The sequence below is a fragment of the Vibrio sp. ER1A genome (assembly GCF_000733315.1).
GTDB lineage: Bacteria > Pseudomonadota > Gammaproteobacteria > Enterobacterales > Vibrionaceae > Vibrio > Vibrio mediterranei.
In genome coordinates this window covers 1-48,963 of the sequence record NZ_JPJA01000094.1, presented here as the reverse complement: position 1 = coordinate 48,963, position 48,963 = coordinate 1, and the positions used below count along the sequence as shown (strand labels likewise).

38 protein-coding genes are annotated in these 48,963 nt (G+C 43.7%); 23 read left to right on the top strand and 15 right to left on the bottom strand.

All coding sequences use genetic code 11. The features are described from left to right. Positions 1-523 precede the first annotated feature (523 nt). The 3 genes from trxB to cydC all read left to right on the top strand — a co-directional run bounded on the left by trxB (position 524) and on the right by cydC (position 5,094). Positions 524-1,477, top strand: a complete 954-nt coding sequence (trxB, locus tag HW45_RS23510) for a thioredoxin-disulfide reductase (RefSeq protein WP_038230247.1) — start codon at positions 524-526, stop codon at positions 1,475-1,477. Positions 1,478-1,592: 115 nt separating this feature from the next. Next, the gene (cydD, locus tag HW45_RS23505; protein WP_038230246.1) at positions 1,593-3,380 is read left to right on the top strand and encodes a heme ABC transporter permease/ATP-binding protein CydD; all 1,788 of its coding nucleotides are present in this window, start codon (positions 1,593-1,595) and stop codon (positions 3,378-3,380) included. Beyond that, positions 3,373-5,094, top strand: coding sequence for a heme ABC transporter ATP-binding protein/permease CydC (gene cydC, locus HW45_RS23500; RefSeq protein WP_038230244.1), 1,722 nt, complete (start codon positions 3,373-3,375; stop codon positions 5,092-5,094). Before cydD ends, cydC begins: the two co-directional genes overlap by 8 nt. A gap of 102 nt (positions 5,095-5,196) precedes the next feature. On the opposite strand, the gene HW45_RS23495 is transcribed toward cydC, so the two are convergent. From HW45_RS23495 to HW45_RS23485, 3 genes are all read right to left on the bottom strand, one after another. Then, entirely contained in the window at positions 5,197-6,501 is a 1,305-nt protein-coding gene (locus tag HW45_RS23495) for a hemolysin family protein (RefSeq protein ID WP_038230242.1), read from the bottom strand. 202 nt (positions 6,502-6,703) lie between these two features. Then, on the bottom strand, positions 6,704-7,798 hold the full coding sequence (gene serC, locus HW45_RS23490; RefSeq protein WP_006074725.1) for a 3-phosphoserine/phosphohydroxythreonine transaminase: 1,095 nt from the start codon (positions 7,796-7,798) through the stop codon (positions 6,704-6,706). Between the two features lie 131 nt (positions 7,799-7,929). After that, complete coding sequence (locus HW45_RS23485; protein ID WP_038230239.1) at positions 7,930-9,210, bottom strand: DUF945 family protein; 1,281 nt, start codon at positions 9,208-9,210, stop codon at positions 7,930-7,932. Between the two features lie 147 nt (positions 9,211-9,357). Here HW45_RS23485 and HW45_RS23480 point away from each other — a divergent pair, with 147 nt between their 5' ends. From HW45_RS23480 to HW45_RS23470, 3 genes are all read left to right on the top strand, one after another. Further along, positions 9,358-11,310, top strand: a complete 1,953-nt coding sequence (locus HW45_RS23480) for an ATP-binding protein (RefSeq protein ID WP_038230237.1) — start codon at positions 9,358-9,360, stop codon at positions 11,308-11,310. Positions 11,311-11,321: 11 nt separating this feature from the next. Then, entirely contained in the window at positions 11,322-11,819 is a 498-nt protein-coding gene (locus HW45_RS23475; protein ID WP_038230235.1) for a response regulator, read from the top strand. A 310-nt stretch (positions 11,820-12,129) separates the two neighbouring features. Further along, positions 12,130-12,675, top strand: a complete 546-nt coding sequence (locus HW45_RS23470; RefSeq protein ID WP_038230233.1) for a hypothetical protein — start codon at positions 12,130-12,132, stop codon at positions 12,673-12,675. Positions 12,676-12,727: 52 nt separating this feature from the next. Here the strand turns inward: HW45_RS23470 and HW45_RS23465 are convergent, their stop codons facing one another. Next, positions 12,728-13,318 carry a TfoX/Sxy family DNA transformation protein gene (locus HW45_RS23465; protein ID WP_038230231.1) on the bottom strand — a complete coding sequence of 197 codons (591 nt, stop codon included), beginning with the start codon at positions 13,316-13,318 and terminating at the stop codon, positions 12,728-12,730. Between the two features lie 374 nt (positions 13,319-13,692). Here HW45_RS23465 and HW45_RS23460 point away from each other — a divergent pair, with 374 nt between their 5' ends. From HW45_RS23460 to HW45_RS23440, 5 genes are all read left to right on the top strand, one after another. Next, positions 13,693-14,616, top strand: a complete 924-nt coding sequence (locus tag HW45_RS23460; RefSeq protein WP_038230229.1) for an HDOD domain-containing protein — start codon at positions 13,693-13,695, stop codon at positions 14,614-14,616. Positions 14,617-14,706: 90 nt separating this feature from the next. Further along, on the top strand, positions 14,707-15,612 hold the full coding sequence (locus HW45_RS23455) for a lysine exporter LysO family protein (RefSeq protein WP_038230228.1): 906 nt from the start codon (positions 14,707-14,709) through the stop codon (positions 15,610-15,612). Between the two features lie 98 nt (positions 15,613-15,710). Continuing rightward, positions 15,711-16,223, top strand: coding sequence for a hypothetical protein (locus HW45_RS23450; RefSeq protein WP_006074733.1), 513 nt, complete (start codon positions 15,711-15,713; stop codon positions 16,221-16,223). A gap of 184 nt (positions 16,224-16,407) precedes the next feature. Continuing rightward, a complete protein-coding gene (gene panP, locus HW45_RS23445) occupies positions 16,408-18,066 on the top strand; it encodes a pyridoxal-dependent aspartate 1-decarboxylase PanP (RefSeq protein ID WP_038230227.1) in 1,659 nt (552 codons plus the stop codon). 329 nt (positions 18,067-18,395) lie between these two features. Then, on the top strand, positions 18,396-19,250 hold the full coding sequence (locus tag HW45_RS23440; protein WP_006074735.1) for a MurR/RpiR family transcriptional regulator: 855 nt from the start codon (positions 18,396-18,398) through the stop codon (positions 19,248-19,250). Positions 19,251-19,302: 52 nt separating this feature from the next. On the opposite strand, the gene HW45_RS23435 is transcribed toward HW45_RS23440, so the two are convergent. Then, positions 19,303-20,529, bottom strand: coding sequence for an iron-containing alcohol dehydrogenase (locus HW45_RS23435; protein WP_038230225.1), 1,227 nt, complete (start codon positions 20,527-20,529; stop codon positions 19,303-19,305). Positions 20,530-20,938: 409 nt separating this feature from the next. On the opposite strand from HW45_RS23435, the gene HW45_RS23430 reads away from it, so the two are divergent. Together HW45_RS23430 and HW45_RS23425 are read left to right on the top strand one after the other, a co-directional pair. Continuing rightward, the gene (locus tag HW45_RS23430; protein ID WP_006074737.1) at positions 20,939-21,205 is read left to right on the top strand and encodes a GrxA family glutaredoxin; all 267 of its coding nucleotides are present in this window, start codon (positions 20,939-20,941) and stop codon (positions 21,203-21,205) included. Between the two features lie 255 nt (positions 21,206-21,460). Then, positions 21,461-23,143 carry an aspartate:alanine antiporter gene (locus HW45_RS23425; RefSeq protein WP_006074738.1) on the top strand — a complete coding sequence of 561 codons (1,683 nt, stop codon included), beginning with the start codon at positions 21,461-21,463 and terminating at the stop codon, positions 23,141-23,143. Between the two features lie 116 nt (positions 23,144-23,259). On the opposite strand, the gene fabV is transcribed toward HW45_RS23425, so the two are convergent. The 7 genes from fabV to HW45_RS23390 all read right to left on the bottom strand — a co-directional run bounded on the left by fabV (position 23,260) and on the right by HW45_RS23390 (position 33,738). Further along, on the bottom strand, positions 23,260-24,462 hold the full coding sequence (gene fabV, locus HW45_RS23420) for an enoyl-ACP reductase FabV (RefSeq protein ID WP_006074739.1): 1,203 nt from the start codon (positions 24,460-24,462) through the stop codon (positions 23,260-23,262). A 187-nt stretch (positions 24,463-24,649) separates the two neighbouring features. Continuing rightward, positions 24,650-26,932, bottom strand: coding sequence for an acyl-CoA dehydrogenase (locus tag HW45_RS23415; protein WP_038230223.1), 2,283 nt, complete (start codon positions 26,930-26,932; stop codon positions 24,650-24,652). Positions 26,933-27,011: 79 nt separating this feature from the next. After that, positions 27,012-27,647, bottom strand: a complete 636-nt coding sequence (locus HW45_RS23410; protein WP_171389170.1) for a TetR/AcrR family transcriptional regulator — start codon at positions 27,645-27,647, stop codon at positions 27,012-27,014. A 390-nt stretch (positions 27,648-28,037) separates the two neighbouring features. Continuing rightward, on the bottom strand, positions 28,038-29,207 hold the full coding sequence (gene nhaA / locus HW45_RS23405; protein ID WP_038230220.1) for a Na+/H+ antiporter NhaA: 1,170 nt from the start codon (positions 29,205-29,207) through the stop codon (positions 28,038-28,040). A gap of 309 nt (positions 29,208-29,516) precedes the next feature. Further along, on the bottom strand, positions 29,517-30,632 hold the full coding sequence (locus HW45_RS23400; RefSeq protein WP_038230217.1) for a lipocalin-like domain-containing protein: 1,116 nt from the start codon (positions 30,630-30,632) through the stop codon (positions 29,517-29,519). Then, on the bottom strand, positions 30,633-33,086 hold the full coding sequence (locus HW45_RS23395; protein ID WP_038230215.1) for an ABC transporter permease: 2,454 nt from the start codon (positions 33,084-33,086) through the stop codon (positions 30,633-30,635). Next, positions 33,067-33,738, bottom strand: coding sequence for an ABC transporter ATP-binding protein (locus HW45_RS23390; RefSeq protein ID WP_006074745.1), 672 nt, complete (start codon positions 33,736-33,738; stop codon positions 33,067-33,069). Before HW45_RS23390 ends, HW45_RS23395 begins: the two co-directional genes overlap by 20 nt. A 266-nt stretch (positions 33,739-34,004) precedes the next feature. Here HW45_RS23390 and HW45_RS23385 point away from each other — a divergent pair, with 266 nt between their 5' ends. Next, the gene (locus HW45_RS23385; protein ID WP_038230213.1) at positions 34,005-35,426 is read left to right on the top strand and encodes a DUF2867 domain-containing protein; all 1,422 of its coding nucleotides are present in this window, start codon (positions 34,005-34,007) and stop codon (positions 35,424-35,426) included. Positions 35,427-35,492: 66 nt separating this feature from the next. On the opposite strand, the gene HW45_RS23380 is transcribed toward HW45_RS23385, so the two are convergent. From HW45_RS23380 to rsuA, 3 genes are all read right to left on the bottom strand, one after another. Then, positions 35,493-36,146: a DUF2913 family protein gene (locus HW45_RS23380; protein ID WP_038230211.1), complete on the bottom strand. Its 654-nt coding sequence runs from the start codon at positions 36,144-36,146 to the stop codon at positions 35,493-35,495. Next, on the bottom strand, positions 36,146-37,351 hold the full coding sequence (locus HW45_RS23375) for a Bcr/CflA family multidrug efflux MFS transporter (RefSeq protein WP_038230208.1): 1,206 nt from the start codon (positions 37,349-37,351) through the stop codon (positions 36,146-36,148). The genes HW45_RS23380 and HW45_RS23375 overlap by 1 nt, the downstream gene beginning before the upstream one ends. 229 nt (positions 37,352-37,580) lie before the next feature. After that, positions 37,581-38,279: a 16S rRNA pseudouridine(516) synthase RsuA gene (gene rsuA, locus HW45_RS23370; RefSeq protein WP_038230206.1), complete on the bottom strand. Its 699-nt coding sequence runs from the start codon at positions 38,277-38,279 to the stop codon at positions 37,581-37,583. Positions 38,280-38,349: 70 nt separating this feature from the next. Between rsuA and HW45_RS23365 the strand changes: the two genes are divergently transcribed. From HW45_RS23365 to HW45_RS28480, 9 genes are all read left to right on the top strand, one after another. Further along, entirely contained in the window at positions 38,350-40,086 is a 1,737-nt protein-coding gene (locus HW45_RS23365; RefSeq protein WP_038230204.1) for a DEAD/DEAH box helicase, read from the top strand. A 70-nt stretch (positions 40,087-40,156) separates the two neighbouring features. After that, positions 40,157-40,570 (top strand): PepSY domain-containing protein, encoded by a 414-nt coding sequence (locus HW45_RS23360; RefSeq protein WP_031497177.1) that lies wholly within the window; start codon positions 40,157-40,159, stop codon positions 40,568-40,570. Positions 40,571-40,584: 14 nt separating this feature from the next. Beyond that, entirely contained in the window at positions 40,585-41,241 is a 657-nt protein-coding gene (locus HW45_RS23355; RefSeq protein WP_038230203.1) for a response regulator transcription factor, read from the top strand. After that, positions 41,234-42,595, top strand: a complete 1,362-nt coding sequence (locus HW45_RS23350) for an ATP-binding protein (RefSeq protein ID WP_051868327.1) — start codon at positions 41,234-41,236, stop codon at positions 42,593-42,595. The genes HW45_RS23355 and HW45_RS23350 overlap by 8 nt, the downstream gene beginning before the upstream one ends. Positions 42,596-42,762: 167 nt before the next feature. Next, on the top strand, positions 42,763-43,041 hold the full coding sequence (gene rplY / locus HW45_RS23345; protein WP_006071740.1) for a 50S ribosomal protein L25: 279 nt from the start codon (positions 42,763-42,765) through the stop codon (positions 43,039-43,041). Between the two features lie 663 nt (positions 43,042-43,704). After that, entirely contained in the window at positions 43,705-44,973 is a 1,269-nt protein-coding gene (locus HW45_RS28485; RefSeq protein ID WP_051868325.1) for a hypothetical protein, read from the top strand. A 28-nt stretch (positions 44,974-45,001) separates the two neighbouring features. Beyond that, positions 45,002-45,874: an HD domain-containing protein gene (locus HW45_RS23330; protein ID WP_152559706.1), complete on the top strand. Its 873-nt coding sequence runs from the start codon at positions 45,002-45,004 to the stop codon at positions 45,872-45,874. A 631-nt stretch (positions 45,875-46,505) separates the two neighbouring features. Then, positions 46,506-48,104 carry a dGTP triphosphohydrolase gene (dgt, locus tag HW45_RS23325; protein WP_038230197.1) on the top strand — a complete coding sequence of 533 codons (1,599 nt, stop codon included), beginning with the start codon at positions 46,506-46,508 and terminating at the stop codon, positions 48,102-48,104. Then, on the top strand, positions 48,104-48,963 hold an 860-nt coding region (locus HW45_RS28480), incomplete at its 3' end, for a hypothetical protein (RefSeq protein WP_051868323.1). The genes dgt and HW45_RS28480, both read left to right, overlap by 1 nt.

Sequence of the window (48,963 nt, the reverse complement as noted above, 5' to 3'; positions counted from 1 at the left end):
CATCATTAACTCCTTTCAATGTTATGCCAAAAACAATGTGTTTCACATTTTATTTACAAACCATTAAATATTAACAATTCTGCAAGATCAATATTTTACAGCCTTTTAAACCATACATTTTCACAAAAAAGCATAATTATCCACAATGCATCCATTGATTAGCATAATATTCTAATTATCGATTTCAACCCACTAAAAACCTAGCATTGTTAACTAGACAAGAAAACATCATATTACTTAACAATGACTTATGACAAAAATGACTATTAACTAATCGTGTTTGCAAAGGTGAATCGTCAAAGTGTTAGCCACCATCTAGATTATCAATCTTAGTATTTATCTCTAATCGGACGGAACAAATGGAAAATATGCATTTGATGCGTTCGATTAACAACTAACTGCTCAAAATGACATCAGTTATCACAAATCTAGTATTGATTAATTCACCGTAACCCCAATATATTAGGTAATTAAGATGCACCGATAGAAGGTGCAATAAGAATGACTGAAGTGAGACAACAAAATGGCTGATACAAAACACTGTAAATTGCTTATCTTAGGTTCTGGCCCTGCTGGTTATACCGCGGCTGTTTATGCGGCACGTGCCAACCTCGATCCTGTTCTAGTGACTGGAATGCAACAAGGTGGACAGCTCACAACGACCACTGAAGTGGAAAATTGGCCAGGTGATGCCGAAGGATTGACGGGCCCTGCTCTAATGGATCGTATGAAAGAGCACGCTGAGAAATTTGAGACCGAGATGATCTTCGATCACATTAATAAAGTCGATTTCAGTACTCGCCCGTTTAAGTTGTTTGGCGACTCTCAGAGCTATACTGCCGATGCAGTTATCATCTCAACGGGCGCATCAGCCAAATACCTTGGCCTAGAATCAGAAGAAGCGTTCAAAGGACGTGGCGTTTCAGCTTGTGCGACATGTGACGGTTTCTTCTATCGCAACCAGAAAGTTGCGGTTGTTGGCGGCGGCAATACCGCTGTTGAAGAAGCTCTTTATCTATCAAATATCGCTTCAGAGGTTCACCTAATCCACCGTAGAGACACATTCCGTGCGGAAAAGATTCTCGTTAAGCGTTTGATGGACAAAGTAGAGTCAGGCAATATCGTCCTGCATACCGACCGTACGTTGGAAGAAGTCGTTGGTGATGATATGGGCGTCACTGGCGTACGAATTAAAGATACACAGTCAGAAGAAATTGAACACATTGATGTTATGGGTGCATTTATCGCCATTGGTCATCAGCCGAATACTGACTTGTTCGAAGGTCAACTTGAAATGAACAACGGCTATATTATTGTGAAATCCGGCCTAGAAGGCAATGCTACGCAAACAAGCATTCCCGGTATTTACGCTGCTGGCGACGTGATGGACCATAACTACCGCCAAGCGATTACTTCAGCCGGAACAGGATGTATGGCAGCGTTAGATGCTGAGCGTTTCCTTGACGCACAGTCATAAATTTAACATTTCGTCTCATTATTTTTGAAAACAAGAAACCCATAGGTATGCCCTGTGGGTTTCTTTTTGTATAATCGCCGTTTCTTCTAATAATAATACTCATTAAGCCTTCTACATGGATAAGAAAAAACAACGGAGCTTGAATAATTGGCTCAAGACGCAAAGTAAGCTTGCTAAACGCTGGCTCGCTATTGCGATTGGCCTTGGCGTTCTTTCAAGCCTGTTTTTGCTAGCGCAAGCTGCGCTTATCGCCACAATATTGCACCAACTCATTATTGAGCATGTCGACAAATATGAACTCATTCCGCACTTCTTAGGGTTACTAGTAGCCGTTGCTGGGCGTGCTGGATGTGCTTGGGGGCGCGAAATCGCTGGATTCAAATGTGGCGAGCAGATACGTTGTTACATAAGGCAGCTCATCCTTGATAAGTTACGCGAACTAGGACCAACTTATATAAAAGGCAAACCTGCTGGCACATGGGCAACACTAGTTCTTGAACAGGTGGAAGAAATGCAAGATTTCTTCGCTAAGTACTTGCCGCAAATGTCCCTCGCTGTTGCTGTCCCTATTATCATCCTTATTGTTGTATTTCCTATCAACTGGGCTGCAGGTCTAATTTTCCTTGTCACCGCACCACTTGTTCCTCTGTTTATGGCATTCGTCGGAATGAAGGCTGCCGACGCTAACCGTAAAAACTTTAAGGCTTTACAACGTCTTTCTGGTCACTTTTATGACCGATTGCAATCCATGACAACAATTCGTCTCTTCAATCGCACAGAAACTGAGACAGAGGTACTACGTGGTGCGTCTGAAGTATTTCGTAAACGCACAATGGATGTATTGCGACTTGCCTTCCTTTCGTCTGCGGTTTTGGAGTTCTTTACATCAATCTCCATCGCCATCACTGCCGTCTATTTTGGCTTCAGCTATATTGGTGAGCTTAACTTTGGTCATTATGGTGTCGGCGTTACCTTGTTCGCTGGCTTATTCATTTTGATTTTAGCACCTGAGTTTTATCAGCCACTGCGCGACTTAGGTACTTTCTACCATGCTAAAGCACAAGCCGTCGGTGCAGCAGAAAGTATTGTCGAGTTCTTGGATACAGAAGTTACCGCATTACCACAGGGCAGTCAGAACATTTCTCACCCTCAAAGCATCTCTATCGAAGCAATAGATCTAGAAGTTTTCAGTCCTGAGGGGACTCGCCTTGTCGGTCCAATTAGCTTCAAAATAAACGCCAACGAAGCCGCTGCGTTAGTCGGCCCGAGCGGCGCAGGCAAAACCAGTTTGGTCAACGCCATTTTAGGATTTATGCCTTATCAAGGTTCATTAAAAATGGCAGGTATTGAACTTAAAGACCTCGACCAAACCGACTGGCGTAAAAACATCAGCTGGGTTGGCCAAAACCCACTGCTACTTCACGGAACGATTCGCGACAACATCACCCTAGGTAATAATGATGTTAACCAAGAGCAAGTCAACAATGCTCTTTTGGCGTCGTTCTCGGCTGAGTTTGTCGAAAAACATGGTTTGGATTATCAAGTTACCGATCGTTCCGGAGGTCTTTCGGTCGGTCAAGCTCAGCGTATCGCGTTAGCAAGAGCAATGGTACAAAACGGTAACTTCTGGTTATTAGATGAACCGACTGCAAGTCTGGACGCCAAAAGTGAACGTCTTGTTACTCAAGGTATACACACCAGTACCGCAGGTAAAACGACATTGATGGTCACCCACCAGCTCTCTCAACTAAAGAACGTAGATACCATATTAGTGATGAATCAAGGCCGTCTGGAACAACAAGGCAGTTATGATTCGCTTTCAGACTCAGATGGCTTATTCAGCACCATGTTGTCTGCCCATCAATCATCCGTTGCTCAAGATAAGGGGAATTTAGATGCGTGATTTACTCCCTTACTTAAAACTGTATAAAAAGCATTGGTTTGGCCTGTCTTTGGGTATGCTTCTCTCCTTTGCAACACTTTTTGCGTCCATTGGCCTACTCACTTTATCAGGCTGGTTTATTTCTGCCGCTGCGGTCGCAGGCTTAACCATTGCTCGCGAAACTTTTAACTATATGTTGCCAGGTGCCGGTGTACGTGGCGCGGCAATGGCGCGCACCGCTGGACGTTGGGGTGAACGTGTAGTCAGCCACAACGCTACCTTCAAACTACTCACCGATCTTCGAATCTTCTTTTTCACCAAGTTAGCGCCGCTTATTCCCGGTAAAGCCGTCAACATTCGCGATGCGGATATGCTCAACCGTCTTGTGGCAGATGTTGATGCCATGGACCACGTCTATTTGCGTCTTGTTAGCCCAATTATCGTCGGTGTATTTGGTATCTTATGTCTGACCGCTGTTCTTTGTTGGTTTGACATGACGCTAGGCCTCACGCTTGGCGCAATTCTAATGCTGCTGCTTATCACGTGGCCAATCGTTTTCTACCGCTTGGGAAGCAAGAATGGGGAAGCGTTAACACTAAATAAAGCTGAGCTTCGCATTCGTACCTTAGACTGGTTACAAGGTTATAGTGAACTGACGCTTTTTGGCGCTGAATCTCGCTACCGAAAAGCTATTGTGACTGCGCAAGACAAGTTGATTACCAATCAGTTGGTTCATGCAAAAATATCTGGTATGGCTCAGGGTCTGCTGATTCTTGCTAATGGTTGGCTGCTCATACTGATGCTGTGGCTAGCAGCGGATGGCGTGGGTGGAAATCAACCTGATCCTCTAATCGCGTTAATGGCCTTTGCGACCATGGCAAGCTTTGAACTGCTTATGCCTATTGCAGGTGCATTCCAGTATCTAGGTCAGACGCTGACCTCCGCCAAGAGACTAAATGAGGTGATTCTAGCAACGCCGGAAGTCACCTTCCCTGACGATCCTGTGACGCATTCGAACGAGTACTCCATCGATATCGATCACGTTTGCTTTAGCTACCCAGACGCTAACGAAAAAGCACTTCGCGATGTGTCACTTTCTGTGAAGGGTGGACATCGTTTGGCTATTGTTGGTCAAACTGGTTCAGGTAAGTCAACGCTGTTGCAGCTCATTTCACGTTACTGGGATGTCGACCAAGGGAAGATTACCCTTGCCGGTGCTCAGATTCAAAACTGGAGTGAACGTCAACTTCGTGAAGCAACTAGCATTGTTAGCCAGAAAGTCGACATCTTGAATGGCACACTACGTGATAACTTGTTTATGGCGAAACCGTCAGCTTCTGATGAGGAGCTTATCGCTGCTCTAGATAAAGTAGACTTGGCACATTTGGCTGAAGACAATGGCTTGGACGCATGGTTGGGTGATGGCGGACGTCAACTTTCCGGTGGCGAAAAGCGCCGTATTGGTATCGCACGAGCACTGCTACATGATGCGCCGATCTTACTACTTGATGAGCCTACTGAAGGCTTAGACAAAAAGACTGAGCAACAAATCATGCAGTTGTTTGACCAACACTTTAACAGTAAAACGGTTATTTTCATCACTCACCGCTTAGTGCATTTAGAAACATTTGATGCCATCTGCTTACTCGAAGACGGTGAAGTTTTGGAGTACGGCCAGCACCAAGCGCTTCTTGACGAGAAAGGTCGATACTACGAACTGCATCAAACGCTTTAACGGCTAATATTCATATTCACCATACGAAAAGCCCGCTTCCCTATGTCACTAACATATTGAAGCGGGCTTTTTCATCCACTTAATTTTAATGGCAATAGTTTTCTATTTATCCTGTTTCTCTGAATCTTGAGTTCCACACACTCTGTGTGCTCTTACTTGGGTGATGCGATTATTCTTAACCTTCAGTACTTCAAAGTCCCATTGTTGATAGCAAATGTGTGTCCCGGCTTTTGCCACACTCCCAACCTGCCAGGACAAAAAACCGTTCAAGGTTTGGAAGCCCTCATCAAACTCTCCCTCTAGTTCTTGAATATCCAGCTTATGTTTCAGCTCGTTGATTGGAATTAATCCATCAATAATCCAACTTCCATCAGCAAGCAACTTAGCCCAAACTTGTTGCGGAGCCATCCCCAACTCCCCAGCAATAGACTTAAGCAAGTCATAATGAGTAACTAACCCTTGGACGTCACCATACTCATCAACTAAAAACGCCATCTCAGAGCTGGTTTGCTGCATGTGGTTGAGAAGAGCTAATCCTTTCATTGATTCAGGAACAAATCTTGGCTTACGCAACATTTTTGCGAGTTTACCCGCCGAAAGCACTTCATACTCATCCAATAGATTCTTTGAAGATACCGTACCAATGATGTTATCAAGACCGCCACGACACACGGGCCATACAGAGTGCTTGGTTTGCCTAAGCTCTTTGAGTGCTTGTTCAATTGGTTTATCTATATCAAGATGATGTATGTCGCTACGCGGCGTCATAAGTGACGTTACCGCTCTATCATTTAGATGCAATAAATTGCGGATCATCACCAATTCTTGCTGTTCTATAGCGCCTGTTTCTGAACCTTCTCGCACTAAAGAAATGATGTCTTCTTCGGTCACGCAATCGCTTTGTCCCTCCTTTTGACCAAGGAGACGAAGCACCGCATCAGTGGATACCGATAAAAGCTTAACAAAAGGGCTGGTTAATAATGATAGCCAATGTATTGGATAGGCAACGAGAATAGCAATTCGCTCTGCGTTGTTTTGCGCAAGCCGCTTTGGAACTAACTCTCCTACGACGATCGCGAAATAAGTAATCGATATAACTACGCTCGCTGTAGCCAAAATATTCGCAAGTTCAGGGTCTATGCCTTTTGAGTGCAACCAGACTGACAACGGCGCAGATAAAACTGCCTCACCAAATATCCCGCTGAGAATACCGATTGCAGTAATACCGATTTGAATAGTAGAGAGGAATAATGTGGGGTTATTTTTAAGCTTTAACGCAAGTTGCGCAGATTTCTGTCGTTCTGCCATTTTTCGCAGTCGACCACTTTTCGCTGCCACTAAAGCGATTTCTGACATGGCAAATAAACCATTCAGCCCAATTAAACTTGCTAATAAGATAATGTCCATAAACCGATCCAGTGATGCACACATAGCAAGCATAAACGAGTTGTCAGCGATGAAGCTGTGAATCAGTGCATAATTACTGAGTCCTATTTATTGGGTTATTTATGGACACAATAGATAATATTAATAAGAGAGAAAATTGCCATTTACCCAAAAGAAAAGCCGAGCTTAACTGCTCGGCTTTATTAGAAATAGTCAGTACCGTTTAAGCGAACTGCTCTTCAAACTCTTTCATGAAATCCACTAACGCTTGTACACCTTCGATCGGCATCGCATTGTAGATTGATGCGCGCATACCACCTACGGCGCGGTGGCCTTTCAGTGCGCGCAAACCACGTTCATCTGCCAGTTCCAAGAATTTAGCATCTAGTTCAGGTTTTGATAGCTGGAACGGCACGTTCATTAGCGAACGGTTGTTCTCGTGTACATTGTTGTGGTAGAAGTCAGAAGCATCAATGTGATTGTAAAGAATCGCCGCTTTGTCTCGGTTAATCTTCTCAATTGCAGCAACACCGCCCTGCTCTTTCAGCCACTTAAACACTAAACCAGACAAATACCACGCAAAAGTTGGCGGCGTGTTGTACATAGAGTCTTTTTCAGCGAGCACTTTGTAATTTAAAAATGTCGGTAGGACATCGTTGGCTAGGTCAAGCAAATCATCGCGTACAATCGCAATACAGATACCGGCAGGTCCAATGTTCTTTTGCGCGCCCGCATAAATAACGCCGTACTGTGACACATCGATTTGACGTGAAAGAATCGTCGAAGACATATCCGCTACAATTGGTAGCTCAGTCTGCGGTAGTTCATTGATTTCAATACCGTCGATGGTTTCATTTGGACAGAAGTGGACGTATGCCGAGTCGGCATCAATGACCCATTCACTCACAGGTTGAACCGCAATTTTTCCATCTATTTCTGTCTTCGCTTTATGCACGACAGGTGTACAGTATTTTTCAGCTTCATCAATCGCACTTTCGGCCCAGTAACCTGCGTCAATGTAAGTTGCTTTGGTCTTTGAACCCAATAAATTAAGTGGTACAGCAGAGAATTGTGCTCTCGCTCCACCTTGGCAGAAAAGTACTTTATAGTTGGAAGGAATATTTAGCAGGTCTCTTAAATCTTGTTCAGCCTCATCCGCAACCTTGATGAAAGGTTTACTTCTATGGCTGATTTCCATCACCGACGTACCCAAATCATTCCAATCAAGCAACTCAGATTGTGCCTTTTGTAGTACCGCTCGAGGTAACCCAGCAGGACCAGCACTGAAATTGAATACGTTATGTGAAATCGGCTCCATGACCTTTATACTCCTGACTAAATACATAAAGAAGTGCCAGTAATATCACGTTTTTACGGAGATAAAAAGCAAGAAAAGAGGCCATCAGACCTCTTTTCTAATCACGAGTGTAATTTGTACTCACTTAGCGATTATTGCCCCATTGATTGCCCCATCAAGAGCGGCAAGAAAAGTGCAACTAGTGGAATTTTCTGGCCATTGGCAAATACCAGTTGACCGCCTTCAATATCAGCCTTCATTTGATAGCCTGCATCTTGTTGCGTCACCATCTCCATCACTACCAATTCATCAATACCTTGAGCAAGCATCGGGTTAACATTCACCATGCCTTCTGACATATACGCGTTCATGTTACCAGTCAGCGCTGGCATCACCACACTTGGATCACGTGATACATTTTCAGTCCCTTCAGGCACTTTTAGTAGCCAGTTAGATTTGAACTCATCGTCCGCTACTTTGAAGTGCATGTCGTTCATCGCAACGTTAAAGCCACGCGCAAACAACGTCTCAATCAAAGGGGCTAAAGTAGTAATATCTGCTTGCGCGATAGTTGGATTAGTTTGATACAAGTCGACCAGCCCTTCGAATGATTTTCTATCTAGCGAGGTTAGCGCAAAGTCGACCTTGAGGTCGCTCAGTTGACCGCCATCCGGATAGGTCATATTGCTCATACTGAATATGTGTTGGGTATCAATGCGATCCGCTTCAGAATCAAAAGACGATTTGAAGGTGTAGCCAAGATCATCAATATTCAAAATGCTAGTATGCATTTCATCGAGAATGGTGAAGTTTTTTAACGTCACACTCTGATCACCAAGCCAAAAACCTTGCTCTTTTTTCCCAACACCATTTGCGGACAAGTCTGTTAGTGTCAGTTGTTCACCGTTTTCAAAATCCAATTGAATCGAAGGGATATTAGCATTGAACGTCAACTGACCTAGAACGGTTGCAGTACCTGTTGCCACTGACGGAGAAATAGACATGCTAACTTTCTGTGCATCATCTCCTTGATAACTCCAACTATCGAGTGACAATTCAAATTCAGTATTACCATTCAGCTGCGTCACTGTTTTTAACGCGAGAGGGAAATCAGGATAATTCTGGATATGCGAGTTCGCTGTTAAGCTGAATAAACCGTGACTAATTTCACTTTGAACCACAATTTCTGTGGGCAAACCATCCACTTCTAACTGTTCTTTCAGAACAGGATCGTTAACTTGGTAGCGTGTTTCTACGTTAGAAGAAAGGTAACCGCGATCGTAAGTTACAATCTCTGCTGTAACACCTTCGTTGTTTAGTTGCTCTACACCATCCTCAACAACTTGTTGCCCGATATGTCCAACAGCCAGTGGCCAACATAAAACAAGCGCTACTGCACCGCCGATTGCGCCATATTTTTTCAATTGATTCATAGAGTATTTAAGACATTTTGTGAAGTATATTTCATTCAGTCTAACTCAAGTCGCTAGGATCTCCAATCTCATACCTAGTTCTCATAACCCCATGCTTTTTATTGATATATTAAAATTACTGTTGAGAGAATCGAATAGCGCAGGTTCATGACAAAGCGAAATCAATACGCCGTACTCTGTTTAGACAATGATCTGATTAACTTGGACACTCTGGATACCGAGCTGTCTCTCTATCAGTCGCACTTTGATATTCATTTGGTGACGTCCATCAGTGAAGGACACGAACTGTTGCAATATATCGGTGCTCAAGGGCAACAACTGGCGATGGTAATTGCCAGACATAGTCGTCTTTTCGATGGTGGAGAGTTTCTTATTCAGCTAGAACAAACTCTTCATGCTCAATCAGCGCGAAAGATACTAGTGAGCAGAACTAACTTCCAAGACGTTCAAGCGATTTTAAATGCCGTCAACGAAGGACGACTAGACCACTGCCTTACTCTACCCTTAGAACAAAAAGAGTTGCACAAAACGGTCGTCAAAGAGCTCACTCAATTCGTTATTACTCACGAGAAAGACAACCTACTTCATTACGGCAAAGTACTCGATCAACAGAAGATTCTCCGCGCGCATATTGACCAAAAGATGCATTCCTATCGGGCCAGTTTTATTCACGATTTTCATGAACTATCAGACAAAGAACTCGCCGCCCAAGTCATTGAATCTCTTTTGGGATTTTTTGCCGAAAAAGACGAAACTCGTGCGGTAAGAGAGTATTCACCCGAACACCTGCTAACCGTTGAAGGTCAGCCTAACGAATTTCTGTGGTTTATCGTCGAAGGTCAGGTGACGCTGTATAAAAAAGATGAGTTGGGTCAACAACGTGAAGTAGTACGACACAGTCGAGGCGGTATTGTCGGCGGCATGTCTTTTGTGACTGGCGAATGCTCGTTCTCAACCGCTATGACATTGACCGCAACGCAAGTTATTAAGTTAGATAGAAAGGTGTTCACTCAAGTAATGCACTCTAATACCGACTTACTGCCACTCTTCACTAACTTGTTGCTGCGACATTTTAACCGTCGCTTACAACGTAGTATTGATACCAAGCTCGAGTTGCAAAAGACATTGGAATCATTGGAATCGGCCCATCAGCAGCTTATAGAACAAGAAAAAATGGCAATGTTAGGCCAGCTTGTTGCAGGTGTTGCCCATGAGCTAAACAACCCAGTTTCTGCGATTTTGAGAGGTGCAGAGACCGTTTCAGAGAAAATTGATACTATACTTAAGCAAAACCATGACCCATCCACTTTTGAACTCGGATTGAATGTCCTTGAGCAAGCCAGACACTCCACACCACTCTCCACCTCGGAAATAAGAGCAAGAACTAAAAAGCTTCAAGAGACACTCAAAGAACGCCGACTAGCCAAACGACTGGTCAATCTCAACTTACAAGGTAATGAACAGCTTTTAGCGCAAGCAACGCAGTCACCAGATAAGCTAACGAGTGAGCTAGATAAACTTGAGAACTTTCAAGTAACCGGTGCCACCCTGCGCTCTATTCAAGTGTGTGCCCAACGAATTGCCGACATGGTCAAGAGCCTAAAAGGCTATGCGAGACCAGATAATGAATCTTATGAGCGTGTCGACTTACATGAAGGCATCGAAGATACTTTAGTCATTTTTGAGAACCGACTAAAACGGCACTCTCTCATTAAAGAGTATGGAAAGCTCCAACCGGTACTTTGCAAACCCATTGCCTTGCAGCAAGTATGGACCAACCTTATTTCTAACGCGCTAGACGCACTCCCGGAAAAAGGGCAGCTGACGATTCGGACTGACTGCATCGCTCGGGAAGGTTCGCTATATAACATGTATCAGTTTATCGACAATGGTGCTGGCATTCCTCGCGATCAACTTGAGTCGATATTCGAACTTAATTTCACTACCAAGAAAGAAGGCAACTTCGGGCTGGGTATCGGTCTTTCCGTTTGCCAACAAATTTTGAACCAACATAAAGGCTGGATAGAAGTCGATTCTGAAGTTGGTGTTTATACCAATATGTCTGTACTCATCCCTGTCGACAGCGATGACAAATTATAAGGAGTATTACGATGAGCGAATACCTAATCCTATGTGTAGATGATGAACGAGAAGTGTTGGACAGTGTTCTACAGGACCTCGATGATTATGAAGAGCATTTTGTTGTCGAAGGTGCTGAATCAGTCGATGAAGCAAGAGAAGTGATTCAAGAACACGCTAAAGATGGTACAAAATTAGCACTGATTCTCTGCGACCATATCATGCCAGAACAAACAGGCGTCAGCTTCCTTATCGAGCTTAGTGAAAATGAAGAGTTCAAGCACTGCCGTAAGGTACTACTCACAGGGCAAGCTGGTCACGAAGATACAATAGAGGCGGTCAATCACGCCTGTCTAGACTTCTACATTAGTAAACCATGGAAAGGCGATCACCTGAGAGAAGTCGTTAAACAGCAGCTTACTGATTTTGTGATAGAACACGATAAAAACCTCGCCCCTTGGGGACGAATCTTAGATACAGAACGGATTTTTAAGGCCCTATCAGATAATCGAATGAGCTTTGGCGAATAACCGAGTTTCATCCCAAATACCATTTCTGTGAACTATAGCTTCATAACAGACTGTAGTTGTAGGAATTATAGAGTGGCTACTCTCAGGTTTTCTGTTACTAATTCCTTACAGAATGCGGACGTTTTGATTGAAATCTGTATGACAATGTAAATTTTTGGGAATTTGCCCCCGTTAAAGACACTTTTTATTGGTGAATCAATCACAAATTGGATTATCATACCCCGATAATGATTGTCGCCATAAGCTTGATGCGACGCGCGTGCTTCTTATGGGCAAGGAATTAATTTCAACAAAAAGGTTTAGAGACACTATGCGCAAAACTCTATTAGCCGCTCTGATGGTGATCACTTCTCAGCAGGCGTTTGCAAACCAAGAAGAACAACGAGCTACAATGAGTAACTTCAACTATGATTACGCTGAAGCTCGAATTGGTGCAAGTCCGATGACATTCGGTGCTGCAATTAGCAAGTCAATCCACCCTAACGCTCATATCGTTGGTAGCATTGATTCTAAGTTTGAAGGCGATTACGATTTTTCTGGTGGTGTTGGCTTCCACGCTCCGGTAAATAACTGGGCGGACTTTACTGGTGAAATGCTTGCTCACATTCACGACAGCGGTGAGCATCACAAAACAGATACAGGTATGGAAGTTAATCTAGGTGTGCGCCAATGGTTAGGTCCACAACTTGAGATTGGTGGCAAAGCCGGTTACCTGAATGTTGGTGATAAAGATCGTTGGATGGGTAGCGTATATGGTCGCTTCCACTCAACTGAACTCTTCTCACTAGGCTTAGAGGGCCGTATCAACCATATCTATGGTGATCAACTTATGTTTACTGCTCGCTTTGCATTCTAAGGCTATTAGCGAACGGATCGAAAAAGGTCGTGCTAAGCACGACCTTTTTTATTTAATCGATTTCTGAGCAGTACTGTAACAGCTGCTGTTTACGGGGGTCTTGAATCAACTTCCAGTGTATTCCTTCAACCGCACCTGCGAATTTCCAAAGCAATTTTACATCCACATCATTGCCATAGGTTCTTTTTACTTTATTGAACACTTGCGGCGCACCCAACTCTAAGAATGTTTTTACATCTTCAATGCCGGACTTCTTCACCATACGCTCGAGCGTGAGCTGCATATTCGGTAGGTCTCGAAGTCTTCTATTTTCGACAGACTTCTTACTTGAGTGTTGTTCAACAGAATTAGTAATAGAACGCTGCACTAAGTCACTTAACATTGGTGCGCTTTCATTAAACAACGCTGTAATGTCGTAGTAATTAACAGTTGCCGTAGATTGCTTTTTAACATGCCTAAACTTTTCACAGTTTAGGTTTTGTAGCGTCTCGTCTAAAGCACAGCCACCGCGAATAAAGACTCTATCGTTACTGATAAGTGCATACATAGCACCGTCTTTAAACAGCCCTGTACCACCAAACATGGAACGCTTTTGAGAGATACCGAATTGAATTGTGTAGTTGTAAAAAGATTGCTCTATCATTTCCTTTGATCCTTAATCTTTTACCCCGATTAATACGATCACCAGAAATAGCAGCGGATAAATGCGAAAAAATATTATTTAGAGTCAGTCAATATAAGCAGCAACTGCTCTGTTTGTTTTATATGTAATTATAATAGTTCACAATGCAAAATAAGTCTGGCTCAACGTCACAAATGTGCGACTTAAAAGCAAAAGCTTTGCGAGTCACTTCACATGTTCTCTATTATACAACCAATTTCATTAACAATTTTCTAATTGAATGGTGTTTCAAACGTCAAACAATTGACCTAAGACTACATTTTGGCATTTAGGTTATTGTCAATTGTAAAGCCAGACAGGTAAACTGACCTTCTATCTCCAGCTGTCGAAATCTTATGAACCACTTATCTTTTTACTGGCTACCAGACAACCAACAATTATTTATAGAAAGCTTAGAAACTGAATTTGCTGAGCTCGTAGAACAATCAATTAATACCGGAAAAATATCCCTTCCTCCAATTTCCGAAGTTGTTCTCAAGATTCAAAAACTGTGCTCCTTAGAGTCCACCGGGATTTCGGACATCGCGAATTGCCTATTGGAAGATCCTGGGCTAGCAGCCATCGTGCTCAAAGTCGCCAACTCTGTCATCTTTAATCGTGGCAATGTGACCTGTAAGGACCTGAATACAGCGGTCTCTCGCCTAGGTATCCTTCGTGTCCGAGACATTGTGACTGCCCAATCAATCGAACTTCTTAAGCACTCTGTCAATCTGACTGAAGAATGTAAGGATGTTTTGGTACAAAGTGCAGCAGTATCAAGAGAACTGGCTGCGACCATGGTGATGGTCACTCAAGCTTTCCAAGATCAAGCGCCGACAAGCTATCAATATCTTGAGCAAGAAAAAGCGCTACTTGTTGGCTTCCTGGCCGACATCGGACTTTTCTGCCTAGTTAACGAATATCACCTTTACTTAGAGAAAGGTAACTATCTCGACTCCAATCTCGCGATGCAAATATTCCACTCGCGCTGCCCTATTACCAGTGAGCAAGTATTAAAAACTTGGGGCTTTGACAATGATTTTATCGAAGTAGCGTCGAATCAACCGAAGTCTCTAGAGCGACCGGAAGTGTCCTATCTCGATATAGCACGAATCGCCAATCACGTGCTGTTGTATCGAAAGCAAGACCACGAAGCATTAGAAGAACATGAAGTCGAAATAAACGTAGATGGTGCAGAAGTGCTGTATAAGTTAACGACGATGTCTGATCAGGAATTCAAAACCAAGACATCAGAAATTATCCGCTCAGCAGGAATGTAGGAGAGCAATCTCCTATCTCACTCTTGTTTTTGTGAAGTAAACCTCTCACAATACCGCATACGCTAATAGTAACGAAGGATCGTCGCGTCAATGTTTTCAGGGATGTTGTATATTTTTACGCCGCTAGTCATCGGTTATTTTTTCTCTATTAATAATAAATCATTGCTTGAGGCATTAAATAAAGCGACCTCATGGCTGATTTACATCATCTTGTTCCTGATGGGACTGAGCCTAGCCGCATTAGATAACTTCGGAAGCAATCTCAAGACCATTGTTACCATGACATTGGTGTTCTTTGTGTCAATCGGTGCCTGCAATTTGCTGTCTTTACCCTTGGTCGACCGTATTCTGCCGCTAAAGACCGAAAACCTGACAAGTAACCTACCCCTTTCAGCCATGGCGTTAGAGTCCCTAAAGCTTATATTAGTGGTCGGTTCAGGCTTAGTAGCCGGTCTATTGTTGCCAATAGGTTTAGGCTGGGTAGAAACTGCCAGTGAGTGGATTCTGCTCGCTCTGTTATTTTTTATCGGTATTCAATTAAGAAACAGCGGACTCACGCTAAAACAGATTCTGGTAAATAAACAAGGTATGGCGATAGCACTCATTATTGTCGCGAGTTCTCTCATAGGTGGTGCAATTGCTGCAATGGTGCTTGATATCTCGGTCTACAAAGGTCTTGCTATGGCGTCAGGCTTTGGGTGGTATTCACTAGCAGGAATTCTAATGGGCGATGCATTTGGACCAGTTTACGGTGGTGCATCTTTTATGATTGAACTGTTAAGAGAGCTGGTTGCACTTGTCTTTATCCCATTATTAATCACCAGAAAGCCCTGTACCGCTATAGGCTATGCTGGAGCAACAGCAATGGACTTTACCCTACCCGTCATTCAAAGCACTGGTGGCGTAAGATGCGTCCCTGTCGCCATCGTTAGTGGTTTTATTTTGAGTCTATTGGTACCAGTCATGATGTTATTTTTTGTATCACTTGCTGGTTAGATCGCAGGAAAACAGCAATTTTTCAGATATGCTTCGCTATCAAAACAACAATAAAGACGTATTAATAATTTAGTTAGCCCAATTCAAAGGACAATATAATGAAAAAATGGCTTATCGCAGCAATGCTCGTCGGAACTTCTTTTTCCTCATTTTCAGCTGACACGCAATGCTTAGAGAAGAAATACGATGCTTATATCGATGCATCTATCCAATGGTATGATGATCTTGTTCAATTAACGACCCAGCAATATCCAGAACTTGAAAGCGTTGGACAATGGTTTCTAGATGGTCGTAAAAACCATTTTGAACTTAATCGCGAAGCCGTTCATTACTACTTAAAGAACGAACCAACCAAAGTGGCAACCGAGCGCTCAATCGAAAGTTGGCTACAACTAGAGCAACAAGATGTAAAAGCGCTAGCACAGCGTAACGACATGTTAGGTAAAGCTGCTGCTAAGAGCTTCGCTGATCGTCAAGCTAAACCTCATGAACAGAACTACGATCTGCGTAGCGCGTTTGCTGATTTACTCAGCCACCCAAAGAAGATCGACACCGCACTTAATAAATACAACTCGGCTATCCAGAAGGTAGAAAAAACCGAGTGTAAATAGTGGATTAACGACATTTAAAAAGCTGGCAAACTGCCAGCTTTTTGCGTTTTATTTGACCATTCACACAATGCTTCGCACGCAACCCCATGAAAATTAAGTTCCCATTCCAATTTTTGCGAGACTTTCACCGCTAATTGGTTTAGATTGTGCCGCTTGCAGTAACGGAATAATAGTAGATCACGGTATGGTATCTGAGCAGAAAATTGCTGATGTCAGCTTCGAAAGCCTTCTTCGAATCTTCACTATCCCTGAAGGACCAGATTCAACTCTGACCCAAATCGAAGAAGGATTGTCCAAGAACTTAAACCAGTTTTTGCGCGAACATATAGTGGCAGAAGAAAAGCCTTTACATGAAATTGAAAAGGACTTTTCTAGTGCTGTTATTCCAGAACAACCAGCGTTTGTTTCGGACCATACTGAACACCTTCTTGATACGTTAGTATCGCACTCGGTACACACCTCTTCACCAAGTTTTATTGGTCATATGACCTCGGCCTTGCCTTATTTCTTGATGCCGTTGTCGAAAATTATGATCGCGCTAAATCAGAACTTGGTAAAGATTGAAACCTCTAAAGCATTCACGCCTCTAGAACGCCAAGTTCTGGGTATGCTCCATAAACTGATTTATGGTGAATCCGACCCTTTCTATAGTCGATGGATGCACAGTGCTAACCATTCTCTTGGTGCATTTTGCTCGGGAGGCACCATTGCTAATATCACCGCACTTTGGGTGGCACGCAATAACGCGTTAAAAGCACAAGGTGATTTCCTTGGCGTGGAAAAAGAAGGGTTGTTTAAGGCAATGAAACATTACGGTTATGAAGGTCTAGCCGTGCTTGTCTCTGAACGTGGGCATTATTCTCTAAAAAAAGCTGCCGACGTCCTTGGCATTGGTCAACAAGGTCTGGTCGCAGTTAAAACGGATAGTTCTAACCGAATCTGCCCTGAAGATCTAAAAGCCAAATTTGCTCAGCTCAAAGAAGACAAGATCAAACCTTTTGCGGTCATTGGCGTTGCCGGGACAACCGAAACAGGTAACGTTGATCCATTAAGAGAAATCGCTCAAATCTGCCAACAAGAGTCTTGTCACTTTCACGTTGATGCGGCATGGGGCGGCGCTACTTTGATGTCGGCTAAATATCGCTATCTACTAGATGGCGTGGAACTGGCGGATTCAGTGACAATTGATGCGCATAAGCAGCTTTATATCCCTATGGGTGCAGGTATGGTGTTGTTCAAGCAACCAGATGCCATGAAGAGCATCGAACACCACGCTCAGTATATTTTGCGTAAAGGGTCGAAAGACTTAGGCAGTCACACTCTAGAAGGTTCACGCTCAGGCATGGCAATGCTCGTGTATGCCGCAATGCATATAATTAGCCGTCCAGGTTATGAGCTGTTGATCAATCAAAGCATAGAGAAAGCTCGTTACTTTGCTGACCTCATTAAACAACAAGACGATTTCGAGCTTGTAAGCGAACCAGAATTGTGTCTCCTGACCTATCGCTACGTTCCAAAATATGTCCGTAATGCACTGGCTAGTGCTTCAACCGAGCAGACAACCGAGATCCATAACTTGCTAAATGAACTAACCAAAGTCATTCAGAAAAAACAGCGAGAAACCGGGCTCTCCTTTGTATCTCGCACACAACTTAATCCAATTCAATGGACACTACGCGACACTATTGTGTTTAGGGTCGTTTTAGCCAACCCTTTAACTACAACGGATGTATTAAGTTCAGTGCTTGAAGAACAAAGAGATATTGCTAAAACGGCGCCTAACTTAATGGCAAGACTTGAGCAAGTCTCTCACGAGATCCTTCAAACAAAAGACCAAAAATGAAATCAATTTCATTCTCGCAGTTATGAAAATTTCTTTCTGTTTTGTGGGAGTAATACGGTAAAAACGAGCTAGAAACTGTCGATTTCTGGCTGTTTTTTCTTCAATTGTTTTTTTCTTCCATTTTTTTGTTTGATGCCTGTCATATTCTAAAGATTTCATGTGAGCTTTTATTACAGCTCGTATGCTGCTTCGTTTATACTGAGGACATGGAGTTGGCGTATTTCTAACGTACTATAAGAACTCAATGTTAGATTGAGATTTGCGAAATTACCTTTTGCTCTTCACTAATAGAATCGCCAGCAAGTTGTTCTCTTTACCCTGTGAACACTATGAATACACTAGAGAAAGTCCAAAAAAATTTAGAGAACTTCAGTAAATCTGAACGTAAGGTTGCTGAAGTTATTATGGCATCCCCCCAGACTGCCATACACTCAAGTATCGCGACACTCGCTAAGATGGCGGATGTTAGTGAGCCAACTGTTAACCGCTTCTGCCGTCGTTTAGACACCAAAGGTTTCCCAGACTTTAAACTGCATCTCGCACAAAGTTTGGCGAATGGTACACCTTATGTGAACCGTAACGTCGAAGAAGACGACGGTCCGGATGCCTATACTCATAAGATTTTTGAGTCGACGATGGCATGCTTGGATGTTGCTAAGAACAGCCTAGACCCGATGCAAATCAATCGTGCGGTTGACTTGCTGACTCAAGCAAAGCGAATCTCTTTCTTTGGTCTAGGTGCTTCCTCATCGGTTGCTCGAGATGCTCAAAACAAGTTTATCCGTTTCAACATCCCTATTTCTTGTTACGAAGATGTAGTAATGCAACGTATGAGCTGCATCAACTGTTCAGACAACGATGTTATCGTACTAATTTCGCACACAGGTCGTACTAAGAGCCAAGTTGAAATTGCTCACCTTGCTAGGGAAAACGGTGCAACAGTTATTGCCGTCACCGCGAAAGACTCGCCGTTAGATAAGGCCAGCTCACTATCTATTACTGTCGACGTACCAGAAGACACTGACGTTTACATGCCGATGGCTAGCCGTGTGGTACAGATGACCATCATTGATGTCTTAGCGACAGGCTTTACATTACGTCGTGGCTCTGGCTTCAGAGACAATCTAAAACGCGTGAAAGAAGCATTAAAAGATTCTCGCTACAACAAAATGCCTAACTACTAGTCATAGAGAATTTGTTAAAAAAGAGGCCAATGGCCTCTTTTTTTATTGCTCGTTAATCTGTCTCAACGGGATTATTGCGAATCTCTACTTGGTTTGCGTCTTCATGGGTTTGCGGATGTCCGTCGCACTGACATTGACACACTTGATTCAGGATAAAAATAAGTCTGTCTTCAGTTAATGGTATAGGGTTACCTTTAATAGCTACAGACTTCATCGCATCAGCAGCAACCTGATCGAAAGACGTATTACAAACGCCAAACTCGGACAATTGTGGCAGTTCAAGCCTTTCGAGAATCATATTCACCCAAAGCACGCTGTCTTCAATACTGGCGTTGGTTCGTCCAGTAAGAATTTGCGCCATATTTCGGTATCGATTCAACACGTCACTGCGCCCTGCTCTTTTCGCGGCTTTAATGTTTTCAGTCATGACATGTGGAGCAAGTCGTGCGGTAATCACGCTATGCGGCGCGGTAATTTTACCACCAAGCGCTGAGGCAAGGCCATGAGCGGCCCCCAATTTGGCATTCGTTATCGCCATTCCGCCAAGCATAGCGGCAAAGGACAAGTCCGCACGCGATTTGGGATTATCTTGTTTGCAACCTGAGATAATGGAATAACTGAGGCGTCTCAAACCTTCTTCACAAACCATATCAGTCAATGGGTTGGGTTCACCACACACGTACGCTTCCATTAAGTGAGTAAATGCATCCATTGCACCCCGCCCCGAAGTGTAAGCATCGGTACCGTAGGTTAGAACAGGGTCGACAATCGCCACATCAGGCAACATATCCGGATTCCGTAAACTCACTTTAACCTTATCTTGTCCAGATTTAAGTACCGCATTCTTCGTCACTTCAGCTCCAGTACTGGCTGTAGTTGGAATTGCGATCATGGGAATAGGTTTGGTTTTTAATGGCACATTTCGACCCACAACTTCAACATAGTCGTAGACATCACCCTGATTGGGAATGATCGCAGCAAGTGCCTTACCCATATCTAAAACACTGCCACCACCAATAGCAACCACCATGTCAGGCTTAAAACGCCTACCCATGATCGCCGTTTCCTCGACCATGGTAATGTTAGGCTCACCCCGAATGGCGACATGCTGATAACGCATGTTTTGGCTATGAAGATAATGAATTACAGGGTCAGCTCTTTGACGCTCCTGCCCTGTTACCAGCAACACACTGTATCCAAACTGATTGATGATTGAGAGGGAAGATTGAAGCGCGCCCTCTCCGAAGATAATACGACTAGACGTCATGAACTGAAACATACCAATATCCTTTAGGTATACCATTCGACTCACTAATCAAACCATTGCCTATGAAACTAGCAATACAAATACTCTAGGTGTGAGTCTTATTGGTAGTGCAAACATAGAAAAGAAAAGCTTCGATAAGCATGCAGTTTCCTTTGCTGCAAAAACTTGATTTAAACCAAGCTACTTAGTTTTTGCTCTATTTTATATCGACAACTTTGCCATAAATCACACTCCGTTATGTTCAACTTTGCATCTAACTGAGTAAATTATGCTCTGATAGTTTTCACCTATTAGAGCAAGTGGGATTTGCCACTTTATTTCCTTTTCATCTTGAGGCATAGTGGTTTCCAACAATATGAAAGAGCTGAGACTTGGTCTCTTTAGATGCTCAGAAAAAGTTTAATCTTCAAGGAGAAAGTCAATGTTCGTAGTGATTTTTGGTCGCCCTGGTTGTCCATTCTGTGTTCGTGCAAAAGAGCACGCTGAAAAGCTAAAAGAAAAACGTGACGATTTTAACTACCGTTACGTTGATATCCATGCAGAAGGTATCTCAAAAGCAGATTTAGAGAAAACTGTAGGTAAACCTGTTGAAACAGTACCTCAAATCTTCATTGACCAAGAGCACATTGGCGGCTGTACTGAATTTGAAGCCTACGCTAAAGAAAATCTTGGCCTTTTTGACGAATAATCGTCTGCACTATCAATAGTATAGTTGAAAAAAAGAGTCTCAATAGCCAGCTGATATCAGCTGGCTTTTTTATTTGCGCGCTGTATCCATTTTCATCAAGACTGTCATCAATTGTCAGGCTTTGTCTGGGTTAGGATAGAAATACGTAATCTAATAGTAAAACATAAAAAAAATCACTTATCTTTTTGATTATTTCGGCTACAATCGCCACACTTTATTAATCTCAACTTAAGCCTCTTCGAGCAGCTACATACAGTGAATATCGACGTAGTAAATTTGCTAGATCAAAACCCGATTCTTCTCATCTTTGTCGCTTTAGCGATTGGCCTTGCTTTTGGCAAAATTCGCTTTGGTAATCTTCAACTCGGCAACTCTATTGGTGTTTTAATTGCCTCTCTCGTCATGGGACATTTAGGTTTCAGTTTTAATGCGGAAGCCTTGACCATCGGCTTTATGCTATTTATCTACTGTGTGGGTATTGAGGCTGGTCCCAACTTCTTTGGCATCTTTTTCCGTGACGGAAAACACTATTTGATTCTCAGTCTTGTGGTGTTGGTCACCGCACTGACAGTGACCTACTTTGCTAGCCACTACTTGGGACTTGATTACGGTCTTTCCGCAGGTGTGATGGCCGGAGCCTTAACCGCAACACCAGTATTAGTAGGTGCTCAAGACGCCTTAAATTCAGGGCTTGCGACGATTCCGCGTGGAATGGACTTCTCTTTGGTCATAGAGAATCTTTCTGTAGGTTATGCAATGGCTTACCTGATCGGCCTTATCAGTATGATCATGCTTGCCAAGTTACTGCCTAAGTTGCAAAAGCAAAACCTGCACGACTCTGCACAGCAAATCGCGCAAGAACGAGGGTTGGGCGGCTCAGGCCAGAGAAAAGTCTATCTGCCTATTATTCGCGCTTACCGTGTCGGACAAGAACTCATCGACTGGACGGACGGGAAAAATCTGAGAGAGCTTGGCATTTATCGCCAAACAGGCTGTTATATCGAACGAATTCGCCGTAATGGCATCTTGGCTCACCCAGATGGCGATGCAATTTTGCAAGAAGGCGATGAGATTGCCTTAGTTGGCTTCCCAGATAGTCACGCTCGACTAGACCCAAGCTTCCGCAACGGTAAAGAAGTATTCGACCGCAACTTGCTCGACCTGCGAATCGTTGAAGAAGAGATCGTAGTAAAAAGTGACAACATTGCAGGAAAGAGCTTATCGAGCCTAAACCTATCCGAGTATGGCTGTTTCCTCAACCGAGTCGTTCGAGCGCAAATTGAAATGCCAATGGACGCCAATATCGTGCTGGCAAAAGGGGATATTCTTCAGGTCAGTGGTGAAAAGAGTCGTGTACATGGCCTTGCAGAGAAAATTGGTTTCATTTCGATCCACAGCCAAATGGCCGACCTGCTCGCGTTTTGTAGCTTCTTTATTCTTGGCATTATGTTTGGTTTGATTACCATGACTTTTGGTCAAGTTTCGTTTGGTCTAGGTAACGCTGTAGGTCTTTTGCTTGCAGGGATCACGCTCGGTTTCTTAAGAGCCAACCACCCTACCTTTGGTTACGTTCCTCAGGGGGCCCTGAACATGGTCAAAGATCTTGGCTTGATGTTCTTTATGGTTGGTATTGGCTTGAGTGCAGGCGGCAAGATGTTTGAGCACTTAACTCAAGTCGGTCCCCAAGTCATAGCGATAGCTTTCTTGGTTAGCGTTGTGCCTGTTGTTTTAGCTTACCTTGTTGGAGCGTATATTCTGAAAATGAACCGAGCGTTGTTGATAGGTGCGATTGTGGGTGCACGAACTTGCGCACCGGCTATGGATGTTGTTAATGAACACGCACGTTCAACTATACCGGCACTTGGTTATGCGGGCACCTATGCTATTGCTAACATACTAATGACACTAGCAGGTACCATACTTATCATCTTGTCCTAGTCTTTTATAACGAAAGCTCTAGGGCAACGCTTCTATTAAAACTTGTTATTTCTATATACAGCAAATAACAAAGGGGCGCATAAAGCGCCCCTTTTCATTATCAACTAATGTCTCGATTATAGGTCGATAACATCAAACTCTACCAGTGGTGATACATCTGCATCGTAGTCCACACCGTCAACACCGAAACCAAACAGCTTCAAGAACTCTTCTTTGTACTCAACGTAGTCAGTTAGCTCTTTTAGATTTTCAGTTGTGATTTGTGGCCAAAGTTCTGCGCAGTGCTTCTGGATGTCATCACGCAGTTCCCAGTCATCTAGACGTAGACGATTCTTTTCATCGACCTCTGCAGCGCTACCGTCAGCTTTGTAAAGACGCTGAGAGAACATGCGGAAGATCTGCTCCATACAACCTTCGTGGATACCCTCTTCACGCATCTTCTTAAATACCATTGCGATATAAAGAGGCATAACAGGAATCGCCGAACTTGCTTGAGTCACAACAGACTTAAGAACCGCTACATTGGCACTACCACCAGTTTTAGCCAACTTATCGTTAAGCTCGGTAGCGGCACGATCTAGGTCCATTTTTGCTTTACCTAGTGCGCCTTCCCAATAGATAGGCCATGTCAGCTCAGTACCAATGTATGAATACGCAACCGTCTTACAACCGTCTGCAAGTACACCAGCATCTGATAGCGCGTTAATCCATAGCTCCCAATCTTGGCCGCCCATTACAGTAACAGTATCTTCAATCTCTTGTTCTGTCGCAGGCTCAACACTTGCTTCAATGATAGTGTCTGAGTTTGTGTCTACTGCTGTAGAAGTGTAAGTCTCACCAATTGGTTTTAGCGATGAACGAATCAGCTCACCCGTTTCTGGAAGCTTACGTACTGGAGAAGCCAATGAGTAAACCACCATGTCGATTTGACCAAGATCTTCTTTGATTAAATCAATAACTTTTTGTTTTGCTTCGTTAGAGAAAGCATCACCGTTGATGCTCTTCGAGTACAAGCCTTCTTCTTTTGCTAGCTTGTCAAAAGCAGCAGAGTTATAGAAACCTGCTGTACCAGGCTTACGTTCTGTACCTGGTTTTTCGAAAAATACGCCGATTGTCGCCGCACCACCACCGAATGCCGCAGCGATACGAGAAGACAGGCCATAACCACTAGAAGAACCAACAACAAGTACACGCTTTGGCGCGTTTGCAATTGGCCCTTGAGCTTTGGTATAGGCGATTTGTTCTTTTACGTTTGCTTCACAACCTACTGGGTGAGTAGTAGTACAAATAAATCCACGAATTCTTGGTTTGATGATCATATTCAGTTCCTCAAAAAATCCCTAGTAGGATAAGAGTTTCAATCCCAGTTCGCATCTTATTTCTGTCAATTTCCTTGAATTTTCTAAGTGGTTGGAGCACTTTCGGCGCCTAATCCTCGATTTCTATAAAAAAAGCGCCCTATAAAAAGGCGCTTTTTGCTGTTCACAAGAATAGTTTTTGTCCTAGTTAGGCAACACTATTCAACTTTGGCTTGGATTCTGAGTGCGTTCTTACTTCAGACATGTCATGGCTAAAGTGATCAACTTGAATCGCTTTGTAGCGAAGAGCATCCGCTTCACGAATTCTAGCGACTTCTTCTTCAGTCAGAACATTAGCTTCAATTGCTTGATTCAATCGATCTTCCAATAGGCCTTTCTTCGCCACTTTGCCTTCTTTCACACCAACAAACAGCTTTTTCTCTAGGTCACGAATGTTGTACATCGCGATAAAGGCGTTTTCCATAAGACCGACATTATCGTCCTCTTTCGGCCCGATGTAACATAGGTGAGTCAGGCGATCACGATGCGCACCCGGTACCATCATGCTTTTCGCTAGTTTCAACCCTAGGTCGTCTGATGGTTTCTCAAAATGGTTACCAATCGGGAATAGTAGACCTTTCAAAGTCACCCCTGCCCATCGTGCTGGGAAGTTGCGGTAAGCTTCGTTCAGTGACTTCGCTGCATGGTAGAAACAATGTTGAACCGAGTAATGAACGTAATCCAAGTCAGCTTGTTGACGACCATCATCTTCATACTTCTTCAGCGCCGCAGAAGCCATGAACAGGTAAGCAAGACCGTCACCTAAACGTGCTGAGATCATCTCTTTACGTTTCAGATCACCACCCAGTGTCAACATGGCAAAGTCTGCACTCACTGCTAAGGCTTTACTTAGGCGAGTTAGGTCTTTGTAGTAGCGTTTCGTTGGACCACTCATATGAGCACCAACAAATGCAGAACCCGTTAATGCTGAAGTAAAGGCGCCCAAGGTGTTTTTAGTTGCATGACCGATATGTTTGAACAGTAACTTATCAAAGTCCTCAGCAGCCTGTTTCTCATCTGGGTTGGCTGCTGCTTCCATCTCTTTAAGGACATATGGATGACAACGTGTTGCGCCCTGACCAAAGATCATCAAGTTACGAGTGAGGATGTTTGCACCTTCTACTGTGATTGCTACCGGGATACCCAAATAGCTCGAAGCAAGGTAATTCATAGGACCATCTTGGATGGCACGTCCAGCATGAATATCCATAGAGTCATTGAGGATAGTGCGCGCCATCTCAGTCATATGGTATTTGGCAATCGCGGTAACGATCCCTGGTTTTTCACCCATATCCAGCGAGGTAGTCGTTAACGTTCGAGTCGCTTCAAGTAGGTAAGTTAGGCCACCAATACGACCCATAGCTTCTGCTACACCCTCAAACTTACCGATAGACATACCAAACTGTTTACGAACATAAGCGTAAGCACCCGTTGTTCGTGTTGTTAGGTGCCCAATAGCGGTGCCTAGTGCTGGAAGTGAGATACCTCGACCCGCGGACAGACATTCAACCAACATTCTCCACCCGCGACCTGCATACTCTTGACCACCAATCAGCCATTCCATTGGGATAAATACATCTTTACCACGTGTCGGACCGTTCATGAATGCCAAATGCAGTGGGTCATGACGCTCACCGATCTCAACACCTTTATGGTCTGCTGGAATCAGTGCACAAGTGATACCGATATCTTCTTTGTCACCCATGAGTTTGTCGGGATCGTGCAATTTGAAAGCAAGACCCAACACGGTCGCAACTGGTGCAAGCGTGATATAACGCTTATTCCAATTAAGGCGAATACCTAATACTTCTTTGCCTTCATGCTCGCCATAACACACGATACCTTTATCTGGGATACCGCCAGCGTCAGAACCCGCTTCAGGGCCCGTCAATGCGAAACATGGGATATCAGTACCGTCAGCCAAGCGTGGCAACCAATAATCTTTCTGCTCTTGAGTCCCGTAGTGAGACAGAAGCTCGCCCGGACCTAATGAGTTTGGAACCATAACCGATACGGCAGCACTAATACTGCGAGTCGCAATTTTAGTTACAATAGTAGAGTTCGCTAGTGGCGAGAACTCTCTACCGCCAAACTTTTTAGAGATAATGAGAGAAAAGAAACGCTCTTTACGCAAGTATTCCCATACTTCTTTCGGTAGATCGCGGTCTTCTTTCACGATTTTGTTGTCATCTAACATCTCTAGCAGTGTTTCAAGCTCATTGTCCATAAAGGACTGCTCTTCTGCTGACAGCGTCGGCTTAGGGTACTGGTGCAGTGTTTTAAAGTTAGGCGTTCCTGAGAATAACTCTCCATCCCACCATACGCTCCCTGCTTCCATTGCTTCTTTCTCGGTTGCCGATAGTGGCGGCAATACCTTCTTAAACATTTTGAATGCAGGGTCACTTATCCATTTTCTTCTAAGAGAGCTCATGATACCTATCCTTTTGTTCAGATTATTTCTTGTTATTATTTGGGTTATTAGTTTGATTAAGGTTTTAGCTTGGTAGTCATTATTCCGCCGCTACACCTGCAGCGAGATAGGGAATGATTTGGTTGATGATTGCTTCCGCATCTACTTCTTTATCAAAGGAACTCAAAGCAATTTCTGACAACGCTTGACTCGATGCCATAGTGAATACGCATGTACCCAGTGTTAGGTGCAAACGCCAAAACAGGGTTTCCGCATCTAACTTTGGATTCGCTTTCATCACGGATTGAGTGAACATCGCTAACGCTTCGGTGTATCGAGTAGTGATAAACCAGCGCAGGTGGCCTTGAACATCGGTATAGCCACGTCCAACTAGCGACATGAATCGGCTCGCTCCTCCCGGCTTCACTTGATTCAAGCTAAGCAAAGGCGACTTCAGCGCACCAAATACATCAGCCATTGTGTAGTGCTCACGCTCATTCAATTCGTAGAGCGCCGCTTCTACAGCTGGCATGAACGCTTCCAGATAACGATTAAGTACCGCTCGAACCAGAGTTTTTTTATCGCCAAAATGATAATTCACAGAAGCCAAATTCACGTTAGCCTTACTCGTGATAGTTCTGAGAGAGGTATCGTTGAAACCATGCTCAGCGAACAGTACCTCTGCGACATCGAGAATCTTATCCTTGGTAGTTACTCTATTGGTCATTTCAATCATCCGTATCAAACACACGTTTGAATATACTCTCGCAACAGCAAGATAACAAGTGATTAACATCAAACTTTTTAATAAATACATAAGACTGGTCTGACAAGATTTATAACCAACTGTTTTCATTAAACTTTGAAAATATTCTTAAAAAAACGTGTTTTTTTATGAACTAATTCATCTTGGCTAGGTCTATTTAAGTGTTATCAACAATAACTTGTTTTACCGACATGACGCTGATTTCCATTGTTATTGTTGATGACATATGCTGCTTTTTCTTATTAACTCCTATTTTTTGTATCCGCCCAAACCAACATTGGTTTGGGCTTTTTTTATTCGTTTTTCAAACATAAAAAAACCCAGCCTAAGCTGGGTTTGTCTAATCATAGTTTCTGGCAGTTAGTATTGAACCTTAGGCTCTGGTGCCTCTTCCTTAGGAAGTGAGAAGTTAAGCAGTATGTAGCCAAGAACAGCTGCTGTTGTTGAGCCCATCAAAATGCCCAATCTAGCGTATGTATCAAACTCAGGACTCACTCCAGTAAACGCTAGAGATGAGATGAAAATCGACATGGTAAAGCCAATACCACACAAAACAGACACCGCAAACACCTGCTTAAAGTCCACACCATCAGGCAATTTTGCCACACCGAGTTTCACTGCTAACCAACTAAAGCTGAAGATACCTAGTGGTTTACCGACCAACAGACCTAACGCAATACCAAGTGGCAACATCGACGTTAGACCCGACATCGACACACCTTCCAGCGAGATGCCAGCATTGGCAAACGCGAAGATAGGTAGAATCAAGAATGCGACGTATGGATGAAGTGCATGCTCTATATGTTTCAGCGGTGACTTCTCGCCTTCATTCCCTCTAAGAGGAATAGCAAAGCCTAATACCACACCAGCCAAAGTTGCGTGCACGCCAGAGGCCAATACGCTCACCCAGAGCACCGCACCAACTAAAAGGTAAACAGGTATGCTTGTCACCTTCTTCGCGTTCAACATGAACAACACTGCAGTCATGATAAAGCCAATAGTTAACGCCAACGTAGACAGATCGCTGCTATAAAACAAAGCAATAATAACGATAACGCCTAAGTCATCAATGATAGCAAGTGCAAGTAGGAATACTTTCAAAGCTACAGGGACACGCTTACCGAGCAACGCCATGATACCTAAAGCAAACGCGATATCCGTTGCTGCAGGGATAGCCCAGCCACTCATCGCTTCAGGATCACCCATGTTAAACAGTACATAAATAAGTGCCGGAGCCAACATGCCACCGACCGCGGCAATCGCAGGGAAGATAGCAGTCTCTTTAGACTTCAATGCACCTTCGAGTAGCTCACGTTTTACTTCCAAACCAATCAGGAAGAAGAAGATCGCCATCAAACCATCGTTGATCCAGTGTGAGATAGACAGACCAAACACGTAGGTATGAAGCACGCCTTGATACATTTCGTTCAATGGAGAGTTTGCGACGAGCATAGCAATCGCAGCAGCGATAACGAGGATGATACCTCCAGCTGACTCCATCTTGAAAAAATTACGAATGACGTCATTCATGTTGTAAAGCCCTTAATAGTTATTCATCTTGTCAGAATGTTAAAAATTGTATATCTAGTTAATTTTCAGAAAAAATCGATTCTACGGAGTTTATACTACGGAATTTCCGAAATATAAAACTAAACCGTTCGAGATATCCTCACAAGTAATGGCCATGTTAGATAGAAGTATAGTGCATAGATACGCAGCTAGTCATTGATAAATTCAATCACTTAGCTGTAGTCAATATCATTTGAGAGTTAAAGGTAGAGGAGAATTAGTAACAGATTGTTACTTGTAACTATATAACAACAAAAAGGTTTTTCTTACCTAATAGCCACTAAGTTGCATAAAACCAATAGCAGAATTTGAACCTTTGGCCGTAACTGAACCTTGCCATTGTGGTACGACGAAATTCACCCAGTTATCTCGCTTACGAGCATTAATAACCAAGTTAATATTTTGGCTGGGGATTTGTAGATTCCAAGATAGAGGCACACGAGTTCCTGACGCAAATTCCGTATAGTTGAGCGCCTTAAGTATGATGTCCTCCGATGGGATGTTTATGATGTTACCACTAATATCAATCAAAGAAGCAGTGGTATAAGGCATATTGTCTTTGTAACGATATTGGCTCACCTGTAGCGCTTCTGTATCGCTCAGCCAAAGAAGAAAGTTATCTTCGCCGACATAATTTGCACCAACAAGCTCACTACCCCACTCTTTACTTAACCAAGCGCGGCCTGTCACTTTCAGCACCTTACCATCTGATAGGGTCAACTCTCCTGTTGATGCAACAAACGGCGATTCAAAAGTATAAGATGCGCGAGGGAGTAGATCATGTTTGGCGTGGTAGCCATTTTCGCCAATAAGAGCATATGGCCCGGTTTGTTTTAACTGAAGATTCACACTGAAGTTATCGCTGGATAAGCGCAGATTCCCAGGCAGTGGCTGATTAGACAGAGAACGCCAAGACCACTCATCAATCCAAACGCGAAATGGACGGCTAAGACCTCCCGCCTGACCGATACCACCACGAGCGATGCGCTGATCGGTAAACATTCCTAAATGGCTATTCATCACTAAATTTGCGATGTAGATCTGTGGATCTTGCCAACCCGTTGCAATACGGTCATCGCTGGCATAGCGAAAAAAGCGCCATCTTAGCCAGTATGCCTGACCAGATTCGTCTTTCAGCTGCACCACCATTTGCCACCATTCATGTTGGAATTCAGGATGAAAACGGAAGTCTCTTGGTAGCTCAACCTCTCGGTCGGGTAAAACAGGTTCAAAAACCTTACGACCTGGAGAACCAAATACAGTATTGATATAGGTCGCTTTAGTCACACTGGGCTTTGACTCGCGTGATTCCGTTAGCCAAATTGAAGTGCTAGCGACCACCACTACCAGCAAGCATGAGAAAATAAGCTTCTGCATACGATTCATCTATAACGCATCCCTTAACGAATGAATCGGTGTATTACGTATCAACTTCAGCACTGGTAGCGCTCCTGCAACTACCAATGCCAACAGAGACCACAAACATGTGGTGAGATACTGCCATGGGACAATCTGCAGCTGTAAAGACCAACCGAACGACTGCTTGATCACAATATCCACAATCAGTTGCGCCAGTGCAATACCAAGCGGCATAGCAATAATGGCAGAGATAAGTCCAAATACCAGCAACTGTAAGCCACCCATTAACACTAGCTCTTTTGCGGAAATACCCAGACAGCGCAGCAATGAGGTATGACGTTGTCTAGAGATCTCCCCTGCTATCGTTGCAAAGAAGATACCAAACACAGCAATCACCAAAGTGATATTGCCCAGAGTATCAGCAATCGCAAAAGTACGATCAAAGGTTGTCATCGCTTTCGCGTGAATAGACGTGTTGTCGTAAATCCGTTCACTGTTTAGCCTAAATGTCGATTGCAGACGTCTTTCGACAAACAACGATTGAGACTTATCATTCAGTACCGCTCCTAACGCCACATCACCAGAACCTTCTAAGTTGGCTAGCCAACGATTTTGCGATAACAATACTTGATGATAAGGGTTTCCGTAATCATAGTAGACACCTATCACGTGCCAGTTCCCACCCAGTGGTGGGCCTAAATCGACATAATCACCCGGACGAATATCTAACTTAAGCGCCATAGATTCGCTGATCATGACACTGCGAGAATGATGAAGGTTATACCAATAGTTAGGCACAGCAATTTTAACGGTTAACGCGTCGCGCTCACCTTCTGAGTCACCCGTACTTACCACTTGCATCATGCCATGCTCTGTCGGGATCTCTTCTTCCCAGCGCCACCAAACGCGATCAACCTCGGGCTGAGCCTCCAACCATTTACTCATGCGAACCGCATTATTGTTGGTGGGATAGACGTAAATATCGGCCGCAAGCCTTTGGGTTAACCATCGGTCAGTAGTATCTCTAAAACTACCAACCATAGTCTCAACCCCCATATTAGCAGCCATAGCTAACATGAAAGCCATATTGGCAACACCGCGGTAGCTCATACTGGCAGCTGCATCCGCAAAGAACCAACGGACTTTCACCCAGCGGAGAGAGTACGAAAATAACGTGAAGATTTTCCAAGTAATAAACGGCGTAATCAATGCGACACTTAGCAACATCAAAACAATGATGGCATAACCTGAATTCTGCGACTTAGGTGCTTGATAAATAGCAACTGCAGCCACACAAAATCCGCATGCTACAAACGCTTGCCATGTAAACTCTGCCCCGGTAAATCGCATTAACGATAAACGAGCAGAAAGTCGAATAGGTTGAGATTTCAAAAGTCGGACTAACGGCCAGCCACACGAGACCACAGCCCCAGTGAACGCTAATAAGAAGCTATAAAGGCTCCATTGCCAGCTCCACTCAATGCTCAAACCAATGTTCGCATCATAAAGATCATTCAAGCTCTGTGAGACTGCTGGAATCAACTGATTTGCCAATGCTAACCCAAACAGGTTGCCACCAAGCCAGCTCAAGAACACTAAAGCCGCCAGTTCAAGACACAAGGCTTGAGTCAACTGCCACCCCGAGACACCGACTTGGCGCAGACTACCAACCAAAGGCTGACGCTGAGCTAAAGACAACGACATCGCTTGGTAGAAGATAAACAGGCCAACAACGAAAGACAGCATACTCATCGCAGACAAATTGGTATGGAATGCTTTAGTGAGAGATTCCAGTTCTGATTGTGAACTGCGTGATAACGTCATACCATTTGGAATCATCTTACGAAGATTCTCAAGTTTGGATGCACTCATCTCACCACAAGCAATTACAGACAACCCGGACGATTTTTTCATCGCACGGACTAAAGACATATCCGCTAAGATACGCGTTCCGCGAATACCTTTCTTAGAATCAATCTTGATAGGGCCTAACTGAATTCCATTATTGAGCGTCAACGTATCGCCATTTTGCCAGCCCTTGAGCTCAGCAAGATCATGACTCACAATAATTGTCGTTGGGACTTTTATCATATCTTGCGATGCGATATCGCCAATGGTGACGACATTACGCAGCTGCAATAAAGAAATTGGATCTACGCCAACTAGGTTAAGCTCTAAACCATCAGCTGTGGTTACTTTTTGAATGTCAAAAGGCACACATTGCTTGAACCCTTCGCGGCGCAGTTGGATATAGAAGCCCTGCGGAATTTTGGTTTCTGCGTGCTTTGGGCGAATGCGGTATGGAACGGGATTAGCGAAAAGTTTTTCACCGCTTGCGTAAGCCTGTTTAGCGTGGTGGTTTATAGCCGTAACGCCAACTAATAGCGATACACCAAGCGTTAAACCAAGCCAGACGAGAAGAATTTGTAGCGGGTGGCGACGATAATGGCCAAGTAGTGCTTTAACTACGGGCCATAACATGAAGTTGCCCCCCTTGAAGGCGGATAGAACCGTCCATATGAGAGGCGACTTTTTCACTATGGGTGACAACAAGCAAGGTGCACTCTAGATGTCGTGTCAGTGAAGTAAGAAGTCGCATTACCGCTTCAGCGTTACGCTCATCCAAGCTACCCGTTGGCTCATCGGCTAGCAGAATTTTTGGCTCCATATATAGCGCGCGAGCAATAGCCGCACGCTGTTGCTGCCCCCCAGAAAGCTCTTCTGGATAACGACCAAGCAACGCCATTAAATCTAACGCGGATAAAATCTGACGCCAAAGCCCTCGATCTTCTGGCAGTCCTTTAATCTGTCTGCAGAATCGAATATTGTCGGCAATATTAAGAGTTGGTAGCAAATTGAACTGCTGAAAGATATGACCAATGTTATTTCTTCGATAAGCCGTTCTAAGACTTTCTTTTGCGTCATGCATAGCAAAATCGGGGTACCAGATTTCCCCAGAATCGACCTTATCGATGCCAGCGATTAAGTTAAGTAGTGTACTCTTACCCGAGCCACTTTCACCCATCAATGCCAGTTGTTCACCTTGCGACAGTGTTAGCTCTGCACTTTGCAATACAGGATGGAATTCTCCACCGTCAATATAGCCTTTACAAAGGTCTGACAACTTAAGCATTCAATCTCTTCAATCACTGGTAAATTTGGAGTGTGAATCTACACTAAATTTGCAGTTCTAGGAAGCAAATTTGGCCATAAAGCCCCTACATTGAGTCGGTTTAGCTCAATTTCGATTCAAGATATCGTTTTTTAAAAGAATTGGAATTTGGAACATATACGCGTGAAAACATCCTAATCAGCCATCATGTATTGTAAACAAATGAAGATAAACTAGAAAAATGTGTTAAATTTTATAGAGATAACAATTAAGAGAGATAACGGAATATGAAGCGCGTATTGGTATTAGGGGCGTCGGGTTATGTCGGTTCTCAGCTCATTCCTATCCTACTGGACCAAGGCTACGAAGTAACAGCAGCGGCTCGTCAAATAGACTACCTAAAAAGCCGTGTAGTCCCTCACTCGATGCTCAAGTTTGAGTATCTTGATCTCGCTAATCGAGACGCCACAATGGCACTCATTCCTAAGTTCGATATCGTTTATTTCTTGGTACATGGTATGGCTCATGGCCATGACTTTTTGGACTACGAGCTCTCTCTTGCTCAAAACTTCAAAGATGCGCTCGATATTAGTCATGTTGAACACGTCATCTATCTCAGCGCAATTCAACCTCAAACTGGTAATTCCGAGCACCTTGCAGCCAGAAAAGCAACCGGCAAGCTTCTTCGTACCAGTAAAGTGCCAATTACCGAACTGCGTGCAGGTGTTATTATAGGCCCCGGCTCTGCCGCTTACGAAATCATGAGGGATTTCGTCTATAACCTACCTATCTTAATCGCCCCCAAATGGGTGGACTCCAAAGCGAATCCTATTGCTTTACAAAACCTCAATCATTACCTTATCGAACTGGCTAAAGAAACATCACCCGATTCGATTATTTATGAGGTTGGTGGCCCCGATACCTTGTCCTACCGCGAGCAGTTCGCCGTTATTTGCAGCAAAATAAACAAACCACTACGACTCTGGTCAACGCGATTTCTCACACCTAAACTCGCCTCATACTGGCTCGGCGTTGTAACCTCGGTTCCTTCAAGCATTGGCAAAGCCTTATTAGCGGGGCTAGAACATGACTTTATCGCTGACTCTCAAGCAATCAGAACTCGTTACCCACAAGATATGGTTTCCTACTCCGATTCAGTCTCAGAGACCATAGAAAAAGAAGGCACCTTTATTCGTAGCAATGTATGGGGTTACGACCCTGCGGCATTAACGCGATGGCAAGCAGGGTTTGGCTATTACCCAAAGAAAACTGGAGCCAGCTATTTCACCGATAAATCCACCGAGCAGATTTGGGAGGTCGTCAAACAAATTGGCAGTCCGAAAGAAGGCTACTTCTTTGCTAACGCACTGTGGCGCACTCGAGAATGGTTAGATGTACTGTTTGGTGCAGGAAGGCCAATAAGGCGCTCGCCAGAAGGACCAGAATTAAAAGTGGGTGACTTTATCGATTCATGGAAAGTCATTCGATGCGACAAGCCGCATTTTCTGTCACTACTATTCGGAATGAAAGGCCCAGGACTGGGGCGACTGGAATTCACCATTACTGATCATGGAGACAAAAGAGAAATTAACGTGACTGCGTGGTGGCACCCGCAAGGATTCAAAGGGCTGCTTTATTGGTTTGCAATGATGCCTGCACACTTGTTCATTTTTAAAGGGATGGTAAGAGCGATCTGTCGCAAAGCCTAGTCGTTACAAATAACTTCAACCTCTACGCTTTGCGACAATTATGCTCTCATACCACTAAGCTTTAACTTAAGCTTTAAATGACAGAGGGATTTCAGCTAGCTGTATCCCTTTGTTCATTGGATAAATAAGATATTCGCCGTGATACTTTACTTTCGATTTGTAATCAGTGCGTTTGTGGAGCATAAAGCCAGCCTCGTAGGCTTTAGTCACAAACTCCGCATGATTACCACGTACAAACCAACTCATCGGCTTCACCAGGTTTTCTGCATCAAAGCAGTCGTCACATTGATTCGCGCACAGCGCGAAAGAGTTATGACCATCGGTGAAGAATTGAACTTTACTGCCATCAGTCAGAATCTCTGAGGTGCAAACACCCCAACCCGCCGCTTCCATGTCTTCAATAAACTGTTCAATCTTTGCATCAGTTACTGGCTGTACGTCACCAGAAAAAAACTCAGCATAGTAAGCAGAAATGCGCTTAAACAAAGGTTCAAGCATTGAATCATTACCCTTGGAACGCCCAGATTTCTGCCATTGAATTAGGTTAGCACTAGTCGTTTTCCCAAAACGCTGAGTTTTTATCGCTTTTGTTACCCATCGAACAAGAAAGTGATTGTTAGTCACTGGAGAATTAATCAATTTGCCTGAAGCATGCTCATTCGCCAATTCTTCTAGTGCACTGTTTACGACTTTTTGGATCTCTGAATAGTAGTCAGACATTATGCTTTTTTCCCAAACGTCCAATATAAGGCGGCGGATAATACCGAACAAATAGCCATTAATGCAATCATAGGCCAAACTGTTCCACCCGGAAGCATTGCCACAATCGCCCCAATGACTGAGCCAGTGCCAAATCGCAATGTTCCTGCAAGTGAGGAAGCCGTGCCCGCCATCGTTGGATAACCGCTTAACAACAAGCCCATTGAATTACTACCGATGGTCGACAGCGTACCAATAAATAACATAACGAAAGGAACCGTACCCCAAATCCCAAGATCTAAAATACCACTCGCTAACAGTCCTAGACCTGCGAACAGCTGAATGCTTAGCCCAAAACGAAGCATGCCATGTAAGCCAACTTTCTTCACCATACGGCCATTAATGCTGGTCATGATGATCATTGTGACAATGTTCAGGCCAAACAGATATCCAAACTGATCTGGCGTCACACCATAGATATCAATATAGACAAACGAGCCCGCGGTAAGAAAGGCAAACATACCAGCGAACGAAAACGCTCCAGAGAACATCAGTCCCATCGCGACCGGATTCTTGCACAACCTCAGGTAATTTCTGATCGTGGTTCGAAAACGAAGTGGCTGTCTGTTTTCTGGCGCTAAAGTCTCCGGAATTTTCCAAAGCACCGTTGCTATTACCACTACAGAAAATGCTGTCAGCACCCAGAATATCGAACGCCACCCAAACCAGACCGCCAAATGGCCCCCTATCATAGGCGCAACTAACGGAGCCAAGGTAATGACCAAGGTGACAAAAGACATGGTACGCGCGAAATCTTCCTTATCGAACATGTCGCGAACCACTGCTTGGATAATGACCGCTGCCGCTGCACCCGCAAAGCCTTGGGCAGTACGAATATAAGTTAAAGATTCAATGGTTGTCGCGGTGGCTGATATCGCTGAAGCAACGCCAAAAAAGAACACACCAAATAGCAGGATCGGCCGGCGACCAAAACTATCAGCGAGAGGACCATGTAAAAGTTGGCCGATAGCAAATCCGGCAGTGTATACCGTTAATGTAATCTGAACAGCCCCGGCTGTTACCCCTAAATCTTGTGCGATAGTTGGCATCGCGGGCAAGTACATATCGATAGCAAGAGGCGTTAACGCGCCTATGGCTCCGAGAACTAGGAAAAGAACTAAACCTAGTTGAGGTATGTCGGGCTGCGATACTGGTTTAGAACTCATATCGCTCCTAATGAAATCTTTATTTGTGTGCGATCCGTGCCAACAAATAAACAACCTAGACTCAATTTATCCCATTGAGTGAAGTGAGATAGCGCAACAACAGAGCGCTATCTTCGGGGTAACCGTAATATAAGGAAGGCTCTCAGAGTTCGAGAGTAATGACTCATTACGGATATTACTTTTACTCTGGACGAGTAGACGTTTTATCTATCAAAACAGTTTATTAGTATTACTTTTTCCAGACAGAGTCAATTTCTTCTTGAGTGAGATATCGATACTCTCCTGGCTCAAGCATTTCATCAAGAACAATGTCACCGACGCTTTCACGATGTAGACCTTCAACTTTATTACCTAGCGCCGCAAACATACGCTTGACTTGGTGATACTTGCCTTCGTGAATGGTTAATAACACTTCTTTTTCATCAATAATTTCAAGTTGTGCTGGCAGAGTTGGCGCTTTCTCATTTCTAAGCTCAATGCCCTCTTCGAATGCCTTGATGTAATTATCTTGCACAGGGTCTGCTAACCATACGCGATAAGTTTTTGCACATTTATGTTTCGGTGAGGTAATTCGATGAGACCATTGACCATCGTCTGTAATTAACACCAAACCTGTAGTATCAACATCTAAGCGACCTGCAAAATGAAGGTTCTCCATTTTGACCTCATCGAGCAACACAAACGCAGTGTGATTAAAGCCATCTTCATGAGAACAAACAAAGCCATCTGGTTTGAATAACATGATATAACGCGGACCCTGCATGCGGACCTCTCTATCTTGCCATTCGACACTGTTATCTTCAGTGACCTTAAATGCACCGCTCTTTTGTACTACACCATCAACGGTAACATCACCGGATTTAATGATTTTTGTTGCTTCTTTACGTGTTGCGCCTAAAGCGTCACACAAAAACTTATCTAAACGCATGAATACCTCGTTTTCATTTCGTGAGGTATTATAGAGCGGTTTTTTGAAATGTAGAGTAAAACTGAGCCGTATGTACACGCTTCGCCCCTACCAAGCCGATTCTGTTAAAGCTGTTATCCACTATTTCCGCAAAAACGATACCCCAGCGGTGATCGTATTGCCCACTGGGGCTGGAAAAAGCTTAGTTATTGCCGAACTTGCAAGGCTAGCGCGAGGTCGTGTTTTGGTTCTAGCGCACGTTAAAGAGCTCGTAGAACAAAATCACGCAAAATACGAAGACTATGGACTCAAAGGCTCTATTTTCTCTGCCGGCTTAGGTAGAAAAGAGACATCCGAGCAAGTGGTGTTCGCCTCTGTTCAATCAGTAGTGAGAAACTTGGATGCATTTGCCAATCAATTTTCACTGCTTGTTATCGACGAATGTCACCGCGTACCAGAGACCAAAACATCAAGCTATCAAAAAGTGATCAGCCACCTATGCGAAATTAATCCTGGAATTAAAATCCTTGGTTTGACCGCAACCCCCTATCGTCTCGGCGTTGGCTGGATCTATCAATATCACACCAAAGGACTGGTTCGCAGCGACGAAGCTCGTTTCTTTAAAGATTGTATCTTCGAGCTTCCTATCCAATACTTGCTCGATGAGGGCTTTTTAACACCTGCGAAACTCATCGACGCTCCAGTCCTTAGTTACGACTTTTCTCAGCTCAAACCTACCAGTATGGGTAAATACAAAGAATCTGAAATGGATCTTGTTATTGAGCAATCAAAGCGCGCAACACCGCAAATTGTGGAGCAAATAAAACGCTATAGTGAAGACAAACAAGGTGTCATGATTTTCGCTGCAACGGTTCGTCACGCGCAGGAAATCCTGTCGCTGCTACCGAGTGAAAACAGCCAAATTGTCATTGGTGATACACCAACACCTGAACGTGACGCTATCATCTGTGATTTCAAAAATCGTAAGATCAAGTTCTTGGTTAACGTTTCGGTTTTAACTACTGGATTCGATGCGCCCCATGTTGATCTGATTGCAATTCTTCGCCCAACCGAATCCGTCAGTTTATATCAGCAAATCGTTGGCCGTGGTTTACGATTATCAGAGGGCAAGTCAGAGTGTCTCGTTCTAGACTATGCGGGCAACACGTACGATTTGTATCAACCTGAAGTCGGCAACCCTAAACCTGATTCCGATTCCGAAATAATCACCATCCCCTGCCCTGCGTGCGGGTTCAATAATGACTTCTGGGGTAAACTCGATGCCAATGGTTTTTTAATTGAGCACTTTGGTCGCAAATGTCAGGGCTATTTCACCGACGAAGAAACCGGAGAACGTGAACACTGTGACTATCGCTTTAGAGCCAAGTACTGCTCTGAATGCGGCGCGGATAACGATATCGCCGCGCGAATCTGCCACGAATGCGACGCCACTTTGGTAGACCCAGATAAAAAACTCAAAGAAGCCCTAAATCTCAAAGATGCGCTCGTCTTCGAATGCACCGACATGAACCTTGTTGTTCATAAAGATGAAAAAGGTAAAAACAGTCTCAGAGTTAACTATATTGGAGAGAACGATGCCCAAGTCAGCGAGTTTTGGTCATTAAATACCAAAAAGCAGAAAGAATCGTTTCTCGCTAAGTTTGTACGCCCACATTTGGCCGACAAGCATCGTGAGTTTGATGCCACTTCGCCAACAAAAGTCGTGAACAATCAACATCGTTTCCGATTGCCCGCGTTCGTCATAGCCAGAAAAAGTGGTCGATTTTGGAAAATGAGAGACAAAGTCTTTGACGACGAACTGAACTAATCACTGTTCAGCTTTCATTCATGTTTACAAATGTATATTTTAACTATGTTGAAAATATTGGGTCTCCGCCATGCTAAATAAAACCAAACAGACAATATCTATCGTCTCGCTCTCCCTATTATTGGCAGTACCGCTTAGCGCCCATGCCGAATTTTTCTCAGACTCAAGCAAGCCAAGTGGTCACGACCTCGTGCAGGATGTGCAACCGGATGGTGCCCGCATTGAGTTTGAAGAGGACCAAGACGAGGTCTATGACGCTGTACAGCAAGGGCTTATCAAACCGTTTTCTGAGTTGTTTGCGACGGTAGAACGCGACCTCAATGGTCGAGTGATCAAAGTCGAACTAGAAGAAGACGACGATGAGTGGATTTACGAGCTAAAATTGCTCCATGAACAAGATGTTATTAAAGTCGAATATAACGCCACCACACTGGAGATGATGGAAATCAAAGGCCATAATCTTCAAAGAGTCATAAGAAAATAAAATAGAGAACAATAATGAAAATTCTTGTCGTGGAAGATGACCCAAGACTGGGTGAACAAATATTAGAAACTCTAGAAAGCGCAGGTTGGGTGCCAGAACTTGCCCAAGACGGAATCGATGCGCTTTACCGCGCTACGTCAGAAGAGTGGGATGCTATTGTTTTGGATTTAGGACTTCCTAAGATTGATGGCTTGACGGTACTTAAAGGCATTCGAGACGAAAACATTAACACACCAGTCGTCATTCTTAGCGCACGTGACACTTTAAGTCAGCGCGTTGAAGGCCTAAATGCTGGTGCAGATGATTACCTTACCAAGCCATTTGAGATGATAGAGCTTATTGCACGTATCCGAGCTCAACTACGACGCGCTTCTGGCAACGCCTCTCCGTTGATGCAAGTCGGTGACTTAAGCTTAGATACACGAACTTCAAAAGTAATGTGGCAAGGTAACGCAGTAAGCTTAACCGCACTGGAATATAAGGTCGTTGCTTACTTTATGCATAATGCCGACAAGGTCATTTCTCGTACTGAGTTAGTCGAGCATATCTACAAACAAGACTTTGATAGAGACTCAAACACAATTGAAGTGTTCATCGGTAGAATCCGTAAAAAAATCGCTCCTAAAATCATCAAAACCGTACGTGGCTTAGGGTATCAACTTAATGCCTGATATTAGCGCGACTCGGCTCAAAACAGAGTTCAAGCGACTCAGTCTTAAAACGCGATTATTGCTGGCAGCCACCTTGTGGTTGTCAGCCATGATGATCGCCGCCGGTATTCTCATTCCAGGTCTAGTCCGTGATTACCTTAGTCAAGACTTAGAAACTAAGCTTGGACTGACTATGGATGAAATCGCCGCGAATCTAGAAGTGAATAAACAAGGACAACTGGTTCTACAAACTCGTCTTTCAGACCCACGCTTTAATCAGCCATACAGTGGTCTGTACTGGAGCGTCGACAGTGGTTCAGACAAACTACGCTCTCGCTCATTATGGGACCGCACCATTCGAATAAAGAATGAGAAACACAAAGCGACTTACTTCGGTGCCAAAGACGAGAAACTTATTGCCATAAAGCGAACCGTCTTCTTACCTGACATAAGTGACGGCGTCACAATAATTATTGGCCAAGATGAAGATCGTATCGATGACACCCTAAATTTGCTGACAGGCCAACTTTGGTTGATCTTAGGCGTTCTTTCCATTGGTATTCTGACTTTAGTGGTGGTTCAAGTCAGCTGGTCACTCAGACCTTTAGGGAAGATGCAGAAAGAACTGAAACTATTAAAAACGGGTGAGCAACAAACACTGGACGAACAATATCCAAAAGAAATTGCCCCACTCGTGAGCGACCTCAATGCCCTATTGTTCCACTATCAGGAGTTATTAGCACGCGCACGTAATCATGCAGGTAACCTCTCGCACGCACTCAAAACACCGCTCTCAGTGTTAAAGAATGAGTTACACCAACTTTCAGAACAAGACAGACAGAGGCTACAACCCTCGATAGAGCAGATTCAAGCACATATCGATTACCATTTGGGTCGAACTCGAATGGCAGGCGCAATGAATATTCTCTCGGTTAAGTCATCTCCGAGTGAACGCGTCGATGCGATTTCACTGGCTTTCGATAAGGTTTACGCTCAGCGCGATATCGCTTTGGTGAGCGAACTGGATACAGATCAATACGTAGCAGTGGAAAAAGCAGATCTAGATGAAATGCTTGGTAACCTACTAGAAAATGCCTACAAATGGGGTAACAGCTTCATCCGCGTATATTCCGAACTGCTCGATAATCACGAGATCGCTATCATCGTCGAAGATGATGGCCCCGGTATACCTCAAGAGAAGCTAAAAGAAGTGCTGAAACGTGGAGTTCGTCTAGATGAAACGACTCCCGGCACCGGTTTAGGGCTTAATATAGTCAATGAGATGGCGCATAGCTATCGAGGTGATTTAGCTTTGGAATCGAGCAAATTGGGCGGTTTACGAGCAGTCCTTAAACTGCAACGTGCAAAAGAGTAAAAATTGTAACGTTATAAGCAATTTGCTATTGCTCCGCCTAGATTTGAATGTTAGTATCCGCGCTCGTTTTGAATGTATCGATTCGATACTTCAGAACGACTATAGTTTTGACTAGGTCGCTACGTCAAAACAGTTACTTTAATTTTACTATTTTGAGAGTAAATACTATGAAATTCGAAGCAGTAGTACGTACTGAACTAGGTAAGGGTGCGAGCCGCCGCCTACGTCACGCTGGCCAATTCCCAGCAATCGTTTACGGTGGTGAAGCAGCACCTGTTTCTATCGCTCTAAACCACGATGACGTGATCAACCAAATGGACAAGCCAGCATTCTACGAAGGCATCACTCTAGTGATCGACGGCGCAGAAGTTAAGGTTAAGCCACAAGACGTTCAACGTCACGCGTTCAAGCCAAAAGTTGAGCACATGGACTTCATCCGCATCTAATTCCCCACCAAGGAATTATTCGGATTAAATCCAAACCTTTTGCATAAAAAAGATTCTCGGCTTTACCAACCAAGAATTCTTGAAAAATTCGAAACCCCGATGCTACCAACATCGGGGTTTCACCGTTTTAAAAGGGGGCAAAACTCTCTTAACCTATGGTTAATAAAGACTTTTTACCCTTCACTCTTCTTCGTACTCCCCTTCACGATCAGTAAAATTACAAAATAATTACAATATACAGTAGTTGAAAACCCTGGTTTCAGCCCCTACCATCAGGCTAGCAAAGTGAATAACCATTCAAAACATTGCCTAACTCGAAAGCCATTTAGCCAACATATCAACACTCAAAAAAGTGCCATTTTTCTTTAAGGGACGTCATTTGGGCTGCTTAATCCGCTTTCCTCTACTTTTTAGTCGCCACAATAAGAGCGAGATGTTTGCTGCTAATGGAGGCGCTTATGAAATATCGGACTTTGAAACCCCAACAATTTCTCGACGAGTTCTATCCCGACTCTGGGATTGGTATCCGCACTGTCTATAACTGGCTCGATCGCGGATTGCTCACCTTCGTCCTAACTCCCACAGGAAAAAGGCTGGTGGTCATCGACGAGTACGTCCTTTCTCTTACCGCTCGCACAGATCTATAAGCCTTGGTAAGACGATATGGGACGCAGACGCACCGAGCGCAATTCAGACCTTCCACCCTATCTGTATCGCTACAGAGATGCGCAAGGTCGAATCCGATTCCAGTTGGAGCTCATCGATAAAACTCGTATCACGCTCCCGCCTGGCGTCTCGCCCCATATCGCCAAGATGCAAGCAACTAACTACAACATCCGTTACCGCGACACATCAGCTATTTTTGACCGAATAAGCGATGACGGCCACGCTAAGAAACCAACCGGGAGCCGCTTCAATGTTCCTTTAAGCGACGCCATTCAGATTGTGGATAAAGAAGTCGTACGAGAAGAGCTCTCCGATGGTTACTTACAAAAGTACCGAAGCACCATGGTTAAGCTTGAGAGCGAACTAGGCGGCGTGCTGACACGTAACCTCAATCTCGAACTGGTCAATGAGTTTCTTGAAGAACACTACCAGTCTACCAGCGCTAAAAACTTCAATAACATTCTTGCTCACATTAAGAAGTTAGCGAGCTATCTCGCGGATAAGACCTACATCTTGGATAACTTCATGCGCAACAAAAAGAACCGAAAAATCACACGCAGCGAAGGCAAGAAGACACGTCAGCCATTAACAATGGAAGACTTCATGGCGATTCATGACGCTGCCCCTACGTTTCTTAAAGTAGCAATGAGACTCGCTTTTGAAACGACTCATGCGGTGAAAGAAATCACCAGAATCAAACACACCATCCCTCGCCCTAAAGAAGGCGTGTGTGGCATTGTTTGGAACGACAAACGCCAACCAATGCACATCAATGGTATCGAAGTATATGGCACGCTCTACATCCACAGACAAAAGTCCAGAAACCATGATAGCTCTCGGATTGCGATTCCAGTGACTCGAGGTATTTATGAAACCATAGAGCTCGCCAAAACCGATCGCCTTGTTTGCCCCTACGCAGTTAGACGACGTCCGCGCCAATCACAAAGAGGAACGGCGAAAGGCAACAATCACCCTTTTCAACTTGATAGCCAGTACTTAAGCAAGGCATTCAGTCGCGTTCGCGATGAAGTAGGTGTAAAAGCGAACCTACCAAAAGCCGAACGCCCGACTTTTCACGAGATACGCGGTTTGTCCGCTAGAGAGTTTGAACGACGCGGCTACAACCCAAGCGCACGAATGGCTCACAGCAATACTAAGACAACCGAAATCTACACAAAACCGGCTGAATTAACCTGGGTAGAGGTCGAACCACTCGATATTTGGGAAAATAATTGTGAAGTTCGTGTACCTGCGCCCTATAGATAGAGCAGAAAATAAAATTGAGGAGAAAGACATGTCATATTCAATTGGTATTGTCGTAAACGTTGGAACAGGAACCGTTCCTTTTGCTGACATTTTACTTGCAGGTGATGCGAGCTCTACTCGCTTCTTCGGAGCGAATACTTCAAGTTTAAAATGCTACCAAAGTGTCTATTTGAAAAATATCTATTGGCGCTCTCATAGACCCTATGCCGAAAACATACTCCCCCTTTGGATTTCACTGCCAGAAGGCTACAAAAATAGAATGGCTAGCCTAAATGCCACCTTCATCGATGACTTTCTCAAGCTCAACAGATTTGTAGAAAAGGTGAGCCACTCAGCCTTAACACCCTTCGTTGAAAAACTGCAGCATGACGAAGGCTTGTTGGAAGCATTCATCACCATCCCCGCTAGTATGGACAATCATCACTCATGTTCACATGGACTGTTAGCACATTCGGTAGAGGTAACCCAGCTTACGCTCGATCGCCTCTCCGCGCTCAATAAGTCTGACGAGGAAGTACAAGTAGGTATAATCGGCGCCCTTTTTCACGATATTGGCAAGTGCTTCCATGCTTCTTGTACAAACGAGCTTAAATACGTGCCAAACAACCATGAAGAAAAAACCATGGTGATACTTGCGGAAGCAATAAGCGCACTCTACAAGTGGGAACCGAGCTGGCTTGACATTCTAGAGGCTTGCTGGGCGACAAGCGCGAGCGTTAGAAATGTGAGTAGCCCTATCGTAAGCATTGTTCGCAATGCAGATAAGGACTCTGCCTGCGACGACGACTGTGTTAGAAAGTTTGAGGGGATGCCTAGCCGGTTCTGGTTTAAAGTCGTGCGTGATAATGGAAAGGTCACTAGGTTTTTGCGTTCTAGAACGCCACTGAAGCGTTTTGGGTAGAACCGGCACGGGGTTAGGCGCACTTTAATCAGCTTTAATTAATGTTCCGTAAATTCGCATTCACCGAGGATGCTAGTGAGAATAGACGTAGCTCTCGCTAGCTCGTTTATGGACTGAAGTTTGCCTGTGATTTTGCTAAATCAGCACTTCACGGATTATCTGGTGTATTAAAACATCGATAGCTTGGTAGCCAAAATTACTGTACTCGCACAATAAAGTTTGTACATAACGGGACGGAAAACCAGCTAGTTTCGGCGACTGATACAATAAAGTCTGTACACTCATAGGTGTTATCGATTTGCTGCAACCTTGGGTTCTAACTACACCTTGCGTTTACAATCTTTTTAGCCCAATCGTGACTTTGTGTACAAACTTCCCGGCGCCTGTACAAACTACCAACACGGGTCGATTTTGAAATAAATCTGGTAAGGTTTAAAGGAAAAGACATTTGAGCCTTTTCCAGAAAATAACCTTGAACCGTTTTTCTTAAACTGTTGACTTTGATAATATTATTTTTCAGAAAAAATTATACAGCAAGTAAATAGTATGTAACTACTAGCAGGTCTCAAGCTGATAGTCTTTGCCTACAGCTAGCTGTATAATACCTTCAAATAGATTCTAGGGAGTTAGCATGAGTTGGAACAAGCTTTTTCACAATGGGCGCAGAAAAGATAAGTCAGAAGGAAACAAGACTTTTGGTACTGACACGTGGGGGTTGTTGGGAGTGAAAGACTCCAGAGAAGAAATTGAACGAGATTACGATCGTATCTTGTTTTTAGCCCCGACTCGCCGCTTGTCCGATAAAACACAAGTATTTCCTTTAGAACAAAATGATAGTGTTCGAACTCGCCTAACTCATTCCCATGAAGTTGCAAACTTGGCTAGAAGCATTGGTACACAACTGGCTTATGAGCATCCTGAGCTGTTCGATGATGATTGTAGTGAGCGAAAGTGGAGCATTACCAGAGTTCTCCCATCTTTGTTAGCGGGTATTGGATTGGCTCATGATTTAGGAAACCCTCCTTTTGGGCACCAAGGAGAGAGTGCAATTCAGGATTGGTTTAAAAATAAATCTGTAGATATCTTCCCTCAAGAGAATGACAAGATACCGAATCAGTATAATGATTTCATCCTATTTGATGGAAACTCGCAAACGATCCGACTCTTAACTCAGCTTCAAATTCTCAATGATAAGTTTGGTATTAACTTAACTTATGGAATGTTAGCCGCGATGCTGAAGTATCCTCAATCTTCGAAGTATGTTGCAGAGAAAAAAGAAGCTATAGCAGCTTGGACAGAAGAGGAGAAGAGCGAGGGCTCTAGTCCGACGAAACCAACTTGGAAAAAGCATGGTTACTTTTATTCAGAATCAAAGATCATCAAGGACGTCTGGGAAGAAACTGGTTTAAAAGAAGGGGTTAGGCACCCGCTTACATATGTTATGGAGGCATGTGACGATATTGCTTACTCTGTTTTAGATGCAGAAGACATTGTCAAGAAAGGTCTCGCTTCTTATCACGACTTGATTAATCACCTTACCTATTATATATCTGACGACTGCGCAAAAGCTAGAATTAAGAAAGATAATAGAGACTTAAGTGAAGTTGACGAACTAGTGCATGAGCTAAAGCCTAAGTTTGATGTCATACAAAAAACGATTGATGCTAGCCAGAACAAGCACAACAAGTTTTCAAATCCTTCGTTAGGGCTGACACCTGCTGAGCTCAATGATATGAGTATGCAAATGTTCAGGGTTTTTGCTATCGGCAACCTTGTCAAACATACAACTCAAGCCTTTGTAGATAATTTTGATGTCCTTTGTTCAAATGAAAACCCTCCGAAAGACTTAATGTCATTGAGTATTGCTAGCGAGTTATGCGATGCGCTGAAAGATTTCGACCTTAAGTGGGGGTATAAGAACAAATCTGTCCTAAAATTAGAGCTAGAGGGGCATGGCTATATTCAAGGGTTGATGGATATGCTTTGGGTAGGTATTCACGGTAAATTAGACTCAGATAACCCAAAGGATTCGAGTACACCATTTGGTAAGTATGCTTATGGCCGCATCTCAGAAAACTACCGACGAGTTTTTGAAGATGAAGATAATGACTTACCTAATGAGTACAAAGAAGCACAGTTACTAACGGATGCTATTTCAGGCATGACAGATAGCTACTTGATTGACTTACACGATGAATTGAAGGAACTTCACAGGAACTTTTTAGGTTAATGAAATTTCACGCTGCACCGCACAAACAAGCATTAAAGAAGCGGGTTAATCGCTTCTTTAACAGCTCAGCTCAATGTAGAGCTGATGTCTATGACTTTGTTGATACCTTGACCAAGAACAATAGCTTTGATGTATATGCATTTGGTGGTTTAGTGCGAGATATCGGTCTTTTTGGTGTGCGTGATTTCTCATCCGATGTTGACCTAGTTGTTGAAACTAGTAGACCAGTATTGAAGAAAGCAATTTCAGAGTTGCCGAAGAGTTCAGTCACTGAGAATAAATTTGGAGGATTTCGAATAACACAAGGAGCATGGGACATTGATATCTGGTGCGCTCGAGATACTTGGGCAATTAAAAATAACCTAGTAGCTTACCGAGATGTAACAAGCCTTTTGCAAACCACTTTTCTTAGCTGGGATTCGGCCCTGTTTGATGTTAGAAATCAGTCGCTTATTTGCCGTTATGACTACCTTGATGATCTAAACAATGGAACCCTTGATATTGTATTAAAAGAATCGCCAAACGAGCTTGGCTCAATGGTTAGATTAGCAAGGGCTATTTATAGCAAAGGGGCAAAAGAGCTTAAATCCAACGCGCTAGAAGTTCTAGCCTACTATTTAGGCAAGTATGCTGACCAAGATATTGTTAATTATGAAATGAATTCTTATCATCAGGTATTTTTAAGCTTAAGCAAGTTGAGGGGGCTTCGAGAAGAGGTAAGAGCCTCATCTGCAAGTTCTAAAATGAAAGTAAACCTGGTTGGGCAGCTACCTCTTCCATTAGACTTTTCTTTCCATGGTGAAGATAAAGGTAATCACATGTCAAGATTTGTTAACGGGTTTAATGAACAATACAGAAC

Coding starts and splice junctions, on each gene's coding strand:
- HW45_RS23430 (WP_006074737.1), top strand. CDS start 20,939: ATGTTCGTAGTGATTTTTGGTCGCCCTGGTTGTCCATTCTGTGTTCGT.
- rsuA (WP_038230206.1), bottom strand. CDS start 38,279: ATGCGTTTAGATAAGTTTTTGTGTGACGCTTTAGGCGCAACACGTAAA.
- HW45_RS23380 (WP_038230211.1), bottom strand. CDS start 36,146: ATGTCTGACTACTATTCAGAGATCCAAAAAGTCGTAAACAGTGCACTA.
- cydC (WP_038230244.1), top strand. CDS start 3,373: ATGCGTGATTTACTCCCTTACTTAAAACTGTATAAAAAGCATTGGTTT.
- dgt (WP_038230197.1), top strand. CDS start 46,506: ATGAGTTGGAACAAGCTTTTTCACAATGGGCGCAGAAAAGATAAGTCA.
- HW45_RS23330 (WP_152559706.1), top strand. CDS start 45,002: ATGTCATATTCAATTGGTATTGTCGTAAACGTTGGAACAGGAACCGTT.
- HW45_RS23480 (WP_038230237.1), top strand. CDS start 9,358: ATGACAAAGCGAAATCAATACGCCGTACTCTGTTTAGACAATGATCTG.
- HW45_RS23455 (WP_038230228.1), top strand. CDS start 14,707: ATGTTTTCAGGGATGTTGTATATTTTTACGCCGCTAGTCATCGGTTAT.
- fabV (WP_006074739.1), bottom strand. CDS start 24,462: ATGATCATCAAACCAAGAATTCGTGGATTTATTTGTACTACTACTCAC.
- HW45_RS23365 (WP_038230204.1), top strand. CDS start 38,350: ATGTACACGCTTCGCCCCTACCAAGCCGATTCTGTTAAAGCTGTTATC.
- HW45_RS23440 (WP_006074735.1), top strand. CDS start 18,396: ATGAATACACTAGAGAAAGTCCAAAAAAATTTAGAGAACTTCAGTAAA.
- HW45_RS23415 (WP_038230223.1), bottom strand. CDS start 26,932: ATGAGCTCTCTTAGAAGAAAATGGATAAGTGACCCTGCATTCAAAATG.
- HW45_RS23475 (WP_038230235.1), top strand. CDS start 11,322: ATGAGCGAATACCTAATCCTATGTGTAGATGATGAACGAGAAGTGTTG.
- HW45_RS23385 (WP_038230213.1), top strand. CDS start 34,005: ATGAAGCGCGTATTGGTATTAGGGGCGTCGGGTTATGTCGGTTCTCAG.
- cydD (WP_038230246.1), top strand. CDS start 1,593: ATGGATAAGAAAAAACAACGGAGCTTGAATAATTGGCTCAAGACGCAA.
- HW45_RS23375 (WP_038230208.1), bottom strand. CDS start 37,351: ATGAGTTCTAAACCAGTATCGCAGCCCGACATACCTCAACTAGGTTTA.
- HW45_RS23460 (WP_038230229.1), top strand. CDS start 13,693: ATGAACCACTTATCTTTTTACTGGCTACCAGACAACCAACAATTATTT.
- HW45_RS23360 (WP_031497177.1), top strand. CDS start 40,157: ATGCTAAATAAAACCAAACAGACAATATCTATCGTCTCGCTCTCCCTA.
- panP (WP_038230227.1), top strand. CDS start 16,408: ATGGTATCTGAGCAGAAAATTGCTGATGTCAGCTTCGAAAGCCTTCTT.
- HW45_RS23355 (WP_038230203.1), top strand. CDS start 40,585: ATGAAAATTCTTGTCGTGGAAGATGACCCAAGACTGGGTGAACAAATA.
- nhaA (WP_038230220.1), bottom strand. CDS start 29,207: ATGAATGACGTCATTCGTAATTTTTTCAAGATGGAGTCAGCTGGAGGT.
- HW45_RS23410 (WP_171389170.1), bottom strand. CDS start 27,647: ATGATTGAAATGACCAATAGAGTAACTACCAAGGATAAGATTCTCGAT.
- serC (WP_006074725.1), bottom strand. CDS start 7,798: ATGGAGCCGATTTCACATAACGTATTCAATTTCAGTGCTGGTCCTGCT.
- HW45_RS23485 (WP_038230239.1), bottom strand. CDS start 9,210: ATGAATCAATTGAAAAAATATGGCGCAATCGGCGGTGCAGTAGCGCTT.
- trxB (WP_038230247.1), top strand. CDS start 524: ATGGCTGATACAAAACACTGTAAATTGCTTATCTTAGGTTCTGGCCCT.
- HW45_RS23470 (WP_038230233.1), top strand. CDS start 12,130: ATGCGCAAAACTCTATTAGCCGCTCTGATGGTGATCACTTCTCAGCAG.
- rplY (WP_006071740.1), top strand. CDS start 42,763: ATGAAATTCGAAGCAGTAGTACGTACTGAACTAGGTAAGGGTGCGAGC.
- HW45_RS23350 (WP_051868327.1), top strand. CDS start 41,234: ATGCCTGATATTAGCGCGACTCGGCTCAAAACAGAGTTCAAGCGACTC.
- HW45_RS28485 (WP_051868325.1), top strand. CDS start 43,705: ATGGGACGCAGACGCACCGAGCGCAATTCAGACCTTCCACCCTATCTG.
- HW45_RS23450 (WP_006074733.1), top strand. CDS start 15,711: ATGAAAAAATGGCTTATCGCAGCAATGCTCGTCGGAACTTCTTTTTCC.
- HW45_RS23435 (WP_038230225.1), bottom strand. CDS start 20,529: ATGTTTCAGTTCATGACGTCTAGTCGTATTATCTTCGGAGAGGGCGCG.
- HW45_RS23495 (WP_038230242.1), bottom strand. CDS start 6,501: ATGGACATTATCTTATTAGCAAGTTTAATTGGGCTGAATGGTTTATTT.
- HW45_RS23465 (WP_038230231.1), bottom strand. CDS start 13,318: ATGATAGAGCAATCTTTTTACAACTACACAATTCAATTCGGTATCTCT.
- HW45_RS23390 (WP_006074745.1), bottom strand. CDS start 33,738: ATGCTTAAGTTGTCAGACCTTTGTAAAGGCTATATTGACGGTGGAGAA.
- HW45_RS23400 (WP_038230217.1), bottom strand. CDS start 30,632: ATGAATCGTATGCAGAAGCTTATTTTCTCATGCTTGCTGGTAGTGGTG.
- HW45_RS23395 (WP_038230215.1), bottom strand. CDS start 33,086: ATGTTATGGCCCGTAGTTAAAGCACTACTTGGCCATTATCGTCGCCAC.